General features: G+C 40.8%; 51 protein-coding genes and 9 tRNA genes (2 of these 60 cut by a window edge). 50 read left to right on the top strand and 10 right to left on the bottom strand.

Annotated elements, in window-relative coordinates; translation table 11 throughout:
• The 27 genes from ACED20_RS11595 to ACED20_RS11465 form a co-directional block, all read left to right on the top strand.
• Positions 1–215 carry the 3' portion of a hypothetical protein gene (locus tag ACED20_RS11595; protein ID WP_345767266.1) on the top strand. 529 nt of this gene lie to the left of the window's left edge, so only the last 215 of its 744 coding nucleotides appear in the window; its start codon lies beyond the left edge, outside the window; its stop codon occupies positions 213–215.
• Complete coding sequence (locus ACED20_RS11590; protein ID WP_378104681.1) at positions 206–2,593, top strand: hypothetical protein; 2,388 nt, start codon at positions 206–208, stop codon at positions 2,591–2,593. The genes ACED20_RS11595 and ACED20_RS11590 overlap by 10 nt, the downstream gene beginning before the upstream one ends.
• Positions 2,583–4,280, top strand: coding sequence for an APC family permease (locus ACED20_RS11585; RefSeq protein ID WP_378104679.1), 1,698 nt, complete (start codon positions 2,583–2,585; stop codon positions 4,278–4,280). The genes ACED20_RS11590 and ACED20_RS11585 overlap by 11 nt, the downstream gene beginning before the upstream one ends.
• A complete protein-coding gene (locus ACED20_RS11580; protein ID WP_294201781.1) occupies positions 4,273–5,292 on the top strand; it encodes a lipopolysaccharide assembly protein LapB in 1,020 nt (339 codons plus the stop codon). Before ACED20_RS11585 ends, ACED20_RS11580 begins: the two co-directional genes overlap by 8 nt.
• Position 5,293: 1 nt before the next feature.
• Positions 5,294–5,650, top strand: coding sequence for a hypothetical protein (locus ACED20_RS11575; RefSeq protein WP_294201783.1), 357 nt, complete (start codon positions 5,294–5,296; stop codon positions 5,648–5,650).
• A 1,102-nt stretch (positions 5,651–6,752) separates the two neighbouring features.
• Positions 6,753–6,826, top strand: a tRNA-Ile gene (locus ACED20_RS11570).
• A 396-nt stretch (positions 6,827–7,222) separates the two neighbouring features.
• Positions 7,223–7,295: transfer RNA gene (locus ACED20_RS11565), tRNA-Arg, on the top strand.
• Between the two features lie 66 nt (positions 7,296–7,361).
• Positions 7,362–7,433: transfer RNA gene (locus ACED20_RS11560), tRNA-Pro, on the top strand.
• 256 nt (positions 7,434–7,689) lie between these two features.
• Positions 7,690–7,761, top strand: a tRNA-Glu gene (locus ACED20_RS11555).
• A 348-nt stretch (positions 7,762–8,109) separates the two neighbouring features.
• A tRNA-Cys gene (locus ACED20_RS11550) sits at positions 8,110–8,191 on the top strand.
• A 171-nt stretch (positions 8,192–8,362) separates the two neighbouring features.
• Positions 8,363–8,449, top strand: a tRNA-Tyr gene (locus ACED20_RS11545).
• Positions 8,450–8,760: 311 nt separating this feature from the next.
• Positions 8,761–8,834: transfer RNA gene (locus ACED20_RS11540), tRNA-Leu, on the top strand.
• A gap of 89 nt (positions 8,835–8,923) precedes the next feature.
• A tRNA-Phe gene (locus ACED20_RS11535) sits at positions 8,924–8,999 on the top strand.
• 72 nt (positions 9,000–9,071) lie between these two features.
• Positions 9,072–9,144: transfer RNA gene (locus tag ACED20_RS11530), tRNA-Gln, on the top strand.
• A 391-nt stretch (positions 9,145–9,535) separates the two neighbouring features.
• Positions 9,536–10,021: a ribonuclease H-like YkuK family protein gene (locus tag ACED20_RS11525; protein WP_294198044.1), complete on the top strand. Its 486-nt coding sequence runs from the start codon at positions 9,536–9,538 to the stop codon at positions 10,019–10,021.
• Positions 10,022–10,118: 97 nt separating this feature from the next.
• Positions 10,119–10,937, top strand: a complete 819-nt coding sequence (locus ACED20_RS11520; protein ID WP_294198042.1) for a RimK family alpha-L-glutamate ligase — start codon at positions 10,119–10,121, stop codon at positions 10,935–10,937.
• A gap of 15 nt (positions 10,938–10,952) precedes the next feature.
• Positions 10,953–11,582 carry an ATP-grasp domain-containing protein gene (locus tag ACED20_RS11515; protein WP_378104673.1) on the top strand — a complete coding sequence of 210 codons (630 nt, stop codon included), beginning with the start codon at positions 10,953–10,955 and terminating at the stop codon, positions 11,580–11,582.
• Positions 11,583–11,601: 19 nt separating this feature from the next.
• Positions 11,602–11,730 (top strand): ATP-grasp domain-containing protein, encoded by a 129-nt coding sequence (locus tag ACED20_RS11510; protein ID WP_378104671.1) that lies wholly within the window; start codon positions 11,602–11,604, stop codon positions 11,728–11,730.
• Positions 11,731–11,740: 10 nt separating this feature from the next.
• A complete protein-coding gene (locus ACED20_RS11505) occupies positions 11,741–12,112 on the top strand; it encodes a cyclic-phosphate processing receiver domain-containing protein (protein ID WP_294291980.1) in 372 nt (123 codons plus the stop codon).
• On the top strand, positions 12,112–12,684 hold the full coding sequence (locus ACED20_RS11500) for a DinB family protein (RefSeq protein WP_345767275.1): 573 nt from the start codon (positions 12,112–12,114) through the stop codon (positions 12,682–12,684). The genes ACED20_RS11505 and ACED20_RS11500 overlap by 1 nt, the downstream gene beginning before the upstream one ends.
• 126 nt (positions 12,685–12,810) lie before the next feature.
• Complete coding sequence (locus ACED20_RS11495; protein WP_294267510.1) at positions 12,811–13,824, top strand: RNA ligase family protein; 1,014 nt, start codon at positions 12,811–12,813, stop codon at positions 13,822–13,824.
• Positions 13,825–13,846: 22 nt separating this feature from the next.
• Positions 13,847–14,440, top strand: a complete 594-nt coding sequence (locus ACED20_RS11490) for a DUF5565 family protein (protein ID WP_345767277.1) — start codon at positions 13,847–13,849, stop codon at positions 14,438–14,440.
• A 290-nt stretch (positions 14,441–14,730) separates the two neighbouring features.
• Positions 14,731–15,675 carry a peptidase gene (locus ACED20_RS11485; protein WP_345767278.1) on the top strand — a complete coding sequence of 315 codons (945 nt, stop codon included), beginning with the start codon at positions 14,731–14,733 and terminating at the stop codon, positions 15,673–15,675.
• Between the two features lie 43 nt (positions 15,676–15,718).
• Positions 15,719–16,588 (top strand): nucleoside hydrolase, encoded by an 870-nt coding sequence (locus ACED20_RS11480; protein WP_378104666.1) that lies wholly within the window; start codon positions 15,719–15,721, stop codon positions 16,586–16,588.
• A gap of 166 nt (positions 16,589–16,754) precedes the next feature.
• Positions 16,755–17,318 carry a metallophosphoesterase family protein gene (locus ACED20_RS11475; protein ID WP_294198032.1) on the top strand — a complete coding sequence of 188 codons (564 nt, stop codon included), beginning with the start codon at positions 16,755–16,757 and terminating at the stop codon, positions 17,316–17,318.
• Positions 17,319–17,502: 184 nt separating this feature from the next.
• Positions 17,503–18,048 carry a 3'-5' exonuclease gene (locus ACED20_RS11470; RefSeq protein ID WP_294224852.1) on the top strand — a complete coding sequence of 182 codons (546 nt, stop codon included), beginning with the start codon at positions 17,503–17,505 and terminating at the stop codon, positions 18,046–18,048.
• Between the two features lie 659 nt (positions 18,049–18,707).
• Positions 18,708–19,259, top strand: a complete 552-nt coding sequence (locus ACED20_RS11465; protein WP_345767281.1) for a 3'-5' exonuclease — start codon at positions 18,708–18,710, stop codon at positions 19,257–19,259.
• A gap of 289 nt (positions 19,260–19,548) precedes the next feature.
• Here the strand turns inward: ACED20_RS11465 and ACED20_RS11460 are convergent, their stop codons facing one another.
• On the bottom strand, positions 19,549–19,995 hold the full coding sequence (locus tag ACED20_RS11460; RefSeq protein ID WP_345767282.1) for a VOC family protein: 447 nt from the start codon (positions 19,993–19,995) through the stop codon (positions 19,549–19,551).
• A gap of 296 nt (positions 19,996–20,291) precedes the next feature.
• Here ACED20_RS11460 and ACED20_RS11455 point away from each other — a divergent pair, with 296 nt between their 5' ends.
• Both ACED20_RS11455 and ACED20_RS11450 read left to right on the top strand, forming a co-directional pair.
• Positions 20,292–21,809 (top strand): TROVE domain-containing protein, encoded by a 1,518-nt coding sequence (locus tag ACED20_RS11455; protein WP_294236526.1) that lies wholly within the window; start codon positions 20,292–20,294, stop codon positions 21,807–21,809.
• Between the two features lie 720 nt (positions 21,810–22,529).
• A complete protein-coding gene (locus tag ACED20_RS11450; RefSeq protein ID WP_345767283.1) occupies positions 22,530–23,168 on the top strand; it encodes a hypothetical protein in 639 nt (212 codons plus the stop codon).
• A gap of 914 nt (positions 23,169–24,082) precedes the next feature.
• Here the strand turns inward: ACED20_RS11450 and ACED20_RS11445 are convergent.
• The 3 genes from ACED20_RS11445 to ACED20_RS11435 all read right to left on the bottom strand — a co-directional run bounded on the left by ACED20_RS11445 (position 24,083) and on the right by ACED20_RS11435 (position 25,983).
• Positions 24,083–24,277 (bottom strand): hypothetical protein, encoded by a 195-nt coding sequence (locus ACED20_RS11445; protein WP_294236530.1) that lies wholly within the window; start codon positions 24,275–24,277, stop codon positions 24,083–24,085.
• A 929-nt stretch (positions 24,278–25,206) separates the two neighbouring features.
• Positions 25,207–25,554, bottom strand: coding sequence for a helix-turn-helix domain-containing protein (locus tag ACED20_RS11440; RefSeq protein ID WP_294199040.1), 348 nt, complete (start codon positions 25,552–25,554; stop codon positions 25,207–25,209).
• A gap of 12 nt (positions 25,555–25,566) precedes the next feature.
• Entirely contained in the window at positions 25,567–25,983 is a 417-nt protein-coding gene (locus ACED20_RS11435; protein ID WP_294199041.1) for a transposase, read from the bottom strand.
• 707 nt (positions 25,984–26,690) lie between these two features.
• On the opposite strand from ACED20_RS11435, the gene ACED20_RS11430 reads away from it, so the two are divergent.
• Positions 26,691–28,229 carry a SulP family inorganic anion transporter gene (locus ACED20_RS11430; RefSeq protein WP_378104662.1) on the top strand — a complete coding sequence of 513 codons (1,539 nt, stop codon included), beginning with the start codon at positions 26,691–26,693 and terminating at the stop codon, positions 28,227–28,229.
• A 239-nt stretch (positions 28,230–28,468) separates the two neighbouring features.
• Here the strand turns inward: ACED20_RS11430 and fusA are convergent, their stop codons facing one another.
• Positions 28,469–30,535, bottom strand: coding sequence for an elongation factor G (gene fusA, locus ACED20_RS11425; RefSeq protein ID WP_294291613.1), 2,067 nt, complete (start codon positions 30,533–30,535; stop codon positions 28,469–28,471).
• Between the two features lie 449 nt (positions 30,536–30,984).
• Positions 30,985–31,920, bottom strand: coding sequence for a LamG-like jellyroll fold domain-containing protein (locus tag ACED20_RS11420; protein WP_294199044.1), 936 nt, complete (start codon positions 31,918–31,920; stop codon positions 30,985–30,987).
• Positions 31,921–32,266: 346 nt separating this feature from the next.
• On the opposite strand from ACED20_RS11420, the gene ACED20_RS11415 reads away from it, so the two are divergent.
• From ACED20_RS11415 to ACED20_RS11385, 7 genes are all read left to right on the top strand, one after another.
• Positions 32,267–32,944 (top strand): HAD family hydrolase, encoded by a 678-nt coding sequence (locus tag ACED20_RS11415; protein WP_345767287.1) that lies wholly within the window; start codon positions 32,267–32,269, stop codon positions 32,942–32,944.
• A 2-nt stretch (positions 32,945–32,946) separates the two neighbouring features.
• Positions 32,947–33,771: a phosphoribosyltransferase family protein gene (locus ACED20_RS11410; RefSeq protein WP_294291616.1), complete on the top strand. Its 825-nt coding sequence runs from the start codon at positions 32,947–32,949 to the stop codon at positions 33,769–33,771.
• On the top strand, positions 33,761–34,315 hold the full coding sequence (locus ACED20_RS11405) for a TerD family protein (protein WP_294291619.1): 555 nt from the start codon (positions 33,761–33,763) through the stop codon (positions 34,313–34,315). Before ACED20_RS11410 ends, ACED20_RS11405 begins: the two co-directional genes overlap by 11 nt.
• Positions 34,316–34,321: 6 nt before the next feature.
• The gene (locus ACED20_RS11400; protein WP_294199047.1) at positions 34,322–35,494 is read left to right on the top strand and encodes a toxic anion resistance protein; all 1,173 of its coding nucleotides are present in this window, start codon (positions 34,322–34,324) and stop codon (positions 35,492–35,494) included.
• Positions 35,495–35,507: 13 nt separating this feature from the next.
• A complete protein-coding gene (locus ACED20_RS11395) occupies positions 35,508–36,458 on the top strand; it encodes a hypothetical protein (protein WP_294226585.1) in 951 nt (316 codons plus the stop codon).
• A gap of 56 nt (positions 36,459–36,514) precedes the next feature.
• Positions 36,515–37,126 (top strand): TerD family protein, encoded by a 612-nt coding sequence (locus ACED20_RS11390; protein WP_294291620.1) that lies wholly within the window; start codon positions 36,515–36,517, stop codon positions 37,124–37,126.
• Positions 37,127–37,314: 188 nt separating this feature from the next.
• Positions 37,315–38,334, top strand: coding sequence for a TerC/Alx family metal homeostasis membrane protein (locus tag ACED20_RS11385; protein WP_378104654.1), 1,020 nt, complete (start codon positions 37,315–37,317; stop codon positions 38,332–38,334).
• A gap of 135 nt (positions 38,335–38,469) precedes the next feature.
• Here ACED20_RS11385 and ACED20_RS11380 read toward each other — a convergent pair whose 3' ends face one another.
• On the bottom strand, positions 38,470–39,471 hold the full coding sequence (locus ACED20_RS11380) for a catalase (RefSeq protein ID WP_294291625.1): 1,002 nt from the start codon (positions 39,469–39,471) through the stop codon (positions 38,470–38,472).
• 219 nt (positions 39,472–39,690) lie between these two features.
• Here ACED20_RS11380 and ACED20_RS11375 point away from each other — a divergent pair, with 219 nt between their 5' ends.
• The 6 genes from ACED20_RS11375 to ACED20_RS11350 all read left to right on the top strand — a co-directional run bounded on the left by ACED20_RS11375 (position 39,691) and on the right by ACED20_RS11350 (position 44,574).
• On the top strand, positions 39,691–40,128 hold the full coding sequence (locus ACED20_RS11375) for an FKBP-type peptidyl-prolyl cis-trans isomerase (RefSeq protein ID WP_363315457.1): 438 nt from the start codon (positions 39,691–39,693) through the stop codon (positions 40,126–40,128).
• Between the two features lie 151 nt (positions 40,129–40,279).
• Positions 40,280–41,230, top strand: a complete 951-nt coding sequence (locus ACED20_RS11370; RefSeq protein ID WP_294199053.1) for a hypothetical protein — start codon at positions 40,280–40,282, stop codon at positions 41,228–41,230.
• Positions 41,231–41,266: 36 nt separating this feature from the next.
• Entirely contained in the window at positions 41,267–41,842 is a 576-nt protein-coding gene (locus ACED20_RS11365) for a helix-turn-helix domain-containing protein (protein ID WP_294199054.1), read from the top strand.
• An 86-nt stretch (positions 41,843–41,928) separates the two neighbouring features.
• Complete coding sequence (locus ACED20_RS11360) at positions 41,929–43,395, top strand: serine hydrolase (RefSeq protein ID WP_378104650.1); 1,467 nt, start codon at positions 41,929–41,931, stop codon at positions 43,393–43,395.
• A 60-nt stretch (positions 43,396–43,455) separates the two neighbouring features.
• Positions 43,456–43,866, top strand: coding sequence for an Rrf2 family transcriptional regulator (locus ACED20_RS11355; protein WP_294267478.1), 411 nt, complete (start codon positions 43,456–43,458; stop codon positions 43,864–43,866).
• 57 nt (positions 43,867–43,923) lie between these two features.
• Positions 43,924–44,574, top strand: coding sequence for an NAD(P)-dependent oxidoreductase (locus ACED20_RS11350; protein ID WP_294199057.1), 651 nt, complete (start codon positions 43,924–43,926; stop codon positions 44,572–44,574).
• 120 nt (positions 44,575–44,694) lie between these two features.
• Here the strand turns inward: ACED20_RS11350 and ACED20_RS11345 are convergent, their stop codons facing one another.
• The gene (locus ACED20_RS11345; RefSeq protein WP_294234257.1) at positions 44,695–45,714 is read right to left on the bottom strand and encodes a M23 family metallopeptidase; all 1,020 of its coding nucleotides are present in this window, start codon (positions 45,712–45,714) and stop codon (positions 44,695–44,697) included.
• A 225-nt stretch (positions 45,715–45,939) separates the two neighbouring features.
• On the opposite strand from ACED20_RS11345, the gene ACED20_RS11340 reads away from it, so the two are divergent.
• From ACED20_RS11340 to ACED20_RS11310, 7 genes are all read left to right on the top strand, one after another.
• Positions 45,940–46,977, top strand: a complete 1,038-nt coding sequence (locus ACED20_RS11340; protein ID WP_294199059.1) for an NAD(P)H-dependent glycerol-3-phosphate dehydrogenase — start codon at positions 45,940–45,942, stop codon at positions 46,975–46,977.
• Between the two features lie 535 nt (positions 46,978–47,512).
• Positions 47,513–49,015 carry a malate dehydrogenase (quinone) gene (gene mqo / locus ACED20_RS11335; protein WP_294234255.1) on the top strand — a complete coding sequence of 501 codons (1,503 nt, stop codon included), beginning with the start codon at positions 47,513–47,515 and terminating at the stop codon, positions 49,013–49,015.
• 88 nt (positions 49,016–49,103) lie between these two features.
• On the top strand, positions 49,104–49,508 hold the full coding sequence (locus ACED20_RS11330; RefSeq protein WP_294291633.1) for a hypothetical protein: 405 nt from the start codon (positions 49,104–49,106) through the stop codon (positions 49,506–49,508).
• 260 nt (positions 49,509–49,768) lie between these two features.
• Positions 49,769–50,383: a DUF1684 domain-containing protein gene (locus ACED20_RS11325; RefSeq protein WP_294199062.1), complete on the top strand. Its 615-nt coding sequence runs from the start codon at positions 49,769–49,771 to the stop codon at positions 50,381–50,383.
• A gap of 4 nt (positions 50,384–50,387) precedes the next feature.
• Positions 50,388–50,861 (top strand): N-acetyltransferase, encoded by a 474-nt coding sequence (locus ACED20_RS11320; protein WP_294199063.1) that lies wholly within the window; start codon positions 50,388–50,390, stop codon positions 50,859–50,861.
• A gap of 1,175 nt (positions 50,862–52,036) precedes the next feature.
• A complete protein-coding gene (locus tag ACED20_RS11315; protein ID WP_294199064.1) occupies positions 52,037–52,846 on the top strand; it encodes a glucose 1-dehydrogenase in 810 nt (269 codons plus the stop codon).
• A gap of 172 nt (positions 52,847–53,018) precedes the next feature.
• Positions 53,019–55,676 (top strand): glucosidase, encoded by a 2,658-nt coding sequence (locus ACED20_RS11310; protein ID WP_294220459.1) that lies wholly within the window; start codon positions 53,019–53,021, stop codon positions 55,674–55,676.
• Between the two features lie 23 nt (positions 55,677–55,699).
• Here ACED20_RS11310 and recO read toward each other — a convergent pair whose 3' ends face one another.
• Both recO and ACED20_RS11300 read right to left on the bottom strand, forming a co-directional pair.
• On the bottom strand, positions 55,700–56,386 hold the full coding sequence (gene recO / locus ACED20_RS11305) for a DNA repair protein RecO (RefSeq protein WP_294199066.1): 687 nt from the start codon (positions 56,384–56,386) through the stop codon (positions 55,700–55,702).
• Between the two features lie 96 nt (positions 56,387–56,482).
• A protein-coding gene (locus ACED20_RS11300; protein WP_294220462.1) for a T9SS type A sorting domain-containing protein crosses the window boundary here: on the bottom strand, positions 56,483–57,671 show its 3' portion. Its footprint extends 1,094 nt past the window's final position; only the last 1,189 of its 2,283 coding nucleotides appear in the window; its start codon lies off the right edge, out of view; the stop codon is at positions 56,483–56,485.

Genomic DNA, 57,671 nt, shown 5'->3' with positions numbered 1-57,671 from the left:
CATTTTGGTCAAAAGACGGTCATCTCTTACCGTCAGGATACGATTTTGAATGTAAAAACCTGAGCTCTTTATTACAGAGAAAATATAACACCGGGCGCGATCACTGGCTCTTGTGGAACAAGAGCGGAAATGTTTTGTCCCTTGATAAAGAAGATTTCCGTAAATTGTCGGTAAGCTCATTCCGTCTGACTGAAAAATCAAAAGAATGGAATTAAATGATTATTTCCAGTCGTACCAGGATTATTTCTGGGAATGGACGACCGATGAAGATGTTCCTGATAGTTCCGGATATAATGAAAACAATCTTATTTCGATTCCGGGAATAGGAGCAGTAGTTTACCGAGCTTATCTGATCGAGATTTTAAAAGAATTTCAGCTTATGGGGCTGCCTTTTTTAACGCCTCTTCTATTAGCCCTTTATGCAACAAATGAAGGATATCTGGATCTTAAAAGCATTAAAACGGGAATACGGAAACATCCTTTGGCATCGCATGAATATGTTAAGCATGTCATAAGCCCTGCATTTCAATTTCTGGAGACGCTGAAATCTTTACCGGCACATTACAAAAGAAGTAAAAATAGAGTTCTTCTATTACAGACCATATTTTCCGGAGCACCTGCTGCGGTTTCTGCAAAACAGTCTGAATATATAATAAAAACGTATTTAAAAAGCCCTCAGAAGCTTGTTGATGCTGCGCGGCAAACGGAACTTCCGGTCTCCGTGTTTTCAAAGCATCTGAATATTTTAGCGACATTAAATGATAAATTTTCTTCAGCGAGATTAATTATCGAAGCAATGAAAGGCTTCAAAGATATGCCGGAACCGGAAGACGAAGTCGTGCAGGAAGAAACTACGGTAGAAACCAGTAAAGATTTTATCCGGGAACTGATCGAAGAGCCCAGGACCTTCCAGGTCGGAAGTTTGATTAAAAGAATCTGGAGCGGACTGAAAATTCCGATGCGCCATCTTTCGCCGGGCGAACAGCCGATCGGAGGTATCTCGGATATGACCAATAAAGGAGAGCTGCACCGGATGCTCTTGTCGGAATTTGCCCATGAAGACGAAATATTCGTCAGCCGCATCGCCAACAACGAATCGTTGTATATCCAAAGGGAAATTCCACCCGAAGAAAATATCTTTCAGCGCATAATTCTCATCGATACTTCCCTGAAAAACTGGGGAACGCCGAAGGTTTTGGCATTTGCTTCGGCAATAGCGGTCATCAAGCATCCCAAGGCCCATTCTGAATGTACAGTTTTTGCCCTGGGACAGAACAATATTCCCGTTTCACTTGATAATGTGGATCAGGTCATTGATGGTCTGAATCAGGTAAGCCCTGTGCTGGAAGCCTCTCAGACACTCGATAGGTTTCTAAATGAAGAACATCCGCAAAAGGACCTGGAAGTTTTTTTTATTACCCATCAGGAAAATATAGCGGAACGGAATCTTCAGAAAGTAATCCATGAAAACCGCGACCGCCTGAAATTCCTGATCACGACCTCCGCAGACGGCGAGCTGAATTTTTACAAGCACCATCAGGGAACCAGAAAGCACATTCAGAAAATGAGGCTTCCTTTAAAAGAATTGTGGGCAAATCCGCCGAAGAGGAGCCGGGAAAACAATTTTCATAATAGCGGCATTAAAACTTTAGTTCCTAAAAATTACCCTCTCTTATTTCCCACGCCTAAAGACAGGATTCAAACCTTTCTGTATGAAGGGGATTTTTACATTCTGAGCAATAAGAAACAACTTTTGAAAACGTATCTTTCAGATAATTATTACAATCGGAATATTTATCAGAACATCAGTACCCAAAAGGGCTGTGAAGTTATCACTGAAAAAATATCTGTAAAACCCAGAGGCCAGTTTGCGTTGGCTAAAGACAAAGCCGGAAATTATATTCTGGCACAATACCAGCCTGATAAAAAGATCTTGTCTAAACTTAATCTTAATCTAAAGGAATATTCTGAAATGAATCTCACCGGATACAATATTCCTCAGGATTTTAACCTGATTTATTTTAACCGGAATTTTTATCTGTACAGATCTGAAGTGTTTACCGTTTTTAAGATCAGTATTGAAGGCGAGCTTTCGATAGAAAGTGTAAAGAACCATAATGAAATTATTAAAAACGGAATCAAAACCGATGTTGAACTCCGCAAACTCAAAAACAAGGGAACCAAAATTTTAAATAATTTCAACAAAATAGGGATCAACAGTGTGGAGGAATTGGTAATCGATAAATTTGCTTTGGGATCACGTAGTGAAAATGTGTACAGCTTAACGAGGAATTATGAGAAAATACAGGTCTTTGCCAATCAGAATAAAAATAAATTCACATTCGATGATGGCAGCGAAATCATAACGGATCTCCGGGGAATGCTTACTTTTATCAGCAGTAATAAAAATATCCCGGTATTCTATATGCCTTCCACCCATTACGGATATATGGCACTGGCGACGGAAAAAGAATTCGGAGGGTCGGAATACTATCTTCCTAAGGATTCAAAACTCAAAATCAGGGAAACGGACGAAATGTACAGGGAATACATGGAAGCTTTTATTAAGCATGTTTTAGAATATGGAGCTTAGAATCAAACCTTTTCCGAAAAACAGCTATCCCAGGAAAGGACTTTTGATCAAAGGTTCTTCACCTCTCGTATGGCTGCATGAAATGGAAATTTTAGACATCCGTCTGAATGAGGTTCTCGCGTTTCCGGTTCCTTCGTCCGAACCGAATGTGTTATACGGATGTTTTCTGGTTTTTGAAGATCTGGCTCCGAATGACATCGGGCGAAATGCTTATTTCCAGTGTGTCGACAATAAGTTTTTCATTCCGGAGAACACTATATTCTATCCGAAGATTAACCCTGAAGAATGGGAACCGACAGATGCTGTATTCCTGATCATGCATCCGGAATTTGGTTTTGTTAGATTAAATCAAGAAATCGACTGGCTTTCAATTATTCAGAACCCGAAACCATCCGGAGCAAAAATAAAAAAGCCTCTGAATGGCGTAAAAATCCCTCAGCACATTACCAGCTACACCGTGGAAATCGACGATCAGCAGATTCTGCAAAACCTTCAGAAGCCGCAAACCGAAGAAGAATGGATGAAAAACCTTCCGTTTGACCTGAAAAAGGTAATGGCGGGAAATAAAAAAGAGATTGAGAAATATTTAAAATATATCGAAAAATATCCTGACAGGGCAGTTGAGCTTGGAGTTCCTCTTGATATCATGGGAACATCCAGAGGAGACGGTTTCGGAATTTTTAAATTTAAGATTCCCTGGCTGGAAAAACTCTTCGGTAAAAAAGAGGATGATCCTTTCAGCGAAAAATATTCAGGGAGAAATTACGGTTGGGTATTTTGGGGAGTCCTTTTGATGATCGGGTTAGCCAGGGTTTTTATGCATTTTAATACTGATAAGCCCGAAGCATCGCCTAAAATTTCTTCAGGAAAAATTCAGGCTCCCGATAAAACCGTGATGTCTCCCATAGTCGCGTACAAATCAGGCGTAACGGACATTGATATAAAAATAGATTCGATGTATGGAGCAATACGTCGGAAGCTTATGAAAGAACAACTGACCGCTTCATTAGAATACAGTAAACCCGGCGAAAAAAGTTACCAAGAATACCTGAAGAACGGGGGAAGACCGATTGATAAAATCCAGAACGATATTTTTAAGCTCAATGATAAAACAGATGCGGCAACAGATTCCCTAAAACGGGTTTACCGGAAGAAAATCGTAACCTATCTCTCTCAGAATGAAGAAAAGATCAGGAAAAAAATAGCGGATTCCATCAGGAAATCAGATTCGGGAAAACAGGCAGATAAAGGAATTGTGAAAACCATTATGAAGAAGAAAGCCGTTTTGATCGAAGATTCTCTCGGAAAGCTATACGGAACGAAAGAATATCCGCAGCTTCCGCCTCCGGTGGCATCGTCAGATACCGGAAGCAATAAGGTTGAAGAAAAAAGTACCACTTTTACGGAGATTTTCTGGCTGATTGTCGCTATGACAGGAGCCGTAGGTTTATATTCTTTTTTTGTTAAAAGAAAATCGATGAATATGGGCGGGGAAAATGTTCCGGGTGGGGTTAAGATTCTCCTGATGGGCGTTCTTGTTGCGATGCTCGCGTATATCTTCTTCCCACTGATTGCCATGTTCGGCTACAACTGGTTTGTATGGCTGCTTATCATCGGCATTATTCTTCTTTTATACCGTCTTTTCAGTGAAGATAAAACCATTTTAAAATCAGACAAAAATGAATAGGCAGAAGTTTACCGAAAAATTTTTGGCCGCCTTCTTTATTCTGGTTATCATTAAAGTGATCGGAATTTTGGCCCAGCTCTTCCATGAAAGTTTCTGGAGTGTTATCGGTACGCTGGTGATATTTATCGTTGTTGCCTTCATTATTTTTGTGGTACTGATGCAGCTGGAAAAGAAGGAAAAAGAAAAGAATACAGGAACCAAGGGAGGAAAAGGAGGAGGGAATTTTTATCTGGAAGCTTCCGTTTTTGATAAAATCAGGAATAAATACGAAGAACTCGCTTTGAAATACATTGGTGAGAAAGACTATAAAAGAGCCGCAAAAGTATACATGAATTTAATGAAAGATTACTATCGCGGAGCAAAAACCCTGGAAAACGGCGGATTCTATAATGAAGCCGCAGTAATTTATCTTAAAAAATTAAAGAACAGATCCGAAGCGGCCCATTGTTATGAAAAAGCCCGGCAATATAAGAAAGCGATTGATCTTTATGGAGAACTCGGACAAAAAGAAAAAGTAGGTGATCTTTACCTTCAGATGAACGACCGGCATCAGGCCAACACTTATTATCAGATGGTCGTGGACGATTATGTAACCAACAACCAGATGGTTAAGGGTTCCCTGATTTACCGCAAAAAAATGAAAATGCCCGATGAAGCTCAGAAAATCCTGCTCAAAGGCTGGGAAGAAGACCGTGATGCATTTAATTGCCTGAACAATTACTTCGCTAATATTTCTGATGTAAAAAAATTAGATCAGCAGATCCGCGAACTGTACGGGAAAACACCCTCCGAGAAAAAGATCATATATCTTGAAGCTTTGAAGCACGAATTTAAAAAAGATCCGAAGCTGCGATCCACCACAAGAAACATTGCCTACGAAATTATTGCCGAAAAAGTAGCCACCCGTTCAGAAATCGTAAATGAACTGAAACATTTCAACCCGGAGGATGAAGTGATTCTGAAAGATATTTCCAGATACAAAATGGGAAGGAACAGGATGTTTAGAAATTGAGATGAGTATTACCATATCATTTATCTATTTATCTGAAAATTTTAAGGGTGAATTTCTTAATCCTGCAAGTGATTTGTTTGGTTTTGAGATTTGTCGAAAAGAACTTTGGGGACATAAAATCCTGAAAGATCTCGGCTGTAAAGTTATTCCGGCATTAAATGAAAAAGACCTTTTTATAGTAAATGAAGAACTTGAAGCAGCTTATGAAGACTGCCTGATAATCTTGCAAAATATCAGTGAGATAAGCTCGGCATCAAATTATTCGGAAATCTTTATTGAAATAAGAGTGAATAATTTGCTAAAATTTGTTGAAACTGCGTTAAAAAATAAAAATGACCTGGGAATAAATGTTTCATAGATGGATAATACCGATAAATATTTTCATTTAAAACATGATGGCAGAAATGCAATCGAAATCGCCGAGGAAATTGCCGCTTCAGCGATAACTCCATTATATTCATAAAAAAGGATAAAAGAAATAGTTCCTCACCTTTCCCTGATCGCAGCAAAATAACTTGTAATTATTGCAATTACCAAACATAAAAGTCGGTATGATCATCAGAGAAGCCTGTTTCCCGACCTGGAAGAATTAGACAGAATACCTATTGAAAAAAACGGAAATCAAAATTCATAAAAAGCAGTTAACAGAAGTACCGAAGTTACCTGCTGTTTATGACCATGATCAATAAACGCTTCTCTGGCTTCAGAAAAATATTTATCTTTGCCGCAACAAATTTATGACAATACAAAGAGCACATATCAGTTTAAATCTATGCGATCGCCCTGTACTAAAGGGATCGTTTGGGTATGAAGGAATGATATCTTATGAGGCGAAATGGGCTTGCTTTGAAAAATATTTACAATAATCCCGTAAAAATTAAATCAAAATACTGCAGAAACGCCTCGATTGTCGGGGCGTTTTCTGTGTTTTTAGGGCAGAAATTATTTAGAACGAAAAAAAATAACCATAAAAGTGAAAAATTTTTAATAACAAATGAACAATTAATACGAAAATAAAGCGTGATCAGTAACCCGATGAGAGACAGTCATTTAGGTATCTAAGACATCTGCAGGATATTGCGGACAGGAATTCTCTATCTTAAAATAAGACATAAATAATTGATTTTCAAATATTTAATTGAAAAATAAATTTGTGGATTAAAAAATTTCGTCCTTACTTTGCAACCGAAAATTGAAAGCAACAGGTTTTCAGCTATCAGAAAAACTTTTTAAAACAAGAAAAATAAAATGAAACAATTTAACAACATATCCAATTTATCTTCAAGAGACCACGGCACACAGCCGATGGGGCAGGGATATGCGCGTGTTATTCTTCTTGACAGTGAACTGATGGGTAAAAGGTGCTTATATAAATGGGTCGGCTAATGAACCGACACGTGTAAAAATATAGAGCGCCTCCCGAAAAGAGGCGCTTTTTTTATGCCTAAAAGGTAATAAACGATCCAGTAGCTCAATAGGTTAGAGCATCGACCTGATACGTCGAAGGCTGAAGGTTCGAGCCCTTCCGGGATTACAAAAGTGAATGATCAATTGTGAATAGTGAATTTTGCTTCGCAAGTGAATAGTGAATTTACGGCCAAAGTTTAATCAAAAGCGTAAACGAAAAAAAANCCGGGATTACAAAAGTGAATGATCAATTGTGAATAGTGAATTTTGCTTCGCAAGTGAATAGTGAATTTACGGCCAAAGTTTAATCAAAAGCGTAAACGAAAAAAAACTTAACCGCAATTCCACTCCTTTGGAGGGGTGGCGAAAATTCCGAAAGAATTTTTGACGGGGTGGTTTCTATTAGTGAATGGTGAATGGTGAATTTTGCTCTGCAAGTGAATTTTAAAATGGGTAAAGATTGACCATTAATCCGCAGGAATTGGCCATTGACAAGCAAAGCGGATTGACCATTCACACCAAAGGTTCCGTGGCTCAATGGATAGAGCATGGGTTTTCTAAACCCAGGGTTACAGGTTCGAGTCCTGTCGGAATCACAAAAGGTCCATGAAACGATCTGCACCGGCTGTCTCCCGGGAAAGATAATAAAATGGACCTGAAAACTGGAAAGATAACGGTGGTTGTTTACCCGCCTTGGACGCGGGAGGTCGCAGGTTCGAACCCTGCTTTCCAGACAAAAAGTGAACTGTGAATTTTTACAGCTGAATAACAGGCTCTAAAGTTTTCATCAAAAGCAGAAACGAAAAAAGCTTAACCGTAATTCCACTCCTTTGGGTGTTGACAAGAATTCCGAAAGAATTTTTGACGGGGTGGTTTCGATAGTGATTGGTCAATGGTGAATTTGCTCCGCAAGTGAATTTCAGGATAGATTAAAATTGACTATTAACCCGAAGGAATTGACAAACTAAGCGAATTGTTCCTTCACAACATGCTCCATTCGTCTAACGGTCAGGACGTCTGCCTTTCGAGCAGAAAACAAGGGTTCGATTCCCTTATGGAGTACAAAAGAACGAATGCTCAATAGTGATTGTAGATTGACAAGTGAAGCGAATTGACCATTCACATAAAAATAATTGTTTCAAAGAGAGAAAGAAAAGCCTGCCGAGCGCAGATGATCTTTAAGCCAAAAAAACACAAAATATACAGGCGGGCTTTTTCTTAACCTCGGAAGCAAAATAGAAAAAAGAAATAAAGAAAACATAATGTAATTTTTAGTGGAAATAAAGCTTGTCCAAGCGCAGAAGTTCTTACATCAAACAAAAAATAAGACAGGCTTTGTTTTAATGAAGATAATATTCATCAATTATTAGGTAGGGAAAGATTACCCATTGTTCATTACTCATAAAAAATGATGGTTCGCCGAAGCGGGAGAGTCGGGGCGGTCTGCAAAACCGTTGCGTAAGCTGAGTGGGTTCAAATCCCATAGCCATCTCAAATAACTAAAATGAGATTAGTTCCGGAGAAAAAGAAAAAGCCTGTCGGGCGCAGAAGTTCTTATATCAAACAAAAAATAAGACAGGCTTTAATTTTCTTCACAAAATTAAAACTAAGAATAGGAAATTTTGTATGAAATATTACTCATTCTCTATTACTGATAAAAAGAGGAAGCACGCCGAAGCCGGAGAGTCGGGGCAGACTGTAAATCTGTTGCTTTACTGCTGAGCAGGTTCGAATCCTGCTGCTTCCACCAACCGCTGATAATGTAACGGCAGCATGCAGGAAATGTACTCTTGTTGTCCGGGTTCGATTCCCGGTCAGATGGTCAAAAGAAAGTGAATGGTGAATTTTGCTTCGCAAGTGAATCGTCAAATTGACAATTAATCGGTAGGAACTACTCATTTACGATCAAAAAAAAGGTAAGAGAAAAGTTTGTCAAGCGCAGACGATCTTTCAAAAGCAAAACTGGCATAGTTTATATAGATAGACAGGCTTTCTCAAACCTTCTAAAAATAAGCAATGGATAATATTATCGATCACTAATCACCCATTGCTTATTAGTCCGCGGGAATGGTGGAATTGGCAGACACACCTGATTTAGGCTCAGGTTTTTGGGGGTTCGAGTCCCTCTTCCCGTACGAAATATTATTGATGAATGGTAAATAATGATTGATGAAACAGGTTAACTAATATCATTTTATCGCTTATCAATCATTAATGATTGTCTGGAAGAGTGGTGTAGCAGGTCTGCACGTTAGTCTGAAAAACTAAAGGTACAGGTTCGATTCCTGTCTGTTCCGCCATAATATAAGTAATGAGTAATAAGCAATTATGAAGTATGATTTAGATTACCGATTACTCATTACTTATAAAATTGATTCATAGTGTAATTGGTCAGCACACAAGACTTTGACTCTTGTTGTTCAGGTTCGACTCCTGATGAATCAACAAAAAGGTGAATGGTGAATTTTGCTTCGCAAGTGAATGGTGAGTTAAAAACCAACATCAAATTGACTAGCGAAGCGGATTGATCCGAAAGAATTCACAATTGGCAATAAATGAAAGATGAATTTTTAGGCTAAAGTTTAATCAAAGCACACTTGGCAAAACCCTTAACCGCAATTCCACTCCTTTGGAGGGGTGGCGAAAATTCTGAAGGAATTTTTGACGGGGTGGTTTTTTAAGCGTGAATGGTCAATGGTCAATGGTGAATTTTGCTCCGCAAGTGAATAGTCAATAAAATTGATATAAAAATTGACAAGCAAAGCGAATTGACCATTGACGCGAATAGTCAATTAAAACAATAATAAATTAACATTCAAACAAATATGTAGAAAAAATGGAAACGCAACAAGAAACATGGCAGAACATGAACGGAAAAATCTTCCGCAACCCTATCACACAGCTGGTAGAAGAAGCCATCCTCCGCGAACAGGCCTTAGGCCACCGACTGAAAGTATGTGTGGGATCGGATTCCCATGTGTATGGTGATGCCATCAATTATGCTACGGCAGTCGTATTCATCCGGGAGGGGAAAGGAGCGTTTACCTTTATCAGAAAAGAAAGAGAATTCCAGCGCATCAGCATTAAAGAACGGATGCTGAACGAAGTCAACAAATCCGTAGAGATTGCCTATGCCATCTGTGCGGTGCTGGATGCCTATGGAGTAGAAATGGAGGTACACGCAGACATCAATACCGATCCGGATTTCAAATCCAATGTTGCATTGAAAGATGCGATGGGATATATTCTCGGAATGGGATACGTCTTCAGAGCGAAACCTTTTGCTTTTGCAAGTTCCAACTGCGCCGATGTGATGGTGTAATAAAAGGCAGGAAGCAGGATGATGGAGGCCGGAAATTTTTAAATAATCTTCATTTCCATTATTCGGCTTTTATTTTAAATCTAAAAAATTAAAAACCATGAAAACCATTTTAATCATCAACGGAGAAAGCTACTGGCCGGATTATTTCGCAGGATATCATGTCGTTCAGAAGAAAATTCAGACATCGGAATGTGTTGTCAAAGATTCGGCTTTATACTTTATCGATGCTGACGGAGCCTGTAAGCCGGATGTTGTTTTCTGGCGGCTAGGTGCAATAAATCCTGAAGCCAGGCACCGGAGTATATTGGAATTGATTGAATATTCGGGAATTCCCTGCGTAAATTCTGCTTCCAGCTTATTGATGGGTTACGACCGGTTGTCCATGCTGAACAGGCTGAAGAAACTTGGTTTACCTGTTATCGATTTTAATGTGGCTACCGGCACGACCCAGCTCAAAAACATTGAAATGAAATTTCCTTTCGTCGTTAAGGTGGGAAACCATCACGGCGGGTACGGAAAAAGCCTGGTTATGTGCGAAGAACAATGGGAGGAATTGAAAGACCTGCTGTTTATTCAAAACGATTATGTAACGACGGAGCAATTTATAGATTATCAGGATGACATCCGTTACCTTGCTGTAAATAATAAGGTCTGGGCGATGAAAAGGATAGGCAAATATTGGAAAGCCAATTCTTTAACCCGGGAATATCAGCTGATCAGTCCGGAAGAAGAGTGGATTGAAAAAGTAAAGCAGCTACAGGAGAACATTAAGGCTGATATCGTTGCGATTGACGTCCTTCAGACGGAAAAGGGAGAACGGTTTATTTTGGAATACAACGATATTCCGGGATTATCAGGATTTCCTGACGAGGCAAAAACAGAATTGTCAGAGATTGTAAAAAGTAAATTAAAATAATAAAAACCAATAACCATGTTTTTTTTAGTTCAGGCAAACGTATATCACGATCCCGATCATTATAAGATCTTTGATGCCCTGGAAGAATTGAATATCGATTACCAGGTGATCAATATTCCTCCAACGGCAGAGAAAATAGATTTTAAAACCAACCGGACAGATGTGTTCGTTTACGGATCCGTAACTATTGCCAGACTAGGAAGACAGAACACCCACTGGTTCCCGGGCTCATTTTACGGAGGCAATCATCTTTATGAAATCTATTCAAAATATTACGGAGCGTATCTTCTGAATCATGAAGTTACGGTTCACAAAATTTCGGACAAGCTTATTTGGGAAAAAGATGAAAAGAAATTCATCAAGCCCTATAACGAAGCCAAGATTTTTACGGGCAGGGTATTCAGCGAAACGGAATGGGAGGATTTTGTATTTGAAGCCCTGAAAAATTCGTCCAACCGGATTACGGAAGATTCTCTCATCCAGGTTTCCGAAGTAAAAAGGACATTGAAGGAAGCCAGGCTCTGGATCGTAGGCGGGCAGATCATCGATGCCGGATATTATAAATTTAATAACCAGGCTCCTTTTGAGGAAAAAGTTTCGGAAGACGGACTTGCTTTTGCCAGGGAAATGCTTCAGCTTTTTTAACCTTGAAGAAGCATTTGTCATGGACATCTGTTTAACGAAAGAAAGCTGGAAGATTGTTGAAATTAACTGCATCAACAGTTCGGGATTTTATCCGAACACCAACGTGAAAAGTATCATCAAAGCTTTGAATATTTACTTTTCAAATTAAAAATAAAGCAATGGAATTGACAAAAAGATTACTGTTCCTTGACGATATAAGAAATCCAAGGGACGCCTATAGATATACGAAACAGGAGATTTTCCAAAGAGATGACTGGCATATCGTCCGGAATTATCAGGCGTTTGTCGACCGGATTCTGGAAAAAGGGCTGCCGGAAATGATCTCTTTTGACCATGACCTTGCCGATGAGCATTATATGGAAACAGACCCTGGTAAATTCGTTGAGAAAACAGGCTACGACTGTGCCAAATGGCTGGTGGAATATTGCATGGATCATTGTTTAGATCTGCCGGAATATTATTGCCATTCCATGAATCCGGTCGGGAAGCAGAATATTGAGAGCCTTTTAAATAATTTTAAAAAACAATAATGAATATTTTTGGATTCATACAAGAGATAAGAGACCATCTGAAATACAGCTTTGATGAGGTGGACGGATGGTTTGAGAAAGACAGGATAACGTTGGATTATCGGCCTTCCAACGGAGGCTGGACGGTCCGGCAGATTCTGGAACATATTTATCTGACGAACTTCTACCTGCTAATCCTTATTGAAAAAGGTTCAAAAAAGGCACTTCGGAATTCCGGAGGTCAGGACCTGGATGCTGAAATACGAAATTATGTTTTCGACAGGGAAAAGTTTGAAGAAGTAGGAGAATACGGTGCCTTTAAATGGATCAGACCCGAACATATGGAGCCGAAAGGGCAAATGCAGTTAAATGAAATCAGAAGCCTGATGTCCATGCAGTATCATCAATGTCTGATCTATCTGGACCGGATGAAAAATGGGGAAGGACTGCTCTGCAGAACAACGATGACGGTGAACGAATTAGGAAAAATTAATGTTTACGAATATATTTATTTCCTGTCTCTTCATGCCAAAAGGCAGCTGACTCAGATGGAAAATAATGAATCAGAAAGAATAGGGAACAAGGGGATTTAATATTTAGTTTTTGAAAATCTTCGATATTTCTCTTATGCGCTCTAAAAATAGGCACAATACAGGAAACTTACAATCTAATGTAACCTATGTGTCAAAAACTTTATGGTTAAATAAAAAATTAAAAAAATGATTTTTAAAACATACAACTCGATAGAAAATGCTTACCAGGCGCGTGTGATCGAACAGATCAGGATTCAGGGCTTTGGGGATGAGGTTTTCATCGTGCAGGAAAAGGTTCACGGGGCCAATTTTTCTTTCTTTACAGACGGAAAGGAAATTAAGATAGCGAAGAGAACTGCTTTTATCGAAGATAATGAGAAATTCTTCAATGCACGTCAGATTCTCGAGCGTTACAGAAAAAATGTAGTTGAGGTTTTCGGTAAAGTGAAAGCTTTGTATCCGGACGCTGAAACCGTAGGGATCTATGGGGAAATATTTGGAGGAGGATATAAACACAAAGAAGTGGAGCCTGTGAAAGATGCCGTAAAAGTGCAGAAAGGTATTGAATATGCCCCTCATAATGAATTTTATGCGTTCGATATTAAACTGAACGGAACCACCTATCTGGATACGGAATTCGTTAACCATATTTTTGAGGAAACCGGATTTTTCTATGCAAAAACCCTTTTTCATGGAACTTTGGAAGAAGCTTTAGCGTTCCCGAACGTATTCGATTCCAAAATTCCCGGCTGGCTGGGACTTCCTGAACTTGAAGACAATAGGTGCGAGGGAACCATTATAAAGACCCTGGAAACCCGCTACTTCGGAAACGGCGCGAGGGTTATTCTGAAAAATAAAAATGAAAAGTGGATCGAGAAATCCAAAGTGATAAGAAAACAGGAGAAAAAAGTTCAGAAGCAGATCCGGTTTGGCGAAGATGCCCGGCGAATTTGGGAAGAGCTTGAGCAATATGCAACCGTTAACAGGCTGAACAATGTCATCAGCAAAATTGGTGAATTTGAGCCCACAATGGCTGGAAAAGTGATTGGTCTTTTCGCAAAGGACATCCTGGAAGATTTTGGAAAAGATTTCCCGGAAGTTTTCGACAGCATCGAAAAAAAAGAACAGAAAAGGATCAACAAAAAGCTGAATGCCGTGGTAATTGACACGGTGAAAGCAGCGCTGGCTGTTTCTGAATAATCATTTAAAAAAAGCGATTAAAATGAAAAAGATCAGTACTTTATTCAAAAAAGATAAACATAATTTAGGACGGGTTATCAACGAAATCAATCCTGAAAACCTTTGGGTATTTGAAGGCGAAGCAGTTGCGACGCAGAAGTTCGACGGTTCCGCATGCGCAGTCATCAACGGTAAGCTTTTCAAAAGGTATGATGCCAAAAAAGGCAAAACGGCTCCGGAAGGGGCGATCCCGTGCCAGGAAGCAGATCCGGTAACCGGACATCATCCGCATTGGGTGGCCTGTGATCCTGCCAGAAAAGAAGATGCTTACTTCTGGGAAGGTTTTCATGCTTTGGCCGAATCGGGCAAGGTAGAAGACGGTACCTACGAACTGATCGGCGAGAAAGTACAGGGAAATCCCGAAAACATCAAAGGCCATTTGCTGGTAAAGCATGGGAGCGAGATCCTCAATCTGGCAAGTCTTGATTTCGAGTGGATCAAAAGCTTTTTGAGTAATCCCGACAATAACATGGAAGGCATCGTTTTCCATCACACCGCTGATGAAAGAATGTGCAAAATCCGGAAATCCGATTTCGGCATCCGTAGAAAGGCAGGAAAAGAATCCGTTTTTAAATAAATTGAGTTTCGGTAATAGGGTTTACCGGAACTTTTTATGTGTTTAATCAGTCATGGATTTTCTTGTTATGTTTGTACAGCAGTGAAGAAAACGTTCATTGAAATCTGATTGTTGGTAATAAATTTTTACTGAAAAAACAGGGTGCTTTGCTAAGTGAAAAAGTTTATGCTGAGCCTGTCGAAGTAGCTTGGTAAAATTAAAAACAGGTAGGTGTCAGAGAATCTCTATGAACTTTGCGTTAAATGAACAATGAGGATTAATAACAGATAATGAAAATAAAAACTTAAAAAATGTTACAGGCAGAAATAAAAAGTCTTTTTAAAGAAGACATCAGTATATTAATAAAAATTCCGAATTCATCGAAGCATTATCTGTGTGATTGCGGTGAGGCAAGTTTGCTGACGGTAAAAGAAGTGCAATCCGTATCGGCAGTATTCATCAGCCATACCCATATTGACCATTTTTCAAACTTCGATGGGATTTTCAGGCATCAGATCGGAAGCGGGGAGAAAGTAGTGATCTGCGGACCGAAAAATATTCATCAACAGATTGAGTCCAGATTGAAATCCTACACCTGGAACCTGATTGATGAAAACACCATTGAATATGAAATCCGTGAAATTGTTTCCGAAGAAGAAATTAATATCTATAAAATCCGTCCGCCACTCTGGAATCTTGAATTGATCAAAACCCAGGATTTCCTTTTTGAAGATGAATATGTAAATGTTGATTTCGCAATTCTGGACCATAAGACCCATTCCATTGCTTATCTTTTTAAAGAGAAAGATTCAGTAAGCTTTAATGAAAACGGTTCCGAATTCAAAAAAGGAAAATGGATTAGCGAACTGAAGTCCGCTTTTGAAAAAAATGAGGAAGGTAAGCAAATCGAAATCGAAGGGATAGTTTATGAGGCTTCGGAATTATTCCATCTGCTGACGCGGAACGAAGGCTATAAACTCGGTGTTATCATGGATCATGCGGCAGAGGAAGGGAACTATGAAAAAATAAAAACGGTTTTCGGGAATGCAGATATGGTGTATATCGAAACCTTCTATAAAGATGAAGATCGTGAATTCGCAATAATGAATCACCACAGCTTCGCTTCGGCGTCCGGAAAAATCATGAAGGAATGTAAAGTTAAGGAAGCCGTACCGGTCCATTTTTCAAGAAGGTACACGGAAAGTGACCGGCTGGAAATCGAAACGGCTTTTTATAAGGCGTTCAGAGAAGATTGAGCGGGACCGTTTAAAATCGAGATTAATAACTAAAAAATGAATTATGCAATATAAAATACCTTTTCATTTTGATATGGAAACTGCTGATCCTGATGATGCTATGACGTTGGCCATTTTGGCAACGCACCCCCGGGTTTATCTTGTAAGCGTTTCCGTACATCCGGGAGGAAAGGACCAGATCGGTTTTGTAAGAAAGATCCTCAATACCCTGGACCGGGAAGACATCCGGATCGGAGCCGGTACTCCCAAATCTGATGCTCCGCGTGTATCCGTGTTTCACCGGGATTGGATCGGAGGATTTAAAGATTCGGAAGCGGATGGTTCCGCAGTAGATATTATGGCTGAGACCCTCCGTCAGTTTCAGGATAGTACATTGTTGACAGGAGCCGCACTTACAAATCCGTATGCTTTATATGAAAGCGGGATCTTTTTCGACCAATGGTTCTGTCAAGGAGGCTTCGCCGGGGATAATATCGTTCCTAAGGAACATCGGCTGGAAAAATTTGACGGAAAGATGACCTGCGCAACTTTTAATCTGAACGGAAATCCGCTGGCTGCTGAAAAACTGTTTTCAATCCCGATAAAAGAAAGACGCTTGATCAGTAAAAATGTCTGCCATGCTGCAGTTTTCACTAAAACCGATGCGGAAATGCTGATCCCGTTCAGAAACCATAATAAAGGCCTGGACCTTTTTTTGAAAGCAGTAGAACTGAAAGAGAAAGCACTTCATGATACGGTAGCCGCTTTACTGGCCATCAATCCTTCAAAAGCACTTTGGGAAGAGGTCATCCCTTACCGGACCCGCGGCGAATGGGGCTCGTGGAAAGCGAAAGAAAATCCCGGAAAAAGTCCTTCATTGATTACCACATTCATTCCTGATCTGAAAGATCTTTGGATGTTGATCAAACCTTAGGCTATTGGCAATGTCTATGTTTTAGGGTAATAACTCTTAAAATTTGACTGCATAAGCTTAAAAAAATGAATACAATTAATAAATCATCAGTTAAGTGTGGCTCTTGTCAATCCTGAAAAGTGAGATTGATGACAGCACTAAATTTTTAAAAAAAATAATTAAAAAAATGAAACCCAATATATTTTTTACGGCAGACCACCATTTCGGTCACGAAAATATCATTAAATTTTCCGAAAGGCCATTTGCGTCTCTGGAACAAATGAATGAAGAACTCATCAAAAGATGGAATGAAAGGATTGGAGAGAACGATACCGTTTACCATTTAGGCGATGTCAGTCTGGGCAAACCGGATTTCACAAAAGAAATTTTAGACCGGTTAAACGGAAGCATTCATCTCATCAAAGGCAATCACGAAGGAGCGGCACTAACTTATCCGAAACGCTTTGCTTCCATCAGGGATTACCATGAATTAAGGATCGACGAACCGGAAAACGGCAACGGCAAACAAAAAATCATCCTTTTCCATTACGCCATGCGGACCTGGAACGGCTCCCACCGCGGCGTCTGGCAGCTCTACGGCCATTCGCACGGAACATTGCCGGACGATGAAACGGCCTTAAGCTTTGATGTGGGCGTCGATTGCCATAACTTCTATCCAGTTTCTTATGAGGAGGTTAAAGAAATAATGCAGAGGAAAAAGTGGACCCCGCCGTTTGCCCCGAGAAATTAAGAGAAAGGAAGCTGGGTGATGCATGCTGTATGTTCTGGAGTATTGTAAAAACTTCCTGTGTTCTTCAGTTCATCATCCGGCCATGATAGAAAAAGTAAAAAAAATGTAAAATGGAACCTGGAATCTGATAGGAAAAAAACTTCCGTCACCCCGCCTCCATCGTCCAGCCCAAACACACACAACAATGAAAACAACAAATAAAATAATAGTGATCGATCTGGAAGCCACGTGCTGGGAATATGATAAAATCCCGCCCGGCCAGAAAACCGATATTATTGAAATAGGAATCTGTACTTTGGATACAGATGCAAAGATCATTTCCAACAAGCAGAGCATATATGTGATTCCCGAAAGATCAAAAATCAACAAATTCTGCACGGAGCTTACCGGAATTACCCCAAAACTGATTGAAGAAAAAGGAATCTATTTTGAAGAAGCCTGCGAAAAAATCCGGGAGGAATACGATCCTGAATCGATTGCCTGGGCCGGGTTCGGAGCCTTTGATAAGGAACAGATCGTTGAACAGTGTGACTATCTGGGCATTGAAAATCCTTTTTCCGGAAATTACATCAACATCATGCACCGCTTCAAAGCCTACAACGGCTTGTATAAAATGATGGGACTCAAAAGAGCTCTGAAAGCCCTGAATATGGAATTTGAAGGCAACCATCACAGCGGGGCGGACGATGCTTATAACGCTGCCCGGATTTTACGGGAAATGCTGAGATAAAAGGTGGGAAGATGGGTGATGGATGCTGGAAGTTATAGCAGTGTGGAATGAAGTCCAGTCTTCAACAGCAAAGGAAAGTAAGGCGTTAGATACTGGAAGTTTTTACAGTATTCAATTTATCCCACTCATCCTTTTACGTGATATTCAGTATGGATATTTGGTTTAAAAACCGGATTTTCACAGTAATCATTCATCCATCAGCTTGGCTTCCAGTTTCAACAAATAATCTAGCTGAATCTGGCTATGGTAACCTGGAAGTTCTGTAGCATACTCAAGCATCCAGCTTCCATCACCCATCATCCAGCCAATCAATCTGGAGGAACTAGGATATGAAAACGGGAAGTTTTAACACACACGAACATCCCGCTTCCATCATCCATCTTCCAGCCAATCCATCTGGAGGAACTAGGATATGAAAACGGGAAGTTTTAACACACACGAACATCCCGCTTCCATCATCCATCTTCCAGCCAATCCATCTGGAGGAACTAGGATATGAAAACGGGAAGTTTTAACACACACGAACATCCCGCTTCCATCATCCATCTTCCAGCCAATCCATCTGGAGGAACTAGGATATGAAAACGGGAAGTTTTAACACACACGAACATCCCGCTTCCATCATCCATCTTCCAGCTAAACAATCAAATTTTAAACAAATGAAAACAACAGACAACATATTAATTATAGACCTTGAGGCAACGTGCTGGAACGACCGGCCGCCGAGAGGTCAGGAAAGTGAAATCATCGAAATCGGGGTATGCCTTATGGATGCCGCAACCGGTAAGGTTTCACGCAGCGAAGGCATTTTGGTAAAGCCTCAATTTTCAAAAGTCAGCCCGTTCTGTACGGAACTGACTTCCATAACCCAGCATATGCTCGATGACGAAGGTATTTTACTGGAAGATGCCCTGGATATCCTGAGAGCGGAATACGATTCCGAAAACCTGACCTGGGCAAGCTATGGAAACTACGACCTGAACATGCTTCAGAGCCAGGCCCGGAGATTCAATGTGGATTATCCGCTGAGCGATGACCACATCAATGTGAAAACCTTGTTCGGGGAACTGCACCCAATCGTCCGTAAAAGTGTCGGCATGGCAAGAGCTCTGGGCGCGTTGAATCTTAAGCTTGAAGGCACACACCACAGAGGCGTGGATGATGCCAAAAATATTGCGAAAATTTTGCATTGGTGCCTGAGACAATATTAACAATGGGCCAATGTAACCGTGTAGCAATAATGTAAATATACCGACATCACTCTCTTTTTTAAGGGAGTTTTTTTACTTTTCAATAAAAACAAAAGAGAGGAAGCTAGGACCAGCCCTGAAAGGGCGGTTTACATCAGCATCGGTGTAGCCCGATGTCATCAACAACCAGAGGATTCGAACCCTGAAAGGGTGAAAACATTTAACCTGTAGGATAACATATTGTTTTCGGAGAAACAAGGCAGTGAATCCGTCCTTTTTTAGAAATGATTAAAGAACTCTTGCTGAAAGCTTAGCATTTCTCCACCCAATCTTTATAAGAAACCACTCCAAGTTCCGGCCGCCCTTCACCTTCCAGAATAGATATAAATTCCAGCTGATTGCCGTCCGGATCATTAAAATAAATCGCCAGAGCAGGCATCCAGGCAAAAACCATCGGTTTCTCACTTCCGTCTTTCAGAAAATTGTAAGATTTTAGATTTTTACTTTTCAGAAATCCAACAGAGTAATTCAGGATATCTTCTTTGTCGGCGGTAAAAGCAAAATGTCGGGTCTGCAAATTCTCTTTCTGCTCCCATAAGCCCAGCATCGATTCTTTGTTCTTCCCGATCCAGAGGAAAGCGATTGGTCGGGTTTCATCCCGGTGCGCAAGTTCCAACCCTAAAATTTCTGTATAAAATGCAATTGCCCTTTCCAGATCGCTTACCTGAATATGGGTTTCATATAATCCTTTAATCATAGTTTTCATTTTAAGGCACAAAGCTATAGAATGCATTTACAAAAATTTTCAATCCTCGATTCCTTTATATAAAATGGATGATAGAAAAATTGTATTCTTTGTTTACGCCGGTTCCTTAATTCATTGGTGTTATTGTTGGAAAGAGTAGTGTCGGTATTGTTTAAAAAAAAAATAAAACTTTTTCACAAAAAAATAAACTGCGCAAAAAGATTGCGCAAATGGCCCCTTACTTTGCATCAGAAATCAGAGAGGAAACGATAATCCTCTGTAATGTTTAAAAATAAAAAACAGTAACCATGAAATTTAATTTTTTGAGAAAAGAGAATAAAGCAGTGATGAGCTACGAAGGTGCAAAAGCATATACGATGACTCCTGCGGAAGAACTATACAGTACTGTTGTAACAACAGGATTATCCAACGCAACCTATGAAAAGGGAAATGAAAGACTGGCGAGAATCCAGGCTCTGATTCAGAAAAACGATCCGGAATTCGTAGCCAAACTGGCTGTGTATGCAAGAAAAGAAATGTATCTGCGTTCGGTGCCCTTGGTATTAACGACCGAATTGGCGAAGCAGGCTTCCGGTACCGACCTGGTAAGCAGGACCGTTGACGGCGTCATCCAGAGAGCGGATGAAATCACCGAATTGCTGGCGTATTACCAGATGGCCAATGAAAGAACCGATCTGAAAAAGCTCAACCGGCTTTCAAAACAGATCCAGAAAGGCCTGGTGAAATCCTTTAACAAGTTTGACGAATACCAGTTTGCCAAATATAACAGAAAAGCGGAAGTCACTCTGAAAGACGCCCTATTCCTCGTTCACCCTAAAGCAAAAGATGAAAACCAGCAGACTGTTTTCAACAAAATCGTAAACGATTCCCTGGAAACGCCTTACACCTGGGAAGTGGAGCTTTCCGTACTCGGTCAGACAAAATTTGCTGATGAAGCGGAAAGAAAAACAGCTTTCAAAGACAAATGGGAAGAATTGATCTTCAGCAACAAGCTGGGCTATATGGCGACACTGAGAAACCTGAGGAATATTCTGGAAGCCGGTGTCTCTTCTCAGGCGATGGAAAAAGTTTGCAGGTATCTGTCGGATGAAAAAGCCGTAAGAAATTCAAAGCAGCTGCCGTTCAGGTTTCTGGCAGCCTACCGTGAGCTGAAAACTATCGGTTCCCCTTACCTGTCTTCTGTCCTGGAAGCGCTGGAAGATGCAGTAACGGTGAGTGCAAAGAACATCAGAGGCTTCGGTTTTGATACTTCCGTGGTCATTGCGGCCGACGTATCGGGTTCCATGCAGCAGCCGGTTTCCCCGAAATCCAAAGTATTGCTGTATGACATTGGCCTGCTGATGTCGATGATGCTGCAGTCGCAGTGTAAAAACGTCATCTCAGGAATGTTCGGTGATACCTGGAAAAGGGTTACGATGCCTAAAAACGGAATCCTGAGAAACGTGGATGAATTCTATAAAAGGGAAGGTGAAGTAGGATATTCCACCAACGGTTACCTGGTGATCGAAGACCTGTTGAACAGAGGGGAAAAAATAGATAAAGTCATGCTGTTTACCGATACCCAACTCTGGAACAGCAACGGAACCCGGAATTCTTTTGAAGATTCCTGGAATCAATATAAGAGATTTCATCCGGAAGCCAAACTATATATTTTCGACCTGGCAGGTTACGGAAGGCAGCCGTTGGATGTCAGAAAAAATGATGTTTACCTGATCGCAGGCTGGTCAGACAAAATATTTGATGTTCTGAATGCCCTGGAAGACCGGAAATCGGCAGTAGAAATGATTAAAAAAGTGGTGCTGTAACAGGCACTGTTTTTAAATTAGTTATAAGTTATAAATAATGAATGATTTGAAGAATTGATTTGATCAGGAGCCTGATCCCGCTTTCCACTGTATCTTTTCCGCCCAAGCAAAAGCCTTACCAAAAAAGGATGCCGTTGCAATCGGGGCTATGAAAGATCCAAAAGTAGAAACAGAGAACAAATAGTAAATCCACGCAAGTTTTGAATTTCTGGTTCTTTTGTTTCAAGGCAAAGTGAACGATCTATCGCTGCTTCATTTCTATTAAAATCATAAAATAAATGGCAACTCATTTTTACAAAATCGAACAGGATCTTTCTACCGAAGCTCATTAAGCAATTCAGGAAGTGCTATTCTCAAAGATCTATTGTATTCCGGGGAGATAAAAATAAGCTTCCGTTGTATACTTTGAACATCATTAAAGAACTTGAAGCTGATAGTTTTAAGAAGACAAAACACATTCCCGATTTTAAAAGAAAAACAAAGACAAAAGGAAGCTATACCGAGAATAAAAACAGTTTCATCAGCACAATAGGATTTTACCTGCTCATCGGAGCTGTTATATTGATTCCGGTCCTGGGATGGATAAAATTTTTTGAATTGATAAGTTCGTTATTTTCAAATTAAATAAGCATCAAGACAATAACAAATTAATTATAAGCAAAAAAATGAATAAGATTCGAAATATCATTCGCATATAGATGGAAATAAAGCATTGTAATCATGATAAAGCTTATTAATGCAATAGAAATTAATCCTTTACAATACGCCGGAGAAAACCATGAGCTGCCTGAAATTTCAGATTATCCGGATCCTGAGGAGTGGTTTAGAAAATGGAAAGAAGTGGCTTCTGCATTAAACTGTAATTTTAAAGTCATTGGTGAAAATTCCGATTTGGTTGATATTGAAACAATTGATGATGAAAACCTGGAAATGATTTTAGAAAAGGCTGAGAATTGGTGTGCTGCTTTTGATGGAGGAATTGTTATGACTGGAAATAATAAAATACGCATTGAACCGCAATGTTGTGGAAATATGGAGAATATACGGGAATGGCAAAAAATATTTGATAATAAAACATCTGATTGGTCAGAAATGTGGATCGGGCATCCCTGGATTTTTTACAGGAAGCAAAAAGGGAAAGTTCAGTTTTCAGATTATTCTGATGTAGACTTAAAAGAAATTAAAGATATTGAACCAATTTTCGAAGTTGATGAAGCCGAATTAAAAAATGAGTTTCAAAAAGTAAAACAATACCAGATACATTTTAAAAATAGAATTACTGCTATTTTGAAAAAAATGAATGTCGATAGCGCAGATGAAATTTCAGCACTGCTGATGGGTATCAATGAAATAAACTGACCTGGGAAATGCAGGCGTTAAGAAAATAGGCTGTGCGAACGTTAAGAAAATTCTACTGTCCGAAGCGCGACACAAAACTAAAAACAGAGAATAGACACCTAATTCGCGCAAGTTTAGAATTTTTAGAGCGTACAGTCGATTTTTAGCAGGAGTTTCCAAGTCTTGAATTTTTGGTTCTTTTGCTTCAAGGCAAAACGAACAAATAAATTTCAACTGCGTAAAAACAATGCGCATTAACCATATAATTTTGCTTCAACAAATGACAACAACCATGAAAACTTAAAAAACAAGTGTCGTAAAACAGAGTTACTTCAGGGGGCAGCAATACAGGTTCGAATCCTGTTTTCTTTAAGGAATGGCGTAAGGGTATCGCTCTGCCGATAAGTCTCTGTCTGTTTTTTACCTTGCTTAAAAAACTAACCGGTGCCGTAAGAAAAGAATTCCTTCGATTTCCACTTGAACCAGAGTCTTTTCGCTGCATCCCCGGTTTAAACAACCAATGTCGTTACCGTAAGAGATCCATCGTCATACTTAACATTTGAATAGATAACCAAACTCTTATAAACTGTTACTTGGTTTTTTTTAAAATAATTTTAACTGCGTAAAAATAATGCGCACTTAAGCTATATTTTGCAAAAAGAAAATACAATAATCATAAAAACTCAAAAACAACCGATGCCGTTAGAAAGGGTTCCTTCGACTTTCATTGAACTAAAAACGCTTTCTGAAGATTGCTCGGTTTAAATAACTTACAGGTGCCGTAGATAAGAGCTACTTCATTTTTTACAGAGGTTCAAATCCTTTTGCCGGAAGGTGTGGCTGAGTGGCTAGGCTGATTTAAAGACCGCTTTTATCATTGTTTGCCTTGTAATTTTTAAAATAGTATAAAAATAAAATCAGGTATCGTTTCAGAATCATACTTCGATACTTAAACATTGGTTCGCAGGTTCGATTCCTGCCATTCCTGTGGTAAACGGGATGTAGCTCAGCCGGTAGAGCAGATGAACGGAAGATCTAACAGGGTTACCTTGATTTAAAAACAAAAGAGTGCCGTAGGAAAGGCTTACTTCGGATAAAATATAGACCTCAGAATCTATGAACAGGTGCAATTTCCCGAATAAAAGTAGGGATCAGGTGCATGTCTGCTTTTTCGCTTTTTGCCTCTTTTTTAATATAAAATCATATCGGGTGTCGTAGTACAGAAATACTTCGTTCCAGGCTTAAGATGCAGGTTCAGATCCTGCCTGTGAAAAACAGTCGTCTAAAGAGCAGGACGTAAGCCGTAAGTGTCTGTATGGCAAATTACCCCGATAGAAACCAAGAGTGCCGTTAGAGAAAACTTACTTCGGTTAATCTTATGATGTTGGTTCCACTCCAGAATAAACCTTAATGGGTTTATGTAAAGGGTTTTCTCATCTTTTGCCTCTTTTAATAAAAAAAGTTACAGATAAGTGTCGTAGAAAAAGGGTACTTCGTAAATATAACGGCCCTAAGGTAGCGTCATTCGGGCGACCGAACCGGTGAAGTTGGGTTGAAAACCAACCAGGCAAAAGTTTTCGTAAGAAAGCGCAAGTCTCCCGCAGATGTAGAATTGCCGGCTCACTGCCCGAAAAGGGTAAGAGCGGCGCTCTGAAAAGAGCATCCCTTTTCCGCTTTTTACCTGATCTGTATAAAATAAACAAGTGTCGTAGAATAGCGTTACTTCGCTCATCACGACGGGGTCGCGGGTTCAAGTCCCGCCTTTTCCACCATGTAAAACACAAATCCAGATAGGAAAAGTAGCTCAGCTGGTTAGGGCACGTATATATGCTTTTTGATAATTGCCTTGTTGTTTTAATGTAAAGTGTCGTAGGGAAAAGATCCTTCGTTACCATTGAAAGGGGAGGAATAGCGCAGCAGATTATTCCTGCAAGGCTATCCGGTTCGACTCCGGCAGAACGATGCCCCGCTTTTTCTTTACCCGTGTATTACCTTTACAAAAAAATCCGGTGAATTAAATATTCACCGGATTTTTTATTTCAGGGTGCAGAACCCGGAGTTATTTTTTGGAAGTTATTTTTTGATACTCTTCCTCAAAGGTCTTCTTCCATTTGGCAATGGTTGTTCTGCTTATTTTATATTTCTTAGACATAAAATTCGTAGAGAGGCCATGTTTCTCCTGGTACTGAAGCAGCTTCAGCATGGTTTTTTTATCATACGTCTTCAGCTTCTGGTTGTTTCGCAAACTTTCTTTTGACGATTCAAAAACCAGATCATTAAACTTCAGGATATCTTCCGTTGTTTTCAGGTTTTTTATAAGCCGCTGTACCTTAGGATCCTCCAGTTTTTCGGGATCCCTTTCTTTCAGCATGTCTTGGTAAATTTTTGTGTAATTAGGGCGCATCATTTTTTTCAGGATTTAAATTTTTTGAAGCCAACGGTGCAACGTACTTTTGGGAATGGAATATTCGTCGATAATTTCGCTGTGTGTCATTTCTCCGGACTGAATCTTCCCGATAATGAAATCCTTAATCTCCTGAGTATAAATATTCTTCCTGAAATAAGGAATCTTATCGGATTTCGGATTTTTAGTCTTATCTACCGCAGAAGGAGGCGAATAAAGGATCAGGTGGGAACTGTATATCCTGAAAAAATCATATTCCAGTAATTTTGAGCATCTCAACAGAAGATCTGTATCTATAGATTTGCTTTCATACATTTTTTCAACGGCTTCTTCATCTTTTTTCAGGAAGCTGCATACTCTTTCTGAGCTCAATTCCAGTTCATTAACTCTTTCTTTAATAAACTTTCCGATATGTATTTCTTTGTACAACATTATGTATTAATAAATCTAGGTGTTATAAACAATTTTCGATTAACCGCAAGGTTATATTATTTTCAATAATTTCTTTTTAGTTCGCTTAAAAAAGGTTGATGGAAAATTATGAAGTGTAAATAAATACGATAAAATCAGATTTTTAGTTTGCTAAAAATACCGATGAGGTACAATCTGCCTTTTAAATCATAAAGAAATTTGCATGTTACTCTATTATTCTGGCAATAATACGGCTTTCCTTTCCTATCCATCATTAATTTTTGCCCTAAAACATACTTTCCAACTTTTTTAAAGTATGGACAATAATATATGCTTCTTAAAATTTTTTCCGTGCACTATGTTTCTTACAAAGTCAAATATAGAAAAAATTATATATTTTACCGAAAAAAATAAGCCTAAAATTTAGCTAAACTTAAAAAAACATTAAAAATGATATAAAATAATCCATATTTAGTGAAAAAAATGTGGTGTCATAACGTTTGCTTAGCAAATTTTTAATCTTTCCCTAAGACTGTCCGTCTGAGCCTATCTTCACACACAATTAGTATCAGAAAGATTTGAAAAGTTACCGGCAAAATTTTTTAAATTGATATTTTTCATCAGAAGATATGAGTTGTCTTGACAAATATGATGAAAATGAAATGCTCCCGAAGCCTGAAGTATAAAAAAATTGTACGGAACGAATCTTACCGCTACCTTTGCAGCGCATGAAAAATTCCATCGCTTTATTCGATTTCTCTAAAAAAAATAATTATAAAAACGAATTGCTGGCAGGCCTTACGGTGGCTATGACCATGATTCCCGAATCGCTATCATTTGCTATTCTGGCCGGGCTTTCTCCCCTTACGGGATTGTATGCGGCTTTTATGATGGGGCTGGTGACCGCTGTTTTTGGCGGGCGCCCGGGAATGGTATCCGGTGGAGCAGGCGCAACTGTTGTTGTGCTGATTGCCCTGATCAAAACCCACGGCGTAGAATACCTTTTTGCCACCGTTATTCTGGCGGGTATTTTCCAGATGATGGTCGGGATCTTTAAATGGGGAAAATTTGTCCGTCTTATTCCGCAGCCTGTCATGTATGGTTTTCTGAACGGTTTAGCGGTTATTATCTTCATGGCGCAGGTCGAGCAATTTAAGTTTACCGGGGCAAATGGAACTGTGGGCTGGCTGCAGGGTACCCCTTTATATATTATGGCAGGACTGGTAGCGCTTACGATCGCCATTGTGTATTTCTTTCCGAAAATAACCAAGGCCGTTCCGGCTTCTCTTGTCGCTATTATAATCATTTTTGCTGCAGTTGCCGGATTCGGTATCCCAACCAAAACGGTATCCGACATTGCCAGCATTAGCGGGAGCCTTCCTGATTTCCATATTCCCGGAATTCCCTTTTCTCTGGAAAGCTTACAGATCATCTTCCCATATGCCCTGATTATGGCCGGGGTCGGGCTGATTGAATCGCTCTTAACCCTATCGATGGTCGATGAAATTACCAATTCCAAAGGAAATGCGAATAAAGAATCGGTAGCACAGGGACTGGCGAACATTACCAACGGTTTTTTTGGCGGAATGGGAGGCTGTGCGATGGTTGCCCAGACCCTGGTGAATTTAAATGCAGGTTCAAGAGCAAGGCTTTCCGGAATAATTGCTTCCATCACCATTCTGATCATCATTCTGGTAGGTGCTCCATTTATCGAAAAGATTCCGATGGCCGCCTTGGTAGGAGTCATGATGATGGTGGCTGTCAGTACTTTTCAGTGGGTTTCCATCAGCATTATCAATAAAATGCCGAAATCTGATATTTTTGTAGGAATGACGGTTGCGCTGGTTACTGTTGTTTTGCATAACCTGGCACTGGCCGTTTTAGTAGGCGTAGTAATTTCTGCCTTGGTTTTTGCCTGGGATAACGCTAAAAGGATTCGCGCCAGAAAACATATAGATGATAAAGGCGTTAAGCATTACGAAATTTTCGGGCCGTTATTCTTCGGTTCCGTAACTGCTTTTACCGATAAATTTGATCCGGTTCATGATCCGGAGCGAGTGGTAATCGATTTCAGGGAAAGCCGGATTGTCGATATGAGTGCGATCGATGCGCTGGATAAATTGTCCAAACGATATGCTCAGTACAGCAAAGAACTTCACTTGAAACACCTTAGTGAAGACTGCCGGAAAATGCTGAAAAACGCCGAAGCTGTTATTGACGTGAATATTCAGGAGGATCCCACCTACAAGGTGATGCCGGAAAAGTAGTAAGCTGTATGCTAAAAATTGATCATAGTACGTCACAAAAATTCCATTAATAGAAGTGGACTTTAGTCATCTACGGAATAATAATGATTAATCGGCTTTAGCCTAAACTTACCAACTCCATTTAAAATAGAGTGCAAATACCTATATTGATCTATATATCCATAGGAAAAATTCACCATTAATAATTCACCCTATAAAACCCGACAAGGACCGCCAAATATATTGACAGCCCTTGCTTTTCATGTTAATAAAGTATTCGCAATATAGTCAGGCACCAACGCGTAGTGCGACAATTTCATGCTGATGGAAGCCCTTCCGCTTGCCAGAGTTCTCAGGTCGGAAATATAGCCGAAGGTAGAAGACAGAGGAACTTCTGCCGTAAAGATTTTTCTTCCTGATTTCTCATCAATCGAAGTGATAATTCCCCTTCGTTTGTTGAGATCCGCCGTTACAACGCCAGTATAATCTTCAATGGTCTGGATTTCAACCTGCATGATGGGTTCCATTAGTTTCGGCTTACAGGATAATCCGATAGCTCTGAAACCGTCTCTGGCAGCAATTTCAAAATCCTGAGCATGAGAATCGTTGCTGTGCGCCGATCCGTCCAGCAATGTAATCTTCATGCTTTCCAGTGGATTCCCGCTGATCGGTCCGTTTTCCATGGCTTCCCGGAATCCCTTCTCTACAGACGGGATAAATTCACCCGGAATAGCACCGCCTTTAATCTGGTTGATGAATTCCAGGCCGGGTTCACTGTTTTCCCGTGGTCCGATCTCAAACATAATATCGGCAAACTGCCCGCTTCCGCCATTCTGTTTGGAAAACTTTTCACGGTGTTTTCGTGTTTCCGTTAAAATCTCACGATAGGAAACTTTTGGTTTACCCTGATTGATCTCGATCCCATGGTTCAGGCGGATTTTTTCCAATGTCACTTCAAGATGCAGCTCACCTAATCCGCTTAGCAAAGTTTCTCCTGTCTGGTGGTCGCGTTCTACCACCAGAGACGGATCCTCTTCCTGAATTTTCGCCAGCACCAGACCGAACGATTTTTCATCGGCATTCGTTTTCGGCTCGATCGAAACACGGATCACCGGGGCCGGAATCGTAATGGATTCAAGCTGCACCGGACGTTCCAAAGAAGATAGGGAATCTCCCGTTTTCGCATCTTTAATCCCGGTTAAGGCCACAATGTCACCGGCTTTCCCGGCTTCTACCGTTAAGGTTTTGTCCGACTGCATCTGCAGGATCCTGGAGATCCGGAAATGTTCACCCGTTCTTACATTTTGTACCGCATCACCGGATTGGATGCTTCCTGAATAGATTCTCAGCATGGCCAGTTTTCCCATGTGCTTATCAATGACCACTTTGAAAACCAGTCCGGAGAAACTTTCTTCTTCTTTTCTTTCCAGTTCTAAAGATTCTTCTGTTCCGGCATTTTTTGCTTTTACCGGAGGCAGCTGATCCGGAGCCGGAAGATAAGATACGACAGCATCCAGCAATGGCTGGACCCCCTTGTTCCTGAAAGCCGAACCGCACAAAACGGGAACCAGGCTTCCTGACTGGCAGGTTCTTGTGGTAGCATTTAAAATCAGACCTTCCGAAATCCCGTTTTCTGCTTCCATGAAAGCCTCGAAAAATGCTTCGTCATATTCTGCCAGGGTTTCCATTAATTTCAGCCTGAATTCATTTGCCTCAGCCCGGTAATCTTCAGGAATCTCCTGTTCCACAATTGTTTCCCCGTTTTCATCAGCCCAGTATAAAGCTTTCTGTTCGATCAGGTCGATAACCCCTTCAAAACGGTCTTCTGAGCCGATCGGAATCTGTAAAATCAGGGGAACGGCATTCAGTTTGGTCCTGATTTCGTCAGCTACGGCAAAGAAATCCGCTCCGGTCCTGTCCATTTTATTGATAAAACAGATTTTGGAGATTCCATGTTTTTCCGCCTGGAACCAGACGTTTTCCGTTTGCGGCTGAACACCCGAAGAAGCACAGAATACAGCTATGACGCTGTCCAGAACCCTCAGCGACCGTTCAACCTCTACAGCAAAATCAATGTGTCCCGGTGTATCAATAATGTTGATCTGGAAAACCTGCCCGTCTTTTTTCCATTGCGTGGAAATGGCAGCGGAAGAAATGGTGATGCCGCGGTTTTTCTCCTGGATGTCTTTATCCATAGTCGTATTTCCCTCGTCTACATTCCCGATTTTATGGATCATTCCCGTATAATAAAGCAACCGTTCGGTTAAGGTTGTTTTTCCGGCGTCGACGTGTGCTATAATCCCTATATTTCGTGTATTGTATTTCATGTTGTTTTATTTAAATTGTTGATTTTGTTTTGCTGCAGTTAACGGGTAAACATAGGAATTCCGTGTTCTTACAGGATAATCCATAAGAATAAAAACTCTGTCTTTCCGTTAAAATTTCAGGCAGCCTTTCCAATGATGAATGCTGAAAGTAGGGTAGCAAAAAGACCTATCTGAACAGACAGGCCTTCGTTATATTTTTTGTAAAGGTCGATCGTTATTCAGATAAATATTCAGCGCTACCAAAGTACACTGCTCTGATAGGGTTGCTTAAAGTGATTATATTTATCATTTTTGTTGACATTGTTGATTGTTAACCGGTTGCGAAATTAGCAAAAATTTTAAAAAATCAAAAGATAATTTGTAATTTTTTTATAGCTGTCATTACTGGCGATTGAAAAAAATAAAACCGCCCTGCAGAACAGGACGGCAAAATGTATTGATTGTCAGACTTATTCCTTAATGAATTTCAAAGTCTTCACGCCTTCAATTTCTACAAAATACGTTCCTCTGGAAAGTGAAGATACATTGATCCTTTCCTTGTCAGCAACCTGCCCTTTGGATAAAAGTCTTCCATTCATATCGGTGATGGAATAGGCTTTTGATCCTTTTACAGGTGCGTGAAATTCGATATAATCTTTTGCCGGATTAGGAGCGATACTGCCTGAAACCGATTGTGTTTTTACCTCCTTGGTTGAAAGGGTGGAGCTGTAAAGCTGATTGATCTCTCCAGTAGTAAGGGCTCTGTTCCAGATCCCTACATCATCTATACTGGCCGCAATGTATCCTCCGCTGATGGCTTTTCCGATGTAGATCGGCAAAGCGGTCTGAGTTGTTCCGGTGTAAGAATTGGTATTGCTTGCTACCAGTACGCCGTTTCTGTAAAGTTTCATGCTCTGGTTGCTATATACTGCCACATAGTGACTCCACTGTCCGGTAGTATAAGTTGTGCCAGTAGCCCATGTCCAGGAAGCTCCCTGCTTATTGGTCCCATAAACGATTTTAGAAGTATCCGACTGGATCAGCCAGATGAAATTGGAAGAAGCATTGGACCCGCTCATCAGCGCAACCCCGTCTGAAGTTGATGTTCGGTTGATCCAGAACGAAATAGAGTGGGCTCCCGACTGAGAAAAGCTATAGGATAATGCGCTATTCATGAGGTAGCTGCTGGTCCCGTCGAAAGAATAGGCCGCATTGGCATTTCCGTACCGGTCGGCCGTAAGCGTAGCTCCGTTTACCGTAAGGTTGTTATTGTTACCGCTCGAGTCGTTGGCATTCCCGCTGAACCCCCACCACGCAACCAATCCCGAGGCGGGAACATAAGCAGGTGTTTGTGCCTGGGAAACTCCTGCTATAAGGGCACAGGCTAACAGATAGATTTTTTTCATAGATTTATTTAATTTAACAATTCAAATATATAAATAAAAATAATAAAAATAGATTGGTTGTGGTATTATTTATGTGATTTAAATAATTTTAATGTCTTTATTTAAGATAATAATTATTTAAATGCGTTGTATTTTGAATAATTGATATTGTTAAATTTATGATAAGTCATTTGATATTGATAAATTTTTAAATGTCTGATGTCTTAAATATTCTTAAAAAAAAACAGGATAAGTAAGAAAATTCTATCTTTGGAGAGAATTGGAACAATTCGTTTAAACTGATGATGAAAAAGCATGAATCGATTGGTCTTTTTCAGGAAAAGCTAAATGAATTTTAACTTGTAACATGTTGAAAACAGATATAGACATCCGCGGTCACTCCCATTTTTCTTTTGATCTGTGGCTTACCCTGATAAAATCTCACCCTGAATTTAAAGCAAAAAGAGTGGAGCTGTTCGCTTCGTTTTTTGAGATTGAAAAACCGGTGGATGAAGTGGTAAAAGTGGTGAAGTATTATGATGATCTCTGCAATTCCATTAATGAATTAATCGGAGGAAATGTAGATACCTTTGAAATATATCTGTTGATTTTACATGCGCTTGGAATAGACTTAAAAACAATTCATAAAGATCAGCTGAATGCGTTTTACCGGAAAAGTGAAGACCTCTTTCTGGAATATAAACCGGTTGTGATTTTTGAAAACCTGCATCAGTTTTTCGACGAGATTAAAAGCCGGGGGAAAACCATTAATATCCTCAGCAATACAGGATTCATCAAAGGCAGAACGATGAGGAAGTTTCTAATCAATGAAAATCTCGATCAGTATATCGATTTCCATATTTACTCTGATGAGATCAACTGTTCCAAACCGGATGCGAAGATCTTTCAGGAAGTTAAAAATTTAATTAAAAACCCCGAGCTGGATCCCAGGCAGGTTCTCCACATCGGCGACAATCCCATAGCCGATTACAAAGGCGCGAAAGATTTCGGTTTCAACGCTCATTTAATCACCCACAAAATGTAATTATGAACAAGAGATACAGCTTACACCACATCCATTCGGCGGACGAGTTCACTTTCTCGCCAGAAGAATACAGCTTTTTCAAGTATGGCGATAAGGCCTACGCCGAAAAATTTGCAAAAGAACTGTTTGATGGATTTATTTCCGGGCACGAAGATATTTTAGATACCGATCAAGATATTGTGGTATTGCCAAGCCCGTATATGGCAATTCCTACTGCTTCCAATTTCCTGTGTTTTTATTTTAAAAAACGGCTGGATTTCTATCTGTTTCAAAAAGGGAAAAAATCAAGCATCCTTTCCAAAATCAACAGGAATCATACCTACACGACGGATTATGGGAATTTAAGCTTCGAAGACCGTAAAAATTTAATTGCCAACGATACTTATTACCTGGATAAAGATTTTCTTCGGGGAAAACTTTGTATTTTTATAGATGATATTAAAATTACGGGAAGCCATGAGTTTACCGTGAACAAAATTCTTGATGAATACAAGGTGGAAGCCGATTTTTTATTTATGTATTATGCAGAGCTGATGAATTTCGACCTGGATCCCAAAATTGAAAACTATTTCAATTACTATGCGGTGAAAAATGTGGAACATATAGCGAATGTAATGATAAGGCCCACCTTTCAGTTCAATACAAGGATCGTAAAATATATTTTAGGCCTCGATTCAGGTAATTTTGACTATCTTACGTCTAAAGTAAAGAAAGAGCAGATGGATCATCTCCTGGAATTGGCCATCAGCAACAATTATCATTTAATAAAAGAATACGAAAACAATATAAACACTTTAACACAAACCGAATTATATTATGGCTATTAACTTACAAAAAGGACAGAGAGAAAATATAAATGCACCGAAATTTACCGTAGGTTTAGGATGGGATACCAACAATACATCAACGGGAACGGCTTTTGATCTCGATGCCTCCTTATTTTTGTTAGGCGAAAACAAGAAGCTGGTTTCCGATAACCACTTTATCTTTTATAACAACCTGGAATCTCCGGACAAAGCAGTGATCCACTCCGGTGATAATTTAACAGGAGACGGAAACGGGGACGATGAGCAGATTAAAATCGATTTAACTAAAATTGATCCTGCCGTAAAGGAAATCACCGTTGTAGTAACGATCCATGAGGCCGATTCCAGAAGACAGAACTTCGGGCAGGTAAGAAACTCATTCATCAGGATCTTTAATACCGATACGAACGAGGAAATCCTGAAATACGAACTGGATGAAGACTTCTCCATTGAAACCGCAGTGGAATTCGGAAGGATCTACAACAGAAACGGGGAATGGAAGTTTGAAGCCGTAGGTTCCGGACAGAGAGAGGGCCTTGAAAAATTTGTAGCAATCTATCAATAATTTACCATGGACAATCAGGAAAATCAACCCATAGATCCGCTTGGATCCATCGAGCCTTTAAAAACGTTCGAACCGACGCCGATGGCACCACCGCCAGGCATGGCAGCACCAAGTACGCCGCCGGCTCCTCTGGTAGACCGGGAAGGAAACGTAAACCTTACCCAGCTGCAATCGGAAGAACGCCGGAAATATGAAACCCTGGCGGATTCTATCGATGAGACCAATCCTGGATCCATCGTAAACTTCGGGGCAGATCTTCAGAGGACACTTTCCAACCAGAGTGACAGCTTCTTAGGGAATGTAAGAAGATCCAACTCCGGGGAAGTTGGAGAGCTGATCAATAATTTGTTGGTCGAGCTGAACTATGTGGATGTTGAAGAATTAAACCAGAATAAATTCAAGAGTTTCTTAAGCAAGCTGCCTTTCATGAAAGGCGTGATGACTCAGATCGAGAATTTATTTGCCAAATATGATAAGATTATCAACAATATCGATCAGATTGCTTATAAAGTGAATGCAGGAATCATTACATCCACCAAGGATAATGCTGTTCTGCAGACGATTTTCGAAAGCAACGTAAATGCGATCAAACAGATTGAAGAGCTGGTAATCATCGGTAACCTGAGAATGGAAAAAGCCGGAGCCGAACTGGCCCACATGGAAGCAAATCCGCAGGAATTTCAGGATTACCAGATTGCCGATAAAAGAGATTTTATTGCACGACTGGACCGTAGGTTGGCGGATCTTAAAGTGGTACGCCTCATTATGATGCAGTCGCTTCCGCAGATCAGGTTGGTGCAGAACAACAACGTTTCGATTGCCGAAAAAGCACAGACGATCCTTACGACGACACTGCCGCTCTGGAAGAACCAGCTTTCATTGGCTGTGGCTATGTACAGGCAACAGCAGAGCATTGAGATCCAGCAGAAAGTTTCAGCAACCACAGAAGACATTCTTAGGAAAAATGCGGAGCGTTTGGGCCAGAACTCTGTAAATGTTGCAAGAGCCAACGAGCAGACCATCGTTTCGGTAGATGTTTTAAGAGAAACAACATCGAAACTGATCAATACTTTGAACGAAGTAAAACAGATCCAGAAGCAGGGTGCCGAAGGACGAAGAAAGCTCGACCAGGATCTGATGACCCTGGAACACGAACTGAAAGCCAACGTAAGAGGATAATCGCAGCAGCAAGGTGAATGAAGATGCCGTAAATATCATGTCCCAAAGCAAGAGAAGATTAACGAAACTTAAGCTTCTCGCGAATTTTTTTGAAAATGTCGATATCATTTCCATCTACATCAAGACGGATATTATCCACAATCTTTTTCAGGAAAACAAAGGGCTGGATTACAGCAAACTTGAGCTTTTTCACCTTCAGTTTACCGACAGCCTGATCGAGCTTCTGACGAAGATCAAAAGGCAGAAGGAAAATGATATGCTGGCGGTGATCAACGAAATGGAGGTCAACAATAAGTATATCTCCGGATTCGAGGAAAAACAGGCAGACGGTTTTGAAACCGACCGCAAAATGTACAGCGGTATTTTTTCAGACCATCTGAAAAACCTCTACAATGATCTTACGGAAGATAAATTCCGGCTGAACTGGGATAAGGTGATGTATTTTCACAAAAAATATGCTGCTGAGTTCTACAGACAGGATGTTGATGAAGAACTGCTGAAATCCGGAAACTTTCCGGCCTATCAGTATCAGGAGTACCGGATCGAAAGAAAGCTGCTGGGACGACTCAATATTCAGAATTTTAAAGTTCGTTTTGTCTGTGGCTATGCAATCTCGGTTAACGAGTATGAACTCTTCAGGATTTTTCAGTCTGATGATTATTTCATATTTGATATCGAAGGCCGGAAAATGTATCTGATCGAGGCTAAAAAGCTGGAGAAACTGGATACCTCACCCAATGAATCGAACCGGGGAACCATTGTTTATCAGCTCAAAAGGAAAAACGAGCAGCTGGAAGAAACCATGAACGAAAGGAAAAAAATACTGCCGGAGCAGGTGATGAACGTGCTGAAAGATTATCTTAAAAATCTGGAAAATACCGACATCATGAGCAAAATGTTCGACATCAATGAGGAAACCAATATCCTCCGCGCGATGCTGAATTTAAATTTAAATAATAATTAAAAGCGGATCAAACTAACGCTTTGCAAAAAACAAATTAACAAACTAAACATAAAAAGATGGCTATTAACTTACAAAAAGGTCAGAGGATAAACCTTACCAAGGAAAACGGAACCACGCTTTCACAGGCTTGTGTGGGAATCAACTGGGGGGCAATCGAGAAAAAAGGATTTTTCGGAGGCGTTACCAGAGAGGCAGTGGACCTGGACGGAAGCTGTATTTTATATGATGCTAACAAAAATGCTACTGAAATTATTTATTTCGGAAACCTGAAGTCTAAAAACGGAGCTGTAAGACACAGCGGCGACGACTTAACGGGAGATGTTAACGGCAACGACGGACTGGATAATGAAGTAATTACCATAGATTTCAGCAATCTGGATGCTAATGTAGAACACGTGGCATTGGTGCTGAACAGCTACAAAGGCCAGGATTTCGGTACGATTCCTTTTGCTTCCATCAGGATCTATGAAGGAACACCAACCAACGTTAGGGAAGTTTTCGCCAAATACGACATTGCAAACGATGCCTCTTTCAAAGGTCACGTCGCTATGGTAATGGGGGTTTTCTATAAAAGAAACGGGGAATGGAAATTTAACGCGATCGGAGATCCGACAGCCGATAGAAAATTACAGGAAACCATAGAAACGGTAAAACAGAAATACTTGTAGGAGAAACGGAGATCAATAGGAGCGGGCTTTAGCCCGTTCATAAATGATGATTTGCAATCAGGCTTTAGCCAAAATTTAAAACCTGTTGAATCTTAAAAAATTAATTAATGGCAATATCTGTTTTCATACAGCTATTGCTTTTATCATATAACAACATAGAGTAAAAAGTGGGACAAAATAATAGCATTTTGGATCTTCATCCCGGTCTGGTTTGGGGATTCGCGGTAACGGTGGTTATCATGTTGCTCCTCGACTTGGGGGTTTTCAACAAAAAAAGTCATGAGGTTTCTTCCAAAGAAGCCACGATCTGGTCAATTGTATGGATCTCGCTGTCCATGATATTTTCCGGAGTTGTCTATTGGGTGTATAACTCGGATCTGGGACCCGGCAGCCATGAAGTGGCCGTGGAGAAATTTACCCAATACCAGGCGGCCTACTGGATCGAGAAGGCGCTTTCGGTAGATAACCTGTTCGTCTTTATCCTGGTTTTCGGATTCTTTAAGGTTCCGAAGTACCTTCACCATAAAGTACTGTTCTGGGGGATTATCGGGGCATTGATTTTCAGGGCTATTTTCATTTTTGCAGGAGTCGGTTTGATTGATCTCACTTACCTGCCGGAAATGAATATTTTCGGACATCCTGTGAAAATCAACATCGTAATGGCTCTGTTCGGGTTCTTTCTGGTGTATGCGGGAATCAAATCCTGGGGCGGCGGCGATGACGACGAAGATGAAGACTACAGCAACACCGCGGGGGCAAGATTGATCAAAAGATTCTGGAAAGTCTCCGATAATTATGTCGGCGATAAATTCTTCACCGTTCAGAACGGAATAAAAATGGCCACGCCGCTTTTGGTGGTTGTAGCCGTTATCGAATTCACCGATGTGCTTTTCGCGGTAGATTCCATCCCGGCGATCTTTGCCATCTCCAATGATCCGTTTATCCTGTACACGTCGAATATTTTCGCGATCTTAGGGTTGAGATCGCTGTATTTCCTGTTGGCGAACTTCATCCATATGTTCAGCAAGCTGCCTTACGGTCTGGCTGTGATCCTGACCTTCATCGGGGTAAAAATGCTGATTGCGCCATGGATCCATATTCCATCTCCGGTATCTTTGGGAATCGTAGGCGGGGTTTTGGTCATCTCGGTAATTCTCTCATTGATTTTCCCGGATAAAAAAGAGGAAAAAGAAGAACTTGAAGACTAATTTTAGATTAATTGAAAGAACAAAAAGGCTTTACCGTTGGTAGAGCCTTTTTTATTGTGAAAAGTCAATTCGCTTCGCTTGTCAATTTTATATCAGTTTTTAATTGACCATTCACTTGCAAAGCAAAATTCACCATCACTTATTATATTTCAGCAGCTTATTCATTTTCAGCCTGGTCTGCATGGAAACCTTATACGCATCCTCGCGAAGCTTCTGCAGTTTTCCGACCGGCTGGAAAAAGATCTTGCTTTCAAAAGGATTAAAGGAAAGCATTTCATTTTCACAGGCATACGGATCGAGAAGGCTGTTTTTATTCATTTTTATTTCTCCGATCTTAACGAAAGGTGATTTTTTCCACTCTACATTCAGCTGATTGACGGGTTGGTCTTTCAGGTCATAACAAAGCTGGATCATGACATCAGCTGTGAAATTTTCTGTATTTAAATAAGCTTCAATAGCATCTTTCACTTTCAGCCGTTTTCCGAAATTTTTAGGAACGGATTGGGGCTTCAATTTAATTTTCATCATGTAATCTCCCAAACGGTACACGCCTACGGAATGATATTCGAAAGAAAGAAAAAAATCGTTCCGTTTCCTCCAGAGTTTGAAGATGTTCTTTATAAATGATCCTGTAAATGTGGAAGGAATTACTTTAATGATCTGCATGAGCAAAGAGAAAGAGCTCCATTTCTTGATAAAAAACCGGTTTACCGAAGTAAATAATTTCAGAAATGTACTTACTGAATTAATCGGGAACAGTGGGAAATTCACCAAAGGGAAATTCGCCAGCAATATCCCGTTTTCATCTTTTACCTTTACGGCAAAACCATAAGCGGGAATATCTTTTTTACCTTTAATGATCTTCGGATGTGCATTCGAAAATCGTAGGGTAAGATCATATTTTCCTTTGTCGAAAAAAGGCTGCAATTTTTCAGGTATATCATGTTCGATGATAAATTCTCCCTTCGCAACCGCATACGTCTTGGCATGAGCATTTCGGGTTGCATAGTGAACGTCACTTACGGAAGATGACTGCTCTACAAAATCGGCAATGCTTTTTTTGTTGATTTCAAGGAGCTGCTTTTCCTCGTCAGTCAGCTTATCGAATCTTTTATTATATCGTAATGGGCTTGGCATTTAGTTTTTAAGTCCAATTATAAAGCCAACTTTCCGGAAATGTGTTAATACAGTATTAAGCATATCTGAACTTTCCGCGCAGGAAATTTATAATTTGATTATCAGAAAGTTAAAAAGTAAAGAATCATTTGTAGGTTCCTTTTATTTTGATGGTGAATAAAACTTCCCTGGTGCGGTTTCCACCATCCCGCCTTAAAATCCTATCTTTGTAAAAAAACAATTATGGGCGTAGCAGATATGTTATTCAAACGTAAAAAGGAGCAGGCAGAGAAAAACCTGAAAGACGGCCAGGAATATATGGCGGAATACGGCAAAAGAGAAAGTGTTGTGGAACTGCCGAGCGGTTTGCAGTATGAGATCATCACCGAAGGCGACGGACCGAAACCCGGACCGAGATCTACGGTAAAATGCCACTACCACGGAACCACCATTACCGGAAAAGTGTTCGACAGCTCGGTAAAACGAGGAACACCGGCTTCATTTCCTTTAAATAAAGTCATCAAAGGCTGGACGGAAGCCCTTCAGCTGATGCCGGTAGGAAGCAAATGGAGACTGATCATTCCGCCGCACCTCGCGTACGGAGACCAGCAGATCAGCAAGGAAATCGGGCCTAATTCTACTTTGGTTTTTGAAGTGGAATTGTTGGACATCAAATAAGTTTTCCTTAAAAATAGCTTAAAAATTTACCCGAACTCCGGGTAAATTTTTTTTATTTGTGTATCTTAGTATTTGGCTTTGTCAGAAGCATTTCATGTAAGCATAAAGATGACGATCCGTTCATTTCTTCAGTAAGCTAAAGAAATACAATATGAAAAAACTGTTTTACTTTTTACCCGTCCTGTGCCTGTTGGGTTCATGTGTCTCAAAGAAGAACCAGGCCATAAAGCAGAATATCCTGACGCTCAGAGACAGCTATTGCAAAGCACCCTTTAAATATAACTACAAGAATAAACTGCCTTCCTATAATTCGGATTCCATTATTGAGGCCAATAAAGAGCTGAAGGGAAACTTCTCCGACCAAAGCATACTGATTCTCAATGCGCTGGATAATCTTGATGAGGTCCATGAAATTATGGAACTCAAAAAAGATACTTCCTTACAGTCGCAGGTAAAAGTATTGCAGCTGAAAACGAAGATCAACAGCAAAATAACGATTGCCTTAACGGAGCTGGACGCCGTGGCCGCTGAATTCGACTGCGAAGGGGAAAGGGTAGCACAGATCGGAAACTATGTGGACAACCTGAACGATTCCAAAAACAATAAGCTTATTCTCTACTCCATTGTAGCGGGAGCCGCTGCTTCAATTGCCGGTGGAATTGTAAAAAATGATACCTGGAGCAGTGCGATCGACATCGGTGGGGGAGCCTTGGGAGCAGGTTTCGGACTGGCCACCCTTAATCCTAAAGGAAGAAAAGTAGAATTTATCCATCAGAGAAACCTGCTGAGAGACATTTGGAGAGAAAGGCTCGAATCACCGAATTTTCCCCCGTTTATCTGGTACATGTACACAGAAAAAAGATTTTCAAACAAAGAAAAACAGTCCATTATTTCCAGCATGAAAGAACGCTGGTTGCATTACCAGTTTGATGACGACAGACAAAAGGCTGATCAGTCGGTTATTTTCAGTGATGGAGGTTTTTACCGATCGCAGGACCTTCATAACCGAGCCGCAATGCTCAATCAGATGCAATCGGCTACCAGAACGATCAATCAGAATATCAATTATCTGCTTCTGGATCTGGATAAATTGATTTTATAATTCTGAAAATGTACATTTGTATCCGTTTGATACTTTATGTCGGAATTAAAAAAAATAAGGGAACTCAGAAATCTTACTCAGGAAGAGCTGGCTGAAAAGTCAGGACTTTCTGTGAGGACTATTCAACGGATCGAAGCCGGTGTACAGCCTAAAGGATATACTTTGAAGACACTCGCACTGAGTCTGGATGTTCCTGAAAGCGATTTGCGGATTCCTGAAATTCCATCCCCAAAAGAGATTGAAGCTGAAGAAATTCCTGAAATAACGGAAAAAGAAGACCCTGTTAATTTAACTTTGGTTAAGCTTATCAACCTTTCATCACTTCCTCTTGCGTGGTTTCCGGTAGCCAATATTCTTCCACCTTTACTGATTATGATTTTTACAAAAGAAAAATCTCAGATCGTCAGACAGATCATTTCCCTTCAGCTATTTTTAGCCATTATTTCTCCTGTAATTTTTATGATAATTGTACTTTTCAGACCGGGAAATTCTGCTGTTTTAGCTGTTATGGTTCTGCTCGTACTGATAAATATGTACATCATACTGAGAAACACTTATGAAATTGATAGAAAAGGAAGACTTTACTATAAGTTGAATTTCAGTATTTTATAAAAACGTCGTACGATTGTCGGGTTTTTGTCGGGTTCTATTTTTGAGTGAGATTCAATAATTCCGAATCTTTGTCAAAAAATTAGACAATGGCTAGCAGATTCTTCCCATACGTGATAATCTTATTATTTTTTTCGGCAAGTATAGATGCTCAGATCGATAAGAATTCAGACTTATTTTTAGAATTGAAAAAGCAGGACAGCGTATTTTTCGAAAGAGGATTTAACAACTGTGATATGACATATCTGGAAAAGACGGTAGATAGCAATCTGAAATTTTATCATGATAAAGGCGGCTTTCAGGATAAGAAATTGTTTCTGGAAAGAACCAGGGAAAATATCTGTGCCGATCCTCTTAAAAAGCCGATCCGCAAAGTGGTTCCGGGCAGCCTTAACCTTTTTCCTATGTATAGCGATGGAAAATTGTACGGAGCAATACAGTCCGGCGAACATCAGTTTTATATCCGCGAACCCAATAAAGAAGATGTTTTAGGCGGCAGGGCAAAGTTCACAACGGTCTGGATAAAGGAAAATGGAAACTGGATCATGAGCGATGTACTGAGTTATGATCACGGAGAGCCGAATCATAACGTAATGACAGATCCTGTTGAACAGTTACTGAAAGACAACCATATTCCGACGTTAGGATTAGGGGTTATCGAAAACGGAAAATTAACCCAGGTAAAAGTTTACGGAACCCTTGACGGGAAAACTACAGCACCGTACAACAGTCTTTTTAATGTAGCTTCCCTGACCAAACCGGTAACCGCACTCACGGTTTTACGTCTGGTAAGCCAGGGAAAATGGAACCTCGACGAACCGCTGGATAGATACTGGATCGATCCCGATATTGCCGAAGATCCGAGACATAAGAAATTGACAACCAGAATCATTTTGAGCCATCAGACCGGTTTTCCGAACTGGAGGTGGCAGAAACCGGATCGCCGGCTGAGCTTCGGGTTTGATCCCGGATCGAAATACCAGTATTCAGGCGAAGGCTATGAATATTTGCGTAAAGCTATCGAAAGAAAATTCCATAAAAGCCTGGAAGAACTGGCGCAAGAACTGGTTTTCCAGCCTTTAGGCATGAACGATACGAGCTATATCTGGAATGAAAAAAAAGATGCGGAAAGAATCGTTACCGGTTATGACAGGATCGGTAAGCCTTATGATATTGTGAAAAACAGCCGGCCAAACGCTGCGGATGATCTTACCACCTCCGTAGAGGATTACAGCCGGTTTCTGATCGCTTTGATGAACAACGGTCTGCTGTCAAAAGAAGTTTTTGAAGAAATGAAAACCGGACAGGTTAAAACCAAGAAAGATAAATATTTCGGGCTTGGTTTTGAAATATATGACCTGGGAGGCGGAAGAATAGCTCTTTCGCACGGTGGTATGGATAAAGGGGTAAATACCTTGATGGTCATGTTGCCGGAAACAAAACAGGGGCTGGTAATTTTTACCAATGGGGATGACGGGTATAAAATATACGAACCGCTGATTGATCAGTACCTGGGTGAAGCCGGGAAAAAACTGGTAAGAATCGAGACGGAATGATTTAATTGTAATAAAGTTTGTTACATTAAAAAAATTGTTTAACTTTACCTTATCATTATCATGAACAATACAAGATTTGCCACGGCAGTACATATCATGACCTTATTGGCGGAAAGTCCGCAGGATTGGCTCACCTCAGAATGGATAGCGGGGAGCATCAATATCAATCCGGTAATGGTCCGTAAAGAATTGGTCGTGTTGAGAGAAGCGGGACTGATTGTCAGCCGGCAGGGTAAGGAAGGAGGGACTCAACTGGCCAGAAATGCAAAGGAAATCAGCATTTCCGAAATTTATCTGGCGGTAAAAAATACGGAAGTGCTGGGTAAAAAAAACAGCAATCCAAATCCGGCATGTCCCGTTGGAAAAGAGATCAACGATCATTTGAAAGCTTTATTTTCTGAAACCGATCAGCTGGTGTTAAATTTTTTGGGCGACAAATCCTTGCAAGCGTTTTGTGATCAGTTCAGGTAAAATTTTTTAACTATAAGTGTAACAAATATTATTACAATTAATTTAAAATAAAATATTATGAAAAAAGTAGCCGTAATCGGAGCCACAGGATTTGTGGGAACCCCATTGGTAAAGGAATTAACCAACAGAGGGTATGAAGTCGAAGCTCTTGTAAGAGATGCTTCAAAAGTTGAGCAGAACGAAAAAGTAACTGCCAAAAGCGTGGATGTAAATAAAGTGGATGAACTGGCAGAAGCTTTAAAAGGAAATGATGCGGTAATCAATGCCTTCAATGCTGGATGGACCAACCCAAATTTATATGATGATTTCCTGAACGGTTCGGTTAATATCGAAAAAGCAGTGGAAAAATCCGGCGTGAAAAGATTCATTACCGTAGGTGGGGCAGGAAGCCTGTACATTGATGGGAATCAGCTGGTAGACGGTCCTGATTTTCCTGCCGATATCAAGCCGGGAGCCACTGCTGCAAGGGATTATTTAAATAAAATCAAAGAAAATACAACCTTGGACTGGACGTTCTTCAGCCCGGCCATCGAAATGCATCAGGGAACAGCCGGCGTAAGAACAGGAAAATACAGAACAGCACTTGAAAATCCGGTATTTGATGAAAACGGCAGAAGCGTTCTTTCCGTAGAAGATGTAGCCGTGGTCCTGGTAGATGAACTTGAGCAGAACAATCACATCCGGGAGCGTTTTACTGCAGCGTATTAATTCAGTTCCATAAAAAGAATTGGAGCAAAATTGCTCATTATAAAAATAGGATGCCCCGAGAGCGTCCTATTTTATTTTTATAATTTTGCCATAAGCCATAAGCCATAAGCCATAAGCTAGTTACAGGTTCATAAACAGTCTCGGATTGACCGGCGTATTGTTTTTATGTACTTCATAATGCAGGTGTGGCCCGGTAGAACGTCCCGAGTTTCCGGATTTGGCAATTACCTGACCTACTTTTACCTTATCGTTTACTTTAGCAATCAGCTGGGATAAATGACCATACAGCGTAGCCAGTCCGTTTCCGTGGGAGACGATCACACAGTTTCCGTATCCGCCTTTCTGTCCGGAGAAAATCACGGTGCCCGCGGCGGTAGCCACCACATCGGACCCGAAAGCCACGGCAATATCAAGCCCTTTGTGGAACTGCATCTGGTCGGCTTCAGCAGGCTGATTGTTTTTCTCAGCCGGTTTGTCGGTATTGGCAGCAACTGCTTTTGAGGTAGTATTGGCTGTCGCAGGAGCAGGGGTTGAAGATGCTACTTTCGGAGTCACCATTACTTTTACTTCCCTTTTATTCCCGTAGCTGTCAGCCACTTCAATGGTTTTTTCCACAGGTTCAGCCTTTACTTCAGGAGCGGCTACGGCTGCAGCAGCCGGTTTCGCACTGCTCGCGGTTTTTACAGCCGCAAAAACGGTTTTGAAAGGAATCGGGTTTTTACGTACCCCGAAGTTGGAGGAAATATAGCCTTCGGTCGGCATACCCAGCGGCACCTGCAGCAGCTTGTTCTGAAGATTCATCAGATACTGGCTGTACCGGTTCGCCTGCTTGGCGAGGTAAACGGAGTTTGATATGCTGTCTTTGCTGAGAATCGTTACTTTTTCGTTCGGAACGTCCTTGGATTTCAGGAAAGAATTCAGCTCGGCTACGGTCTGATCCATCAAAGTGAGATCGGTTTTCATCTTCAGGTAATCCACACTGTCTTTTTCAGTGTTGATCTTTACAAGGTTTACTTCATAGTTTCTGTTGTCCTTCTCGGAGTACAGCTTTGCGATGAAAATCCCCTGGGCAAAAACTACTAGTAAAAGCCCTCCAAGGAGCGTGTTTACGTTCTTTTTACGGCTTAGAAATCTCTTCATTTTTCTTCTCTTAGTAATTACAAAACGGTTTTAAGCGTGCAAATTTAATTAAAAATAAACTTTACGGCTTATTTTTAACAGAATTTTAGGTATATCGGTAATTAACGGAAGTTTAGCTATTTAATTGTTCAGAAGTATTAATTTAACATAAAATGGGTTTTATCATGTCCCTAAACATTTTTCTTCCATCTTTGTTTTAATATATTTGCAGTTCATATTTCTATTATGGCTAAAAAGAAAACCAATACAGAATCGAATCCTAAAAAAAGCAAAAACGACCTTCCGGTAGGAGTAGTAGGAAGCGGAAGTTTCGCTACGGCTATTGTGAAAATGCTGGTGGAAAACTGTAAAGTGGTACACTGGTGCGTAAGAAACGAATATGTAAAAGGGGCCATCGAGCAGAGAGGCCATAATCCGACCTATCTTACCGCAGTAAATTTTAACCTTAAAAATTTAAAGCTGACCACAGACATTAACGAACTGGTTTCTGCCTGTGAGGTGATCGTCCTGGCTACCCCATCGATTTATCTTTCGGATACCATGGAAAAAATGACGGTTGACAGTACAAACAAAATCTTCGTTTCCGCCATTAAAGGAATTATCCCGAAAGTAAACGATGTTGTTGCACATTATCTGAGAGATGAATTCAAAATCGGTTTCCGGAACCAGGCAGTAATCGCAGGACCTTGTCATGCGGAAGAAGTTGCTATGGAAAGGCTTTCCTATCTTACGGTAGCCACGGTGGAAGAGGAGGTTTCCACGAAACTGGTTAATATCTTTAATTCGGATTTCATTAAGATGCATTCCAGCAAGGATCTTTTGGGAAATGAGTACAGTGCGATCCTGAAAAATATTTTTGCCATCGGTGCCGGCATTGCCAGCGGACTGGGATACGGAGACAACTTTACGGCGGTTTTCGTTTCCAATGCCATCCGTGAAATGGAAACCTTCCTCGAAGCTATTTACGAAGCACCGCGGGATGTGAATGAAAGTGCCTATCTTGGGGATTTACTCGTAACCGCTTACTCGCTCTTCTCGAGAAACAGGAACCTCGGAAACCTTATCGGAAAGGGGTACACCGTAAAATCTGCGATCCAGTCGATGAACATGGTGGCGGAAGGATACTACGCGGCCGATTCCATCTATAAAACATCCAAAGAAAAAGGCCTGAAACTCCCGATTGTCGATACCATCTACAGTATTCTCTACGAAGGCAAAAACGCGGAAAAACAATTCAAAAAACTCACGGCTAAACTGGATTAAAATTTGGTATATCTGAATTAAAAATACTGATTCATAATTCGATTTTTATTAACAATAAAAAATCATCAGTTTCTTAAAGCCCCAACAGGGCGATTTACATAAGCGTTGGATGCAATCCGATTGAAAATACAGCAAGAGGTCAAACATAAACTAGCATCCTTCAAAGCCGATATAGAGAATTAGTCATGCCAACAAGCCAAAATTGGGGCGATTTACATCAGGCTTCGGATGCAATCCGACGGAAATATATGTCCATGCCTATGTATCATTTTATCACAGCAACGGATGATGAAATCCGGCAAACATATTTAGAATACATCCGCGCTAACACAACCATTTCGATTCCGTAATATTTATCATAAAATTTAAATATCGATAAATGATTAATCGTTTCAATAGTTCATAATCGATAATTTCCATCATAATTCATGGCATAATAAAAACTTGCATTTTATTGGAAAAATGAGCTGTTAAAATCAGGAAAGTCATAGCGATTCTTAAAACTTTTCCCGAAATTTGATAGAAAATTTAGTTTATGTCACAACTTATCAGCAGAACACCCAAACCGAAATACGATGTGGTTTTAGTAGGGGGAGGCATCATGAGTGCTACCTTGGCCACCTTGCTTCATGAATTTGATCCGGATCTCGAAATTGCCATTTTTGAAAGGCTGGGCCGGTTTGCCAAGGAAAGCACCGCCGCCTGGAACAATGCAGGAACCGGACATTCTGCGTTTTGTGAACTTAATTATACCCCTGAACAACCCGACGGTTCCATCGATATTTCCAAAGCGGAAAGCATTGCCGAACAGTTCGAAATATCCAAGCAGTTCTGGTCGTATCTCGTTTCTAAAGGATATATTCAGAATCCTAAAAACTTCATCAACTCCTGTCCGCACATGAGCCTGGTTTTCGGTGAAAAAGATGCTGAATATTTAAAGAAAAGACATGATAAAATGTCTGAATCCGTTCTGTTTCAGGGTATGGAATTTACGACAGACCATGATAAGCTGAGAGAATGGATTCCCTTGGTCATGCAAAAAAGAAATAAATCCGAAGTGATGGCGGCTACTAAGATGGATCTGGGAACGGATGTGAATTTCGGAACCCTCACCCGCAAAATGGGGAGACATCTGGTGGAAGACTCCAACGTTGAGGTGTTTTTATACCATGAAGTAAAAGATATTGATCCGAAAACGGACGGCACCTGGGAAATGAAAGTAAAAGACAGGATCAACAACCATAAACAGGAAGTTGAAGCAGACTTTGTGTTCATCGGAGCAGGAGGATATGCGCTGCCATTGCTTGACAGTTCGGATATTAAAGAAAGCGAAGGGTACGGAGGTTTCCCGGTTTCAGGACAATGGTTGGTGAGCCACAACCAGGAACTGGTGGAAAAACACCAGGCCAAAGTATATACACAGGCTACCGTAGGCGCGCCGCCAATGTCGGTTCCTCACCTAGACCTCAGGATCATCGATGGTGAAAAAGCATTGCTGTTCGGGCCTTTTGCCGGATTTTCCACCAAATTTTTAAAAGAGGGAAGCTATCTGGATTTGCCGGAAAGTGTGAATGTTAAAAACATACGTTCGCTGTTCGGGGCTTGGTGGCACAATATTCCTTTAACAAAATACCTGATTCAGCAGGTGGCCATGAACAAGGCCCAGCGGCTGCAGCATTTGAGGGAGTTTGTAAAAGACGCCAAAGAAGAGGATTGGGAACTGAAAGTGGCGGGACAGCGCGTTCAGGTCATCAAGAAAGATGAAAAGGAAGGCGGCAAGCTGGAATTCGGAACCGAGGTGGTCGTAAACAAGAGCGGGACCATCGCTTCTCTGCTGGGTGCTTCTCCGGGAGCTTCCACCGCCGTTTATGCCATGCTGAACGTTCTTGAAAAATGTTTCCCTGAAAAGCTTCACGGTGAATGGAAGGAGAAGCTGCTGGAAATGGTACCGTCGTACGGACAAAAACTGGCGGGTAACCCGGAACTTACCCAAAAAGTTAGAAACTATTCCAAAGAAAAATTAGAGCTGGAATATTAAAATGTGAATGGTGAATGGTCAATTGTGAATTAAAAAATTGACATTTGCAGAATAATTCACCATTCACTATTCACCATTACAATCATCCATGTCTGAAACTATTGTAAAACCCATAATCGTTAAAGAACTGTTGGAATCCCTGCAGGCCAAAGTAGAAGAGGAGCAGCAGGTGATCGTGCATTGCTGTTTTCCGGCTTCGCCTTTCTTCGGCAATCTGATCAGGATCTGGCAGTCAACATACCTTATAGACAATCAGTCGGAGCACCGCAGCGGACTGATCCACGCAGAAAATATTACCATTTACCCGAACTGGACACCGGTGCCCTTTATGCGGGATTTCTGGTTCACCCTTGTGTTTTCCGGCCTGCCGAAAGATTGTAAAAGTTTCGACCTGAAAGAAGTGATTCCCGAAGAAGGCGGCTTTTTTGTTGAATCCATCAAAAGGAATACTTCGGACATTTACCGGGTGAAAATCTCAGAATCTTACATTTAGATCATAATTAATGTGAATTCGACTGTATTTAATTTATTTTCATTCGTTTATTTAAATAAAATGTTAGAGTTTAATTTGATGATTTAGGATTTTAATAAAAGTTTCTATTAATAAGATGTAACAAACGATTTAATTGATATCTTTAATCGTAATTTTGACAAGAGCAACTTCCAGCATCCGGCTTCTATCTTCCAGCCTGTTACTTCGAGTTCACATTAAGTATAAATAAATTGATATTTTCTAATCTATTTTTATCTTCCATGAAAAAATACCTGTTTCTATTCCTATTGCTGCCGTCATTATTTTTCTCACAAAAGATGGCTGCCGAAAAATCTGAAATAAAAAAGTTTCAGCAGGAACTGAATGCCGAATACCGCAATCCCAAAGAAACGCCTTTGCGGGGAGATAATTTTACTGATTTTAAAGAACATCCTTTTTTTCCGGTTGACATGAAATACAGGGTAACGGCGAATTTCGTGAAAACAGAAAATGCCAAACCTTTCGATCTTCCCACTTCTTCCGGGAAAACCAAGGCCTACAGAGAATACGGAAAGGCAAGCTTTACACTGGACGGAAAGCCGTACACCTTAACATTATACCAGAGCCTGGATCTGATCAAGCAGGAGAAATACAGGGATTACCTGTTCCTGCCTTTCCGTGATGCCACGAACGGAAAAGAAACCTACGGCGGCGGCAAGTATATGGATCTAACCATTCCCAAAGGAAATACCATCATTCTGGATTTCAATAAATCCTACCAGCCGTATTGCGCCTATAACGCGTATGACTACAATTGTCCGGTCGTTCCCGAAGAAAACAGGCTGCCGGTGGAAATCCGTGCGGGAGTAATGTACAAAAATATCTATCATCATTAGCAATATGGTGACGCTAAAGTTTTTCAGGGAAGAAGATTTTTCCGGGGTCAGTTATGCGTTGGATGAAAATCAGCTGCAGTATACTTCTTCTGCGGCAAATGCCCTTAAGAGAATAGCCGACCGGAATACCGGACTCGAATTTCCGGTCACGGTATTCGACAACGGAATACCTGTGGGATTTTTCACACTGGACTTCGGCGACGATAAAATGGAGCTTACCGATAACCCGGATTCGGTTTTATTAAGGTCATTATCCATCAATCCCGAAATGCAGGGTAATGGAATCGGCAAAGCAGCTATGATCATGATAGATGACTTTGTACATGAACATTTTCGAGACTGTCATGAAATCGTTCTTGCCGTCAACCAAAATAATGTTTCCGCCTACAGGCTTTATCAAAAAGTTGGCTACCGGTATGAAGGGAAAACAAGAATGGGCAGAAGCGGACCGCAATATCTCATGTCTAAAAGTATTTAAACCAATAAGTGAATGCTGAATTTTGATCCGCAAGTAAATGGTCAATCAAAAACCAGCATAAAATTGACAAGCAAAGCGAATTGACCCCTCAGAAATTGATAATTAACCGAAAGTGAATAGTGAATTTTAAGGTCAAAGTTTAATCAAAACACATCTGGTAAAATTCTTAACCGCAATTCCCCTTCTCTGGTGGGGTGGCGAAAATTCATAGAATTTTTGACGGGGTGGTTTTTAAATGTGAATAGTCAATGGTGAATTTTGCTTCGCAAGTGAATGGTCAAGGGTGAATTTTATCTGAAATTATGTTGGAAAAACGCCAAGGCGTAAATCTTTTGAAATACGGAATGTTTAGGACGCAAAGATTTTATCTTTGATAAAATTGAATACTGCTTATTTTAAAAAGATTAAAATTTAAGCTTTAGTATTAGCGATATACAAATTTGACAGTGTCAAATTCCTTGCGTCTTAAAGCAGCATGATTATTAAGTCTTCTTGCGTCCTTGCGCATTCCAACAAACCATCAACCGCATCAATTAAAAATTGATAAGCGAAGCGCATTTAACCGCAGGAATTGACAATTGACCCAAAGTGAATGGTGAATTTGATTTGCAAATGAATAGTGAATTTTAAGGTCAAAGTTTAATCAAAACACATCTGGCAAAATTCTTAACCATAATTCCCCTCCTCTGGAGGGGTGGCGAAAATTCAAAGAATTTTTGACGGGGTGGTTTAGCAAGTGAATGTTGAATTTTGCTCCGCAAGTGAAGGGGCAATGATAAATATAGAATTGTTGGAAAAATGCCAAGACGCAAATCTTTTGAAATACAGAATGTTTTAAGACGCAAAGATTTTATCTTTGATAAAATTGAATACTGCTTATTTTAAAAAAGATAAAATTTAAATGTCAGTATTAGCGATATACAAATTTGACAGTGTCGAATTCCTTGCGTCTTACAGCAGCATGATTATTAAGTCCTCTTGCGCCTTTGCGCATTCCAACAAACCATCAATCGCATCAATTAAAAATTGATAAGCGAAGCGTATTTACCCGCAGGAATTCACCATTCAACCTCAAATGAATCGCCATCTACAAAACTTTAAGAAATTTTAATCCCGGTTTTTTGGGTTTGGCTTGAAACTTTCTGCTAAATTTGGGTAACATCAAATAATAAAACATGGAAATCTCTCTTCACAATCAGGTGGCCATTATCACAGGAGCCTCCAGCGGAATCGGATCAGGAATTGCAAAATCGTTAGGTTTGGCTGGCGCTACAGTCGTTGTTAATCATTCTTCGGAACACTCGTTGGATGATGCCCAAGCGGTTTTAAAGGAAATCACAGATGCCGGAGGAAGCGGGATTACTTACCAGTGTGATGTTTCCAGCGAAGACGAAGTCATCAGAATGTTCGGCGATGTGGTGGCACAATTCGGAACGGTCGATATTCTTGTAAACAATGCCGGCGTTCAAAAAGACGCAAAATTTACCGAAATGACCCTTGATCAGTGGAATACGGTCATCGGCATCAACCTTACCGGTCAGTTCTTATGCGCCAGGGAAGCGATCAAAGAATTCCTTCGCCGCGGGATTGACACTTCCCGTTCCGTAGCCTGCGGAAAGATCATTCACATCAGTTCGGTACACGAAGTGATTCCATGGGCGGGACATGCCAATTATGCGGCCAGCAAAGGCGCAATCCGGATGCTGATGCAGACCCTGGCGCAGGAATATGGAGCTGATAAAATCCGTGTGAATTCTATTTGTCCGGGAGCCATCCAGACGCCGATCAACAAGGGGGCATGGAGCACGCCGGAAGCCTTGAATTCATTAATGACCCTGATTCCCTACAACCGTATCGGGCAGCCGCAGGATATCGGGAACCTTGCTGTATTCCTGGCCAGCGACAATGCAGATTACATCACCGGAGCCAGCATTTTCATCGATGGCGGAATGACGACCTTTGAAAGTTTTTCAACAGGCGGATAAGCTTAGGGCGCACATTTCCGGCTTTCACTACTCGCTTTTTTGTACCGGGCTTTTTCCGGGCTTACAAAAAGAGCTCAGACAGGCCGTTCAATCCGGGGCGCATCGCAGCCAAAGTATAAACAACGTTTTTTAAATCAATTATCATTTATCAATCATCCATATTCCGCGACGCATGAAAGAAAAAGAAAGACTATCCGACGTTACCTGGAAAAAATGGGGCCCTTACGTCAGCAACCGCGAATGGGGCGTTGTGCGGGAAGATTACAGTCCGGACGGTAAAGCCTGGAAATACACTAACCATGATATTGCGGAGGCCAAAACCTACCGTTGGGGCGAAGAAGGCATATGCGGGATTTGCGACGACTTTCAGAAGCTTGTTTTTTCTGTCGGATTCTGGAATAAAAAGGATAAAATGGTGAAAGAACGTTTCTTCGGGCTTTCCAACAGCCAGGGGAACCACGGGGAAGATGTGAAGGAATACTTTTATTACCTTGATGCAACCCCGACGCATTCTTATATGAAAATGCTGTATAAGTATCCTCAGAATGCCTTTCCGTATGATGAGCTCATCCGCACCAATGCGCAGCGCAGCCGCCAGGAACCTGAATATGAACTGATCGATACCGGAATTTTCGATCAGAATGAATATTTCGATGTTTTTATAGAGTACGCTAAGGAAAACCAAAATGATATTCTGATAAAACTTACTGTTATCAATAAATCCGAAAAGGAAGCCCCTTTAATTGTATTGCCTACGGTCTGGTTCAGGAATACCTGGAGCTGGGGTTACAATGATTATAAACCGCAGATGAATTCCGAGGATGCGGAAATCATCAAAATCAATCACAAAGACCTCGAAATTAAAAATTTATATGCGAAACAGTCTGAAAAAGTACTGTTCTGCGATAACGAAACCAATGATGAAAGGCTGTATCAGTCTGAGAACGCTTCAAAATATACCAAAGACGGAATTAACAATTTTGTGGTTAACGGAAATTCACAATCGGTCAATCCCAAAGACTTCGGAACAAAAGCGGCCTTTTTTATCGATGAATCTTTTAAGCCTAAAGAAACAAAAATTTTTGAATTCAGGTTGTCCGATAAAGATATGCAGCAGCCTTTTGAAGATTTTGAGGATATTTTTAATTCAAGAAAAAAAGAAGCCGATGAGTTTTATGCCGACATCCAGTGCGGGATAAAGACGGATGATGAAAAGCTGGTCCAGCGGCAGGCTTTTGCCGGAATGCTTTGGAACAAAATGTTTTACCATTACAATGTGGAAAAGTGGCTTAAGGGTGATCCTGCAGAAATTCCACCGCCCAAATCCCGCGAGAAAATCCGGAATTATGAATGGAAGCATCTCAATAACGAGCACATCATCTCGATGCCGGATAAATGGGAATACCCGTGGTATGCGACCTGGGATCTTGCCTTTCACACCATCAGCTTTTCCCTGATCGATCCTGATTTTGCCAAGCAGCAGCTCAAATTATTCCTTTTTGAATGGTATATGCATCCCAACGGGCAGCTTCCCGCTTACGAATGGGATTTCAGTGATGTCAATCCGCCGGTGCATGCCTGGGCAGTTTTCCGGGTTTTTAAAATCGATGAGTACCTGAAACATAAACCGGATCTTGAATTCCTGGAAAGTGCTTTCCAAAAACTCCTGATGAATTTTACATGGTGGGTCAATAAAAAGGACCACAACGGCAACAATATTTTTGAAGGAGGATTTCTCGGGCTCGATAATATCGGGGCCTTCGACAGAAATGCGCCTCTCCCAAACGGGGAACACCTGGAGCAATCTGACGGAACTAGCTGGATGGCTATGTTTGCGCTCAATATGATGCGTATTGCCCTTGAACTGGCTCTTTACAATAATATTTACGAGGAAATGGCCATGAAATTCTTCGAGCATTTCCTGGCGATTGCCAATTCACTCGACAATATGGGCGATGAATGCTTCAGTCTTTGGGATGAGCAGGACGAATTTTTCTATGATGCCATTGCTTCAAACGACGGAAGCCATATGTACCTTAAACTGCGGACGATCGTCGGATTGATTCCGATGTTCGCCGTTGAGGTGATCGATGATGAAATGATTGAAAAGCTGCCTAATTTTAAGGAAAGGATGAACTGGGTGCTGGAAAACAAGCCGGAGCTGGCGGCTTTGGTGTCGCATTGGGACGTCAAAGGCGATGATTCCAAGCATTTGCTTTCTCTTCTTCGCGGTCACCGGCTGAAAAGGCTGCTAAGCAGAATGCTGGATCCGGATCAGTTTTTAAGTGATTTCGGTGTCCGGGCCTTATCTAAGGAATATGAAGAAAATCCGTACACATTAAGCCTGAACGGAATGGATTATACTGTAAAATATACACCTGCAGAAAGTGACAGTGGCCTTTTCGGAGGTAACAGCAACTGGCGCGGGCCGATCTGGTTCCCGATCAATTTTCTTATTATTGAAAGCCTGCAACGCTTTTTCTTTTATTACAGTCCGGATTTCCTGGTAGAATTTCCGACGGGAAGCGGAAAATATTCCAATCTGGATGAGATTGCGGATGCTTTAAGCCACAGGCTTTCGAAATTATTTTTAATGGATGAAAATGGAAAGCGGCCTTTTAACGGACAGTATCCAAGATTCCAGACCGATCCCGATTTCAAGGATTATATTCTGTTTTATGAATATTTTCATGGAGACAGCGGCCGTGGGGTAGGAGCTTCGCACCAGACCGGATGGACCGGGTTAATTGCAAAGATCCTGATGCCGAGGTTTTCCAAAAAACAAATCGCCGAATCAGAAACCGAAATGCCGGAAAAACCGGCATCATAAGAGAATTAAATTAATTTTTTACTTTACTCAAAAATCTGCTGTATAACTTCCAGAGAAGCCGGAATTTTAAATTCAGTGATATGATAATGATAGTATACGAGAAGACTGTCTAGAAAGTCTTTCCGCAGGGCGGAAGGAATTCTTACCCGATAAGGATTTTCTGCCGTAAGAATGTTTTTCCATACCGAGGAAATTTCTCCGTTGAAAAGCTGGTGCATGGCTTCGGCAGTGAAAGTTCCGGTTTCCGGATCAAGGTATTTGCTTTCATTCATCAGCGGAGCCACTCCCTGGATTTTTAAGATTTTCATTAAAAAGATAAGGTGCGACTGGTAATTCCGGTTCTGGAGCTCGTCAATAAACTCTTCCAGGCAAAAGAAGAGGGGATGGTTTTTATTTTCGTGTCTCAGGTTCTGATTCAGGAAATCCGAAATAAAGAACACCACGGTATTGCAGCGGATATCGGTATAAATATCGTTGCTTTTCATCATCTCGAATTTCGAAATCGTCTGGATCCCGTTGCCTTTCAGGGGATTCAAAGAAAAGCTGAGTTTGCTCAAAGGCAGAAGAAGGGCTTTCTTCTTATTTTTTTTGGTGTAAATTCCCTTTAAAAAATAAGACTGAAACCCGTCTTCCTCGGTAAAACAATGCAGAACAGCATCGTTTTCCCCGTATTTTATATAGGATAATAAAAATCCGTTTTGTGAATTCATTAATTTGAAGTGAATTCGGTACTATTTAATTTATGTTCAGCGATTAAAAGAAACTTCAAGCATCATTCTCGCTTCCGGTCTTTACCCAATTCTATTTTAATTTACCACCGCGATCTTGGCCGTCGCTTTATCGCTGCCGTCCTCATTGGTCATCAATACAAAATAAACACCTGAAGCCACACGTTGTGCTCTTTGGTTATTAAGGTCCCACTCATAATATCCGCCTCTGGCCACTGCAGAATGCACCACATTTCCTGTAGCATCAACGATTCTGATATTGGTCACTTCCGCAAGCCCTTTGATGGTTACTTTCCCTTTAAAGTTGGAGTACACCACCGGGTTAGGATATACCATCACATTTCCGAAGCCTGAAGTAACATCTGAAACATCACCCTGATAGGTTACGATTCCGTCATAGGAAGCAAAATATACCTTTCCTGTTTTCTTATCGACTTTAATATCGGTAATCGTGTTGGTCGGAAGCGGGGAGTTTTCTTTGGTAAAGTGCTTGATCGTCTGCTGGCCGTCTGAGGATAAGTAATAAACTCCTCCGCCATCTACAGAAACCCACTTGTGGTCTCCGGCATCCACTTCGATCTGTAAAATCTGTCCGTCCCTGAAAAGTTCTTCCCCCAATCCGTTCTGCTCGATAATAATCGGTTCTACTTTGGCTGTTGCCGGTGTTTTGACTTCGGTAACTGCATTCGGCAACACCCTTAAACCCACATCGCCGCCAATCCAGGCATCCCCGGATTTATCAATGGCTACGGAAAGCGTACCTCCTGAAGTTGTCGCAAAACCGTTGTCCTGAGTTAATATATATTCCTTGTCATCCGACGTATTGACCGTTTTTTTAGCATCATAAGCGATGAAGTTATTAACCCTTGGCGTTGGGATCCAAAGCAGTCCTTCGTAATACAAAGGCTTTTGGGCTACCCCGTAGTTCTGTGCCGTATTCCGGATCAGGAAATCGTCGGTGGCCCTGTCATAAGCACCTACTGCCGTAAACGGACCGAACGTCGGACCGTCATTGGAGAAAGCAAGAGTTACAAACAGGTTATTCACATCATCAAAGGTAAGACCTACAGGACGCCTTGCATCGTTTTCGGTTCCCATATTGTACCTTTTTACCAGGCTGAAATCTTTAGTTGCCGGGTCATATTTCATTTTGTAGACCCCGCGTGTTCCGTCCTGCATATAATTCGTGAAGAAAACATCATTCGCATTTACCGGGTCGGATACGGCATCCAATATGTTGAATATATTGGTGTTTGGCTTAAAATAT

The organism is Chryseobacterium sp. sg2396 (assembly GCF_042610505.1).
Classification (GTDB): Bacteria; Bacteroidota; Bacteroidia; order Flavobacteriales; family Weeksellaceae; genus Chryseobacterium.
Note: the sequence above shows the minus strand (reverse complement) of the source record. Positions and strands in the feature narration are given on the sequence as shown.

Bases quoted from the DNA above. Each gene is read 5' to 3' on its own strand.
- ACED20_RS11365 (WP_294199054.1), top strand. From the start codon at position 41,267: ATGTCGGAATTAAAAAAAATAAGGGAACTCAGAAATCTTACTCAGGAA.
- ACED20_RS11380 (WP_294291625.1), bottom strand. From the start codon at position 39,471: ATGCCAAGCCCATTACGATATAATAAAAGATTCGATAAGCTGACTGAC.
- ACED20_RS11480 (WP_378104666.1), top strand. From the start codon at position 15,719: ATGCAATATAAAATACCTTTTCATTTTGATATGGAAACTGCTGATCCT.
- ACED20_RS11460 (WP_345767282.1), bottom strand. From the start codon at position 19,995: ATGATTAAAGGATTATATGAAACCCATATTCAGGTAAGCGATCTGGAA.
- mqo (WP_294234255.1), top strand. From the start codon at position 47,513: ATGTCACAACTTATCAGCAGAACACCCAAACCGAAATACGATGTGGTT.
- ACED20_RS11410 (WP_294291616.1), top strand. From the start codon at position 32,947: ATGAACAAGAGATACAGCTTACACCACATCCATTCGGCGGACGAGTTC.
- ACED20_RS11355 (WP_294267478.1), top strand. From the start codon at position 43,456: ATGAACAATACAAGATTTGCCACGGCAGTACATATCATGACCTTATTG.
- ACED20_RS11370 (WP_294199053.1), top strand. From the start codon at position 40,280: ATGAAAAAACTGTTTTACTTTTTACCCGTCCTGTGCCTGTTGGGTTCA.
- ACED20_RS11470 (WP_294224852.1), top strand. From the start codon at position 17,503: ATGAAAACAACAAATAAAATAATAGTGATCGATCTGGAAGCCACGTGC.
- ACED20_RS11485 (WP_345767278.1), top strand. From the start codon at position 14,731: ATGTTACAGGCAGAAATAAAAAGTCTTTTTAAAGAAGACATCAGTATA.
- ACED20_RS11510 (WP_378104671.1), top strand. From the start codon at position 11,602: ATGGACATCTGTTTAACGAAAGAAAGCTGGAAGATTGTTGAAATTAAC.
- ACED20_RS11350 (WP_294199057.1), top strand. From the start codon at position 43,924: ATGAAAAAAGTAGCCGTAATCGGAGCCACAGGATTTGTGGGAACCCCA.
- ACED20_RS11440 (WP_294199040.1), bottom strand. From the start codon at position 25,554: ATGATGCGCCCTAATTACACAAAAATTTACCAAGACATGCTGAAAGAA.
- ACED20_RS11575 (WP_294201783.1), top strand. From the start codon at position 5,294: ATGAGTATTACCATATCATTTATCTATTTATCTGAAAATTTTAAGGGT.
- ACED20_RS11450 (WP_345767283.1), top strand. From the start codon at position 22,530: ATGATAAAGCTTATTAATGCAATAGAAATTAATCCTTTACAATACGCC.
- ACED20_RS11515 (WP_378104673.1), top strand. From the start codon at position 10,953: ATGTTTTTTTTAGTTCAGGCAAACGTATATCACGATCCCGATCATTAT.
- ACED20_RS11400 (WP_294199047.1), top strand. From the start codon at position 34,322: ATGGACAATCAGGAAAATCAACCCATAGATCCGCTTGGATCCATCGAG.
- ACED20_RS11590 (WP_378104681.1), top strand. From the start codon at position 206: ATGGAATTAAATGATTATTTCCAGTCGTACCAGGATTATTTCTGGGAA.
- ACED20_RS11475 (WP_294198032.1), top strand. From the start codon at position 16,755: ATGAAACCCAATATATTTTTTACGGCAGACCACCATTTCGGTCACGAA.
- ACED20_RS11360 (WP_378104650.1), top strand. From the start codon at position 41,929: ATGGCTAGCAGATTCTTCCCATACGTGATAATCTTATTATTTTTTTCG.
- ACED20_RS11580 (WP_294201781.1), top strand. From the start codon at position 4,273: ATGAATAGGCAGAAGTTTACCGAAAAATTTTTGGCCGCCTTCTTTATT.
- ACED20_RS11405 (WP_294291619.1), top strand. From the start codon at position 33,761: ATGGCTATTAACTTACAAAAAGGACAGAGAGAAAATATAAATGCACCG.
- fusA (WP_294291613.1), bottom strand. From the start codon at position 30,535: ATGAAATACAATACACGAAATATAGGGATTATAGCACACGTCGACGCC.
- ACED20_RS11435 (WP_294199041.1), bottom strand. From the start codon at position 25,983: ATGTTGTACAAAGAAATACATATCGGAAAGTTTATTAAAGAAAGAGTT.
- ACED20_RS11430 (WP_378104662.1), top strand. From the start codon at position 26,691: ATGAAAAATTCCATCGCTTTATTCGATTTCTCTAAAAAAAATAATTAT.
- ACED20_RS11525 (WP_294198044.1), top strand. From the start codon at position 9,536: ATGGAAACGCAACAAGAAACATGGCAGAACATGAACGGAAAAATCTTC.
- ACED20_RS11490 (WP_345767277.1), top strand. From the start codon at position 13,847: ATGAAAAAGATCAGTACTTTATTCAAAAAAGATAAACATAATTTAGGA.
- ACED20_RS11310 (WP_294220459.1), top strand. From the start codon at position 53,019: ATGAAAGAAAAAGAAAGACTATCCGACGTTACCTGGAAAAAATGGGGC.
- ACED20_RS11330 (WP_294291633.1), top strand. From the start codon at position 49,104: ATGTCTGAAACTATTGTAAAACCCATAATCGTTAAAGAACTGTTGGAA.
- ACED20_RS11390 (WP_294291620.1), top strand. From the start codon at position 36,515: ATGGCTATTAACTTACAAAAAGGTCAGAGGATAAACCTTACCAAGGAA.
- ACED20_RS11420 (WP_294199044.1), bottom strand. From the start codon at position 31,920: ATGAAAAAAATCTATCTGTTAGCCTGTGCCCTTATAGCAGGAGTTTCC.
- ACED20_RS11315 (WP_294199064.1), top strand. From the start codon at position 52,037: ATGGAAATCTCTCTTCACAATCAGGTGGCCATTATCACAGGAGCCTCC.
- ACED20_RS11340 (WP_294199059.1), top strand. From the start codon at position 45,940: ATGGCTAAAAAGAAAACCAATACAGAATCGAATCCTAAAAAAAGCAAA.
- recO (WP_294199066.1), bottom strand. From the start codon at position 56,386: ATGAATTCACAAAACGGATTTTTATTATCCTATATAAAATACGGGGAA.
- ACED20_RS11325 (WP_294199062.1), top strand. From the start codon at position 49,769: ATGAAAAAATACCTGTTTCTATTCCTATTGCTGCCGTCATTATTTTTC.
- ACED20_RS11495 (WP_294267510.1), top strand. From the start codon at position 12,811: ATGATTTTTAAAACATACAACTCGATAGAAAATGCTTACCAGGCGCGT.
- ACED20_RS11455 (WP_294236526.1), top strand. From the start codon at position 20,292: ATGAAATTTAATTTTTTGAGAAAAGAGAATAAAGCAGTGATGAGCTAC.
- ACED20_RS11320 (WP_294199063.1), top strand. From the start codon at position 50,388: ATGGTGACGCTAAAGTTTTTCAGGGAAGAAGATTTTTCCGGGGTCAGT.
- ACED20_RS11585 (WP_378104679.1), top strand. From the start codon at position 2,583: ATGGAGCTTAGAATCAAACCTTTTCCGAAAAACAGCTATCCCAGGAAA.
- ACED20_RS11345 (WP_294234257.1), bottom strand. From the start codon at position 45,714: ATGAAGAGATTTCTAAGCCGTAAAAAGAACGTAAACACGCTCCTTGGA.
- ACED20_RS11505 (WP_294291980.1), top strand. From the start codon at position 11,741: ATGGAATTGACAAAAAGATTACTGTTCCTTGACGATATAAGAAATCCA.
- ACED20_RS11415 (WP_345767287.1), top strand. From the start codon at position 32,267: ATGTTGAAAACAGATATAGACATCCGCGGTCACTCCCATTTTTCTTTT.
- ACED20_RS11500 (WP_345767275.1), top strand. From the start codon at position 12,112: ATGAATATTTTTGGATTCATACAAGAGATAAGAGACCATCTGAAATAC.
- ACED20_RS11520 (WP_294198042.1), top strand. From the start codon at position 10,119: ATGAAAACCATTTTAATCATCAACGGAGAAAGCTACTGGCCGGATTAT.
- ACED20_RS11465 (WP_345767281.1), top strand. From the start codon at position 18,708: ATGAAAACAACAGACAACATATTAATTATAGACCTTGAGGCAACGTGC.